Below are 48,071 nucleotides of genomic sequence, written 5' to 3' on the forward strand. Positions count from 1 at the left end.
AATTTCGAATTTTCGTAGATAAAATCAGCAATTTGGTAGATATATATCGAATTTCGTAGAAAAAATCAGCAAATTCGTAGATAAATTTCAATTTTCGTAGATAAAATCAGCAATTACGCAGATATATTCCGATTTTCGGAGATAGATCTGCCAATACGTAGATATTTTTTTATTTTCGCAAATGTTTAATCTAGCTTTGTATTCATGTCTTTTACTGTCTCCTTTGTAAATATGCTGAGGTGACCTATTTACGATATATTCATACTTTTCTAGCAGTTCATTAATAAATGTATTTTATCCTAGTATAGCAACTAAAAAGAGGAGGAATGATTGTGAAGGTGAGATCGATAGTCTTGAGTGGTTTACTTGCATGTAGCACGCCGCTTACTTCAGTATTTTTTGCAGCACCAGCTCATGCGGCAATGGAAAAGAAGGTGGAGGAAGAGATTTTAATAAAAGAAGAGATTTCAAAAGGGATCGTACATACCCAAAAGCAAGTGAAGAATTTTCATGATACGGATCGTGCTGAGCATATCAATGTGCTGGAGGCTGATCTTGATGATCCATCCATTGAAGTAATGACATCAAAGGCAATAGATTCTGTGGTCGCCAAAGAAGAACTAGTAAGACAAGCTAACCGAGAAACGATTAGAGGAAATGATGTTGTAGCTGGAGTCAACGGTGATATGTTTAGTGTAACGACCGGTGTCAATATGGGACTTCAAGTAAAGAATGGTACGTTACTAATTAATCATAATTCAATAACGGATGTTGAAAAATTTCCTGTGTTCGGGATGGATAAACAGGGAGAGGCCTTTATTGATACTCTTTCCATGAAGGGTGCTCTTAAGCTCGGTAAATCAACTGAGGTTATTTCAGCTTTAAATCGAAACGAAAACGTTGGAGGAAAACTAGCTATTTATACACGGGGGATGAATCAGCAACATGAATTACTATTCAACGATCCAACTGGAGCATTTACGAACAATGGTGCTTTAGCGGTCATATCAGGAATAGATGCTTCAAGCGGCATTAAAGCAGGCAAAAGGTATAAAGGGAAAATCGAGAAGGTGTACAAATCGACGGAAAAGATAAAAATACCTGAAAACTCCGTTATATTGGCAGGATTCGGTCAAAAGGCAGACTGGCTAAGAACAACTGGAGAAGAAGGAAAGAGCGTTTCGTTTACGTTTGATTTATATAAAGGAAAGGAAGAACAAAAGGTAAATGATGTAAAGGAGGCAGTCAGTTCCTACAACTGGCTAATAAAAGATGGCAAACCATTAACTGAACAAGAAATGCTGAATATGGGCTATGATAAAGCACTCGTAAGCAGCTTAAACGCAAGGACGGCAATTGGAATAAAGCAGGATGGGGATGTCGTCGCAGTTTCTGTAGATAAAGATGGCCCGACTTTCAGTGATAGCAAAGGTGTATCATTACCGGAAATGGCCAACCTCTTGCAAGAAGCTGGCGCAGTTCAAGCGATTGGGTTAGATGGCGGCGGTTCAACCGAGATGGTTGCCAGAGCCAAAGGGAAAAGTGAGGTAAAGACAGTGAATCACCCATCAGATGGTAAGTCGAGGCAGGTCACTAATGGGATATTATTTGTTAACAAAGCACCTGCTTCCACCAAGGTGGGTGAAGTTATCGTAGATAAAAAGATTACGATGTTCAAGGGGTCGAGTTATCCATTCAACCTTAGAACAACCGATAAAAATGGTAACCCATTAGATCCTTCCAATCGTCCAGTTGTTTGGGAATCTTCCATTGGAGAAGTGAGCAAAACAGGAACGTTGATCGCAACTGAAACGGGAGTCGGCTCGGTGTCGGCAATTGTTGATGGAGTAAGAGGCTCTGCTGATGTACATGTAGTGAATCAATTGGATTCACTAACCTTTAATGATACAGATCCTGTCGTGTTACAACAAGGAGAAGCGAAGCAATTTTCGTTTAAAGGAATGAAGGATGGAGACCCTGTCGTAATTGATACAAATTCAATAAAATGGAGTATGGATGAGCAAATCGGGACATTCGATAAGGATGGAATTCTCCATACAAATCAAAACGTTGAAAACGGAAAAACCGCGAAAATCACGGCGGAAATTGGAGGCGTGAAACAGTCAATCAATGTATTGATCGGCTTAAAAGAATCCTTGCTGGATGATTTTGAACATGCGGATATAAATAAATACTCAACAAACAAGAGCTATGTCAATTCTTACGATATTTCTATCAGTGATGAACAAGTTAAGTCAGGAAATTACAGTTTAAAGCTTAGCTACGATTATTCAGGTTGGAAAACAGGTAATGGTGCAATGTACATCACATCAAAAGAAAAGCCATCAACAAACAATATGCCGCGCTCGATTGGTATGTGGGTGTACGGAGACAATAAAGCACCATGGCTGCGTGCCCAAGTAACCGATGGGACAGGAGCAAATAAGACAGTTAGCTTCACAGGTGAAGGCGGTGTAGACTGGACAGGTTGGAAATACGTTCAAGCACCAATAGATCCAAGCTGGAAGCTGCCGTTATCATTGAATCAAATATATGCAGTGGAAATTGATAAAACACACCAAGGGGACGCTCAATATGGCGGTGAACTCTTTATCGATAATGTCCGGTTTGTATACACTGACAATGAAGATTTGGCAGGACCTACTTTTGCCAATATTAAACCAGCAGACGATACGGTGTATGACAATGAATTTACTGTTTCAGCTGATGTAACGGACGATATATCCGGTGTGGATGCCAATTCAATCACTGTATCCGTTGATGGACAAAAAATACGTCATACCTATGATGAAGCATCAGGCAGGATATCTGCTTCATTAAATGAGGTAGCAGAAGGGATTCACATCATATCAATGGCTGCAACGGACAAAGCAGGCAACGTAGCGATTCCTAAAGTGGAAAGGGCCTTTACGGTCGATTTGAGTGAAGATACGGAAAAACCAGTCCTTTCTGAGGTCACACCGACAGAAACGGCTATAGAAAAAACAAACACACCGCGTATCGCTTTTAAGTTAGAGGATAAAAAAAGTGGTATAGATGGTAAGGATATTGAAGTGAAGGTAGATGAAAAGGCGCTTGATGTAAAATATGATGAGAACACGGGATGGGGGTATGCGCTTGTATCTGCCGCCATACCTAATGGAATCCATGATTTTACGATACGTGCCAAAGATCGTTCAGAAAATAAGTTAGACACACTGAAACGTTCATTTACTATTAAGGCCATTCCACAGCCAAAGAACAAAAATCAATACAACATCTCCATTATTCCGGATACGCATACTTCGGAATATGGAAGACAGGCGTTTGAGCAGGCAATGAAGGATGATACAGGTCTTGTCATTCATATGGGAGACATGGTTGATCAGTCCAATGAGCAAGAATGGATGCAAGTAAAAAAAGATGTGGAATTAGTAAAGGAAAAGCCGTTCGTTGCTTTAGCAGGAAATCATGAAGCGTTTCAAGGGAATTTAGACAGCTATCAAGCTTTATTCGGGTCTTCCACCTATCACTTTGAATATGGAAATGCGTTAATCGTCGTTTTGAATACGGCATATGGACAAGGATTGAACGCTAGTGATTCGATGCAGCTGGATTATCTTCAAGAAGTGTTAAAGCGAAATAAGAAACAGCAAGTTCTAGTTTTTACTCATGTGCCAACAAAGGACGATTTTGCTACAGCACATGAAATGAATACACAAGACACACGGAACTTCGAGAAAGTTTTAGAAACCTATAAAAAAGAAAACCCTGATACAAATCTAAATGTTTTCTTTGGTCACCTTCATTTACTCCAGCAATGGGAGAAAAACGGAGTAACCTATACCATTACGGGAAATGCTGCTCAAAAAGGGTATGTTTCCAATGAGAATGGCAATATTCTAGGTACGGGGATAGTACACATAAATGAAAATGAAAGTACTTATAAGTACGTACCGTTTCTAACAGAGCTTCATCCCGTGGATGAAGCAATCAATCGGAACGGCGTATTGAAAATTGCTGAAGGTGCAACACGGCAATTGCATGTTGTCGGCGACTTTAGGGAGATCAGCTCTAATTACCTTTTGAATCTCACCAAGTATGACTTACTTCAAATAAATTGGTCTTCATCACAATCGAAAGTGGTGAAAGTTGATGAAAAAGGGATAATTACGGCCGAGAAAAAAGGAAAAAGCACAATTACGATCAGAACTGGAGATAAAGTCGTGACGTTACCTATCGAGGTCGTACCTGCTAGTAAAATAAATCCTGTAAAAATTGAAGCAAACCCAACAGATGAAAACATAGTGGTAGGAAAATCAACTGACCTTCAAGTAACAGCGACCGATATGTATAATAACCAATTTGCTCTTTCGCCTTCGCTAGTGAAATGGAGCACGAAAGAAAAAGAGATCACTATTTCCAAACAAGGAAGATTGAAAGCGAGCAAATCAGGAATATATCATATTTCGTATCAATACAAAGGCAGGGCAGGCGAATTGATTGTAAATGTAAAAGAGAAATAAACGGTAATATAGGGGCAGACAAAAACCCTGTGCTAAGACGTTTCGTGTCTTAGCACAGGGTTTTTTACTTGTATCATTGCCCCATGCTCATACCTTTTAAAACGACCGCAGTCAGAAACACGGTCACGCAAAGGATTGAGGTGGATACGACAATCGCAATCGGTAAAGTCATCGGAAAGCCGTCCTTTAGATGATGGTTACGGCGCTAAGATCAACCTTTGATCCGTGTAAAAAGTTGTAAGTGAGTTTATCCATCGAAGCTCCAGTGAAGTCGATTTTCTTTAAATCGGACATCCGGAATTGAACATTGATGAGGGTGGCATCGCGAAAGGATGCCTTTCTCAATGAAGTGCCCTCGAATATGGTTTGATTGAATGTTTCCCCATCAAATAGAAGTCCAGATAAATTACAGTTTTTAAAATGGGTTTTATTATAAATGCTGTTTTTGAAAGTTACGCCTTTTAAATTGGCACTTTTAAATAAGGTACCAGTTAAATTGGCGTTTTCAAAGATACAATGATCTAAGTTGGTGCTTTTAAATGTGCTGTTCGTTAGGTCGGAATCGCTGAAGTCAGAACGGCTTAAATCGCAGGAATTGAATTTCCCGTCATGGACCGAAACCGAGCGGAAGTCGGAATCCAATAAGCGGTGCCTGGAATAGTCCATACTTATTGCCTGCTCAAGCACATTGTATTGGAGGTTAAGTGATTCCATGAGCTCCGATACTTCTCCGATCGAATCTACAGTCAGCTTGTACGCTTCCTGCTCACTAGCACCATCCCTTATATGGTCATTGTATTTTTCCAGCAAGTTTTGCAGCAGCTCTTCTTCCAATTCCTTCGCTGTTTTTGCATTTTTGTATGGAGCGAAAATGCTATGAACATGTGCATTCAGTTTTTCCTTCATATTATATCTCCCTTTCTTATAAGAGGCTTTCAAGTATTCGCTTAGCCTGCTCCCATTCGTTTTTATTTTGTGTATACATGTCTTCCCCGATGGAGGTGATTTTGTAATATTTCCTTCTGCCGCCTTGGGTGGCATCTCCCCAATACGAAAGGATGCACCCGTCCTTTTCCAATCGTTTTAAGCTGGAATACATCGTCGCTTCCTTTATTTCATATTGCTCATTTGAACTCACATATATCAGTTTGCTAATTTCGTACCCATATTTATCGCCACTTTGCAGGAGTTTTAGAATCATCGTATCTACATGTCCGCGAAGCAGGTCTGAGGAAAGTTTGTGTTGAACCATATCCTCACCTCCTTTTGTATATCCTATAACATATTACTATGACAGTCAAGGTAATGTGTGCGTAATGATGTTACCAATTCCCCAATCTCCATTGAGATTGAGTAAACTGCATAATGGAGAATGGAAGCTCCATACTTTCAGAGATGAAAATTATGAGAAAACGTATTATAATTGGTAAAAGATACCTAATTAAAAGCGAAGGAGGAGTGGTGTTCTTGAAATTCCCATCAAAAAAGGATTGGTGGATGTACCTAGTTTTTCTCGGGATTTTTTTGGCCATTCTTTCACCGGTGGTCATGGATAAAGATTATTCCAGTCTGTGGGCGGCCATTCCCATCATCTGTTTCCTGCTATGGATCTGGCTCACGACCTATTATGTGATTGCGGATAAGACCTTACTGGTTCGATCGGCATTCATCCGGAAGACGATTTCCATCGATGAGATCAAGTCGATTGATAGATCGTTCAATCCATTATCGTCACCGGCGCTTTCGCTCGATCGTTTAAAAATACACTATGGCCTTCATCGCACCATTCTCATTTCTCCATTGGATCGTAACGCGTTCATTGAAGAGTTAATGAAGCGGAATCCTTCCATACGAACCAGTTTGAAGCGGTAAGTCGTATCAGCAGTTAGGAGGGTGACCATGATAAAAGGACTTTATGAGACACACTTACCGGTTAGTAATCTCGATGTCTCAATTGAATTTTATAAAAGACTTGAGTTAGAGCTTGCCTATCGAAACGAAAGGCTGGCATTCTTTTGGATTGAGAAGGGTCATAGCTGGTTGGGGTTATGGGAAACGGAACAAGTAAACATCCCTTATCATCCCTCCATCAGGCATATCGCCCTGCAAGTCGAAAGGGAAGATATGGAGAATGCGAAGGGGTGGCTGGAAGAAAAGGGAATGCAGATAAAAACGGTGTTTGGTTTTCCGCCTGAACAACAACCGCTTGTTTTGCCTAATGACCCACATGCACACGGGGCGATATATTTTAACGATCCTGATGGTAACTCCATTGAATTGATTGCTCCCTTGAGGCTGGATTTTGATGAAGATTTTGACATGATGTCGTTGGAAGCGTGGAATAAAAGATGAATGGCAAAGGAATTAATGAGAGGGAGAGATGAGTTTGCCGGAGACGATTACGACCTATGAAGATGTTTTGAATATGCTTGACTCGTTTTTACGTGAGCCGACTGCATTTTGGAATGGTTTTTATGAAGATCGTGAAAAGGGAATCCCCTTTTTCGAAAATCTCCCTGATGAGAATTTGGTAGCTTATTTTGAGAGAGGATTGCTTGATCCAGGGAAGGTTCTTGAGCTAGGCTGCGGACCAGGGAGAAATGCCATTTACCTTGCTCAAAAGGGCTGTTCTGTCGATGCAGTGGATCTTTCACAAGAAGCCCTTACATGGGGAAAAGAACGTGCTCAAGAAAAGAATGTGCAAGTGAATTTCATTCAAAGCAACATGTTTGATCTTAAAATAGAGGAAGCCGAATATGATCTCGTATATGATTCAGGCTGCTTTCATCATATTGCTCCGCATCGGAGGATTCATTATTTGGAGACGGTGAATAAGGCGTTAAAGCCTGGAGGAGCCTATTCGATTACCTGTTTTGTAGAAGGCGGCGAATTAGGTGGTGCCGCTCTTTCGGATTATGAGGTTTATAGGCAAGGAAGCCTTATGGGTGGACTAGGATTTACGGAAGAAAAGCTTAGAACCATTTTCAAGGAGTTTGAATTGGTGGAGTTACGTAAAATGAAGAAAACGGATAAAGCGTTTGGGGTAAAAGGGTTATGGACGGGGATGTTCAAGAAAAGGTGAAGCTTTTAAAAAGTTTTATGACAGATTATAGTATGGGGCCTTGGAGCAGGTCCTTTTTTTCGCGGGGTGAATTTTGTTAACCAAAAACAAAAATGGTAAACTATTAATATGATGCACTTTTTGAAAAAAATCCGTAGTTGTATGGTTTCAAAAGCGGCTGAGAAGGTATATGGAAAGAGGGCTGCTAACTTGTTGTACCATAAAAATAAATAGGTGGAGAAGTTTATGCATAGAAATAGAGAACTATATTCCTTTTTATTAGATAAAGCAACACAACTGACTGAGGATTGGTATGCAACATTGAATAAAAACGATAAGGCGGGGGTTTATAGCTCACCTGATCGCCATGTTATTGATAAATTGAAGCAGCAAAACCATCAATTTCATTTACATTTCTTTAAGGTTTTTTTGTTGGAGGAAAACCAGTTCTTTCATGATCTTGACGAATGGATTGAAGACATCGGTCAGGATGAGGAACATTTGAATACTCCCATCTATTTTATATTGCGGGAATTTTTCCGGACGCAAAAACAATACTTGGATTATATCGAGCAGTTTGCGGCATTGCATGAAGAGAAATATACGCAAGCGGAAATCAACGCCTGGTTCAAGATCGTGGTCAAGGTGTTCAGTGAAGTGATGGAGAGGTTTACTGCGGCGAACCATAGATATGCCAATAAAATAATGAAAGCCCAACAGCAAACGATCGCTGAATTGAGCTCGCCCATCATTTCCCTTAAAGATAATACGGCGTTACTCCCGCTGATCGGTGATATTGACACGGCGAGGGGCATGTCCTTGCTTGAAAACACATTACAGCAGTGTGCCGAAAAAAATGTCACGAGGCTGTTCATTGACCTCTCGGGCGTTCATGCGATAGATGGTGCATCCGCCCATCAGCTATCACAATTGATCGAATCACTGCATTTGATCGGAATCGATACAACCCTGTCAGGACTTCGGCCGGACATAGCGATGAAAGCAGTCAAGCTTCACCTGCCTTTTGATAAGGTGACAGTCAAATCAACTTTAGCGCAAGCGATCCATACGATAACATAATACATACCTAGCTTAAAAAAATCTTCGGGAAGGCCGCCAAATGGCGGTTTTTTTGTATTTTGAAATAATATGGAAAGCTAAAGCCGGATTGCGTAAACAATCAGTGAATAATCCAAATGGCCGGATTATTCGATATTGGCAAAGAAGGCTAGATCGTCTTTATTGCCAACCACTAGAAGCATATCTTGTTCAAGGATATCCTGATCCGGTGATGGTGCTATGATCATTTCTCCATTACTGACGATGGCAATGACGCTGATATTATATTTTGCACGCAAATCAAGCTCTCTGAGGCTTTTTCCCTTCATGCTCAAGGGTAGGATGATTTCCTCTATATTATATTCTTTAGAGAGTTCAATATAGTTCAGCATGTTTGGGGACAGAAGCTGATTCGCGACCCGTTCCCCCATATCCCTCTCAGGGTAGATGACCCAGTCGGCACCAACCTTGGTGAGCACCTGACCGTGATTTTTATTAAGGGCTTTGGCAATGACTTTTTTGACCCCAAGCTCTTTTAAAAGCAAGGTAGTCAAGATGCTCGATTGCATATCATTTCCGATGGCTACAATAACACAATCGAAATTGCGAATTCCAATCGATTTCAATGTCTCTTCATCAGTGGTATCCGCAATGATTGCATGGGTAACGCTCAGTTCCGCATTCTCGACTTTTTCCTCGCTGATATCAATGCCCAATACCTCTTGGCCCGCCGAATATAATCTATGTGCCACACTGGTTCCGAATCTGCCTAAGCCGATCACGGCATATTGTCGTTTTCCCATCTGTCACTCTCCTTCTTATCTGATTAACCAATCATGATTTTCCCTTTTGGACGGCGGAACGGATCGGGTTTGCGCCTCATTGCGATAGCAAAGGCCAAAGTCAAAGGACCCACACGTCCTGCAAACATCGTGAAAATGATGAGCATCCGGCTAATTGGGGATAATTCTGGGGTCAACCCCATTGAAAGTCCCACGGTCGCAAATGCGGAAGTGGCTTCAAATAATATCATCAAGAAATCAGTTCCTCTTTCCGTGATGGCCAGCAGGATGGTGATGATTGAAACGATCGATACGCCAATGAATGTAACGGATAATGCTTTAAAGATCGTTTCAGTCACAATGCGGTGACGGAATAAGACCACATCACCCTTTCCTTTAATCTGTGACCAAACCGTTCCGATAAGCGTCGCAAATGTAGTCGTTTTAATCCCGCCTCCAGTCGATCCGGGTGAAGCCCCAATGAACATCAAGAAAATGATGAGCAGCAATGTCGGCTGAGTCAAATCAGGGATATTCAACGTATTGGAGCCAGCCGTCCTTGGTGAAACCGATTGAAATAATGACGATAACGTTTTCCCCATGAAAGATAAAGGCTGCAAAGTCTTGGCATTACCGAACTCGAATAAAAAGATTAAAATCGCCCCGGCGATCGTAAGGATTAAGCTAGTCATCAGAACAACCTTCGTATGTACGGATAAACGATGGGTATCACGATATTCATAAAGTTCATTCATGACAATGAAACCTATACCGCCAAACGTGATGAGCAAGGCTACGGTAAGCGTTACGAAGGGATCCGATACATAAGGAGTCAAACTCCTGAAGTCTCCCATTAAATCAAAACCGGCATTATTGAAATTGGATATCGAATGAAAAACCCCGTAATAGATCGCCTTGCCGATGGGCATGTCAAAAGAAAAGCGAATCGATAAGATAATGGCACCGATACCTTCTATGATGGCGGTGAAAATCAAAAGCCGTTTCACTAACCGGACTACACCTGACATGGATAGATTATTTAAAGACTCCTGCAAAAGTAACCTGCCTTTTAAAGAAATCTTCTTGCCTAATAGGAAAAAGAAAAACGTCGCAAATGACATGAACCCTAAGCCGCCAATCTGAATCAGGGTCAAGATGACCAACTCACCAAAAGTGGTAAAAGTCGTTCCCGTATCCACTACGACCAGTCCCGTTACACATGTAGCGGAAGTCGAGGTGAATAAAGCATCCAGAAAAGAAAGACCATTGCCATTTTCGGTGGAAATCGGCAATGTTAATAAATAGGCCCCGGTAAATATCAAAATGGCAAAGCCGAGTACAAGTATTTTTGGCGGATCCAACAAATTTTTTGTTTTTATCAAATGATCATCCCTACTTACTTAAAAGAATAGTATAAACTTGTACGATATTTTTAAAGCACAACCTGCGAAAAACATCAACCGGCTATTTTGTGACAAAACCGACGAAGTTAAATGTCGAGGTTGATGTCGATAGAGCCTTTCACATCCTTTATGTAAGGCGATCTGCATACGCAATTCCCCTCTAGTTTAGGCCTATATATATTAAATGTTAAACGTATTCTACTCCCAACATTCAGCAATTGTAAAGCCTCCATATTGTAAAAAATATTTCCTTAATAAAACTGATAATTTACATTTCATTTACATGTTAAAAACGTATTGACAAATATTAGTTATCACATTATGATAGGTTCGATTCATTCGAAAATACGAATTTAAGACAATATATATAATTGTTCTTTTCGAGCAAAACATTCGTATCAATATATTAAAACACAACTTACAAAAAAGGCGGGCAATTATGGAGAAGACGTTCAATCGATATGTTATCAACGCTACAGGCAAGGGTGGCCAGACATACTTAACCCAATGCCAGGATAAAGATGCATTAAGAAAATGGATAGCCGATCATGAGGACCAAATCATCATGAATGAGTTAAGGATAACGGATAAGAAAAAGAATCCGTTTCTAAAATTGTTTTCTCAAAGGTGACCATTTCCTAGCGGCATTCATGCATGAATGATAGTCAACGCCGAGTCGAAAAATCCATATCTTGTTCCGCTTTCAAACTCATTGATGATCAATGGGTTTTTTGCGTTATAGTCATTTACTTTCCGAAACTAATAATGTTAAAATTTAGAAAATACATACCTTCTATTTATGCCGGAAATATCCTGGCGATTAAATGAACACTACATTTCGGGGGGGAACTGATGAAATTCAAACAAGTAGGAACTCTTTGGAAGTATCCTGCGATTCTGTTGTGCGGAATCGGGATTTCCAATTTCGGCGCGTGGGTGTACTTTATCGCCCTCAATTTAATCGTGCTCGATTTGACCAAGTCACCCTTAGCGGTGGCTGGTTTATATATTGTTAAACCATTGGCTACTCTATTCACCAATGTATGGGCAGGCAGCGTTATCGACCGGATGAATAAGCGGACCGTAATGGTTACACTGGACATAATCCGAGCGGCATTGATCGCTTTGCTGGCATTGAATTCCTCGATTTGGGTCATCTATTCGCTCGTTTTCGTGATCAATATGGCAGAGGCCATGTTCGGAACAACATCAAGGACTTATATAACAAAATTAATTCCAATACAACAGAGAAAACGATTCAACTCATTGCGAAGCTTGATCGATTCAGGGGCTTTCTTGATTGGACCAGCGATAGCGGGTCTTCTTTTCTTAATCGGCACTCCCGTAGTTGCCATCTATATCAATGCTTTAGCCTTAGTATTATCAGGTGTGATCACGCTATTCATGCCAGATCTTGAAAAGGATGATTCCTTTAGCAAAACCGATCGCTACCTATCCTGGACCATCGTGAAAAGGGATTGGGGCATCGTCCTGAACTTCAGCCGTCAATCATCTTATGTGATGCTCATATACTTCTTGTTTAGCTGCATGGTCGTAATGGAAACCGCGATGGACTCCCAAGAAGCAGCATTTGCCAAAAGCGTACTTTCTTTGTCGGACAGCGATTACGGATTCCTCGTAAGCATCGCCGGGGCAGGTATCATTACCGGAGCGATCATCAATGCAACATTCATCAGTAAAGTGCGGATATCATATCTGATTGGCTTCGGTTCGTTATTTGTTTCGATCGGCTATATGATGTATGCCCTATCCACTTCGTTTTCAATCGCGGCCACGGGATTCTTCCTTATTGCCTTTTCATTGGCTTTTGCGAACACAGGCTTTCAAACGTTTTATCAAAATAATATTCCTGTGGAAATAATGGGGAGGGTGGGCAGCATCTTCGGTTTGTTGGAAGCATTATTGGTGATTATGATGACAGTGATTGTCGGGGTTTCGGCTCATTTCCTTTCAATTCGGTTCGTAGTGATTACAGGCTCCGGAATCATGGTGGCGCTTTCGATTTTAATAATGGTGCTTAGTATGAAATCCTCGAAGAGCATGTATTATGCCAGCGGAGCGGTACTGAAGGATTCAACAGGAAGCTAAAAAGGCATGTGACGGAACGTGCCTTTTTTTGCAGCTCATTTAATGAATGTGCGTAATTGACTGATGAAGTTCAAGATTTGAAAATGAATCTTTGCCATTTCCTCAACTGATTGCTCCTCGCAATTCTCCAGCCACTCCTGAATCACCCCTAAAATCGCCGATGTCAAAAAGGCATGCATATATGTTCGAAATGCGTCATTTTGAGCTGCTGGATGCTGGCTGATCAAGCGGTCCAAGAGGACTTCACCGAATACACGCTTTATTTTTTTCGCAAAAGAAGGATCACCCTGATCACCAAGTATCGCTCTTAATGCTTGGGCATGCTCACCGATGAATTCAAAAATCGCTACGAATGGCGGATATAGCTGTTGTTGATGAAGGGCAAGGAGAGCCTCTTTCGGCAAAATCACCGTAATGCGTGCATGAAGATTTTCCAGCAATTCCTGCTGTAATTGATCCATCAATGCATACTTATCTGCATAATGAAGATAGAAGGTGCCTCGATTGATGTTCGCACGCTCGGCAATTTTCTTCACCGATACATGCGAGAATCCTTCTGCTTCAACGAGTGCAATGAAGTGATGCTGGATATGCGCTTTCGTTTTTTGTACCATTTCCTCATGAATCGATGCCACCTGAATGTCTCATCCCTTCACTGAACATTTTTCCAAATCTGTTTATTGTATTGAAACTCATGCTACCTTAGAATGATGTTACATTCAACACCGTGTTTATGAAAAAGTAGGGGGGTGCGTTCAATGAAACATGCGATTATTATGGAAGGAATGGTCAAAAACTTTCAACATAAAAGCGTCATTCAGCCGTTGGACCTCGCGATTGAAAAAAGTGGTATTTTCGGCTTGTTAGGTCCTTCCGGCTGCGGAAAGACGACCTTGATCAAAATGATCGTCGGTTTGATCAAGCCGGATGCCGGCAGCGTTACGGTTCTGGATCATAAGGTGCCAAATGAAGCACTATTGATGGAAATCGGGTATATGGCCCAAACCGATGCTTTATATACGGAGCTGACTGCTGCTGAAAATCTTGCTTTTTTTGCGAAGCTATATCGTTTATCGAAAAGGGAAAGAAGCGAGCGGATACGATATGCAGCCGAAATCGTCGGGTTAACGAGTGATTTGAAAACCCGGATTGCGTTTTATTCCGGGGGGATGAAGCGCCGTTTGTCTTTGGCGATTGCTCTCATCCAAAATCCCGAGATCCTCATTTTGGATGAACCGACGGTGGGCATCGATCCCGTACTGAAACGAGCCATTTGGCAGGAGCTGGAGCGGTTAAGAGACGAAGAGCACAAGACGATCTTGATAACGACGCATGTAATGGATGAGGCGGAACGCTGCGATAAACTGGCGATGCTGCGTGAGGGAACTGTCATCGCATCGGGGACGCCTGCCGCCTTAAAGCAGCAATATGCGGTGGAAACGCTTGATGATGTTTTTTTAAAGATTGGAGGAAGCCGATAATGCGGATTCTCTCTCTCGTAATGCGAATCATTCAGCAGCTGCGCCGTGATCGAAGGACCCTTGCTTTATTTTTCCTCGCCCCCTTGCTCATTTTAACGCTCATGTACTTCATTTTCGGCACAGAAGCGAGTGATTTGAAAATCGTCGTGACCGGCAGCGACCAGACCACGCTCGCGGCATTGAAGCAAGCCGATTTTCAAGTAAAGGCGGCTGAGGAATATTCAAGGAAACGAATGATCGACACCGCTACGGATGGCTGGCTGCACGTTGAACATGGAAAAATGGAGCTGACACTGTTGAACGACGAACCCGCGCGTGCAAAAGCGGTCCAAATGCAGCTCATGCTGGGACTGCAGGGACATGCAAGCAAACTCCCTTCCATTGCAGCGCAATATGTGTACGGAGATGAAGATACAAAGGGGTTTGATACGTTCAGTCCGATGCTCATAAGCTTTTTCGTTTTTTTCTTCGTGTTTTTGATAGCCGGGATCGCGCTTTTGAAGGAGCGCACAAGCGGGACGCTGGAGCGGCTGCTGGCCACACCGATCAAGCGGCATGAAATCGTCGCCGGCTATGTGATCGGATATGGTTTATTCGCCCTCATTCAGCCGATAATCGTCGTCCTCTATGCGGTCAATGTCCTGGACATCGTACTCGTGGGCTCTCTATGGCTCGTATTATTGACGAATATCCTTGTTGCCCTCGTCGCCCTGTCGTTAGGCACATTGCTGTCCAGCTTTGCCACCTCCGAATTTCAAATGGTGCAATTCATTCCGCTCGTCATCGTGCCGCAGGTGTTCTTCACCGGGATATTTCCCTTGGATGCTATGGCGGACTGGCTCCAAAAAATCGGCAAAATCATGCCACTCTACTATGCATCCGACGCGATGAACGGCATCATGTACAAAGGTTTTACTTTCAGTGATGTATTCCTGGATCTCATCGTCCTCCTGGCATTTTCGGCCGTTTTCATAACGATCAATATCATTAGCTTGAAAAGATATCGTTCCTTATGAACGAGCAAAAAACCGGCTGCCTTATCAGCAACCGGTTTTTTCGTAGCTCGATGCTCATATCTTCTTGACCATGACTTTTTCATTGTTGAAATCTGCTTCGCCATTGAAGGCAAAGCCGAATTTCTTATACAAGTGAGAAGCAGCCTGATTCTCTTCGACTATGCTCAAATAGATCTCGGGACAATCATATTCCCGGATTAACCGTTGTATTAAAAACTCGAGCAAGAGTGTTCCAAGACCTTGTCCCTGATGCTTTGCGTCAATGAAAAAACGGTCCAGCCAAACTCGTCCTTTCTCACCTTCACCGGGGAAAAAACCATACATCGCAAAACCGACCAAGGTATCTCTCATATAAAGACCGACTGGCCTGTAATATTTACATGCTATAGCGTCTTCCAAACATTGCTCGGTCGTTTCAATAAATGATCTTTGTTTTTCATGGATTTGCAGCTTCAAAATCTCCGCACTATTTTCTTTCGTGACATCTTTAATATGTACTGTCATATATTTTCCTTCCTCGTTTCGCTCCGGTTTATCCGTTTTGCTATCATGATATACTAATACCGTAAGCTATCTGGTTACCATATAGTCAAGAGGAGAGATTGAAATGTCCGAGTTAAATATAGGGAAATATTTCACAACCGGTGAATTCGCCAAGTTGTGCAATGTAAAGAAACAAACGCTCATCCATTATGATGAAATCGGCCTTCTAACTCCCGATATCAAAAACGACAAAGGGTATCGGTATTATTCTTATCAACAATATGAGGTGTTTTCAGTCATATCATTATTAAAGGAATTCAATATGCCCTTGAAGGAGATTAAGAGGTTTCTTACCAACCGATCACCTCTGGAACTAATTCAGCTTTTTAAAGAAAAATCGTTGGAATTGGAAAAAAAGATAAGAAATCTTCATCGAATGCAGAAAATCATCGAAACGAAAATATCCCTCACTGAAAAAGCGCTATGTATGGATGACTCCCAAATCACCTTGAAACTAGAGGAGGAAGAACAGCTTTTCCTTAGCAAAGGCATCCTGAACTCTTCTGATGCCGAATTTTTAAAAGCAACCTCGGATTTCATCGACTTCTGTAATGAAAATGAATTTTACACCGGATTCCCTATCGGGGCGATGATAAGCAAAGAAAGAATCATTGGCGGCGATCATGATAATTATTCATTTCTTTACACGAAAGTAAACGATATACATCCTTCCCTTGCTTTCCATGTTAAACCGAAGGGACGTTATATCGTTGCCTACCATAAGGGGAGCTATGAAAATATTTCCGAAACCTATAAAAGAATCATCCGCTTCATGGAACATGAAAACCTGAACATCAAAGCGTTTGCCTACGAAGAGTACATCTTGGATGAAGTCTCGGTAAAGGGATATGAAAATTACCTGACCCAAATCATGGTGGAAGTCGAATGAAGGGTATGACAGGATTTTGCCGTTTGTTGACGGTTTGCAGAAGATGACCTAGGATGAAAAGATAGGTATGATTTGGAAGGATATGTCGCTAAAATCGGTCCTGCTTTCCTTTTTTCTGTCGCAAGCGTTATTTTTATGCGGCCTGCCTTTTTTTCTCAAGCTCTCATTATATTTGAATCCTTTGGCACCTCGTTGTCTGGTTTTGTATCCTCATGCTTGTTTCGTTCGCCGTTCTTTATTTTCGCAGGGAAGCGATCACCGTCCAGAGGTTTTTTTGGCAAGCCGCGTTTGTCGGCTACAGTACATCACTATTGGTTTTGCTGTTTTTCCGGCCACAAGGTCAGGTCTATTCCTATAATATGACTCCCTTTTCTACCATTCTAGCATATGCATCGAACGAATTGGACGGACTTGTATCATTTTATAACCTTAGTGCCAATGTGGGACTCTTCATTCCATTCGGGCTGTATTTGTTGTTTAGGGAAGGGAAAGAGGTGACCGCCTTAACGAAATTCCTTTATCCGTTCATCATGATTTCCATCATCGAGATCAGCCAGTTTGTTCTCCGGCGCGGAAGCTTGGATGTGGATGACCTTATCCTGAACATGCTCGGTGTTTACTTGGGTTACCTCCTTTATCCCCTTTTCGCCAAGGTGGTTAAAATACTGCCTGGAAATGGTAAATGAAAGAGTGGTTTCCATCCATACACCTGATGAACATCTCAGTACCCTAAGCTTTATATACACATTAAAAAGGATGAAGTACCTTTAGACTTCTATATAAAAAAAGGAAGGGAGATCTGGTTATGAATCTGAAGATATTCATGATAGCGGCGGTAGCCATCATCTTATGGGGATCCGCCTTTGCGGCGATTCGTGCAAGCCTGCATGGCGGATACTCCGCAGGGCATTTAGTGCTGATTCGTTTTCTCATAGCATCAGGTGTTTTTATCCTTTATGCTCTATGGCCCACTAGCAAATTTCGTTTACCGAGAAAAGAGGATATCTTTAGAATAGTGATCTTGGGCTGGATTGGCATCAGTCTCTATCAATTGGGTGTAACATTCGGTGAAGAAACCGTTTCAGCGGGTACGGCAGCCATGCTAATCGCTTCTGCCCCCATTTTTACAGCAGTAATAGCTGCTTTAGTCTTAAAGGAGCGTCTAGGTTTGTTTGGATGGGTCGGGTTAGTGGTTGGTTTTTTTGGAATCTTTCTTATTACGTTGGGAACGGCCAGTTCAAGCTTCCATATTTCCAACGGAGCTTTTTTAGTATTATTCGCATCAGTTGCCACTTCGGCTTTTTTTGTTTTTCAAAAACCATTATTGCTTCGCTATAAGCCGATTGAACTGACGGCGTATTTTACCTGGGCAGGCACATTACCGTTTTTCATCTTTTCTCCAGGCCTTTTACATACGATTCAAGAAGCGACGCTGGAAGCGAATGTCTCTGCTCTCTATATCGGCATTTTTCCGGGAGCCGTCGCCTATGTATCTTGGGCAATTGCCCTATCATTAGGTAAAGCCAGTTCCGTTTCGAGCATGATGTATATTGAACCGGCTTTTGCTATTATCGTTGCTTGGATCTGGCTTCAGGAGCTCCCGAGTGGTCTTTCCATAACAGGGGGGCTTGTTGCGATTTCGAGCGTAGTCATCATCAATGGATTTGGAAGAAAGACAGAGCAGGTACTAAATGGATGATTGCTCGTGTACATGTACGTATACCGAAATCCCTTTTTAAATTGACCGAATCTCTTCAAGAATTCTTAAGGGTAGCGGTTATTTGGCGATTGTTAATTCAATCATTGCTGTTTATCTATTTTTCAATTTCTGATTTTGTATAAGAAACCTCATCATCAATTTTATGATTTTTTTCTAAGAGTCCATCAGGGAATTTTTCATTAAAAAATTCTTGTTTATCTTCTCCTTTTTTTGGAGTTAAATAACTGATAATTTCTCCGTCCTTATTACGTTTTAAAATGACAGGAAAATAGTCAGTATGAACAATGGTTTCACTTTCATTTACTAAAGCGTATTGATAAAACATATATATATTTTTACTATCAAACCCATATGTATAATAGGAATCAATTAAATTTTCGTTTTTATTCGCCTCATATACGATATTAACGCGTATATAATTCAGTATATGATTCTGCACTTCAGTTTGTTGTTGCTCTTTCTCAATAATATTTAATTTAGATGGAGTATCCTCTATAACTTTTTCCTGACAACTGCTTAATACAAAAATCGATAGAATGAAAAATGATATTTTTAAAGTTTTAATGATTTTAATTACCTCCTTTTTTAGGTTATTATACTAATTATAGTATAAAAGACCCGTTTGAATTGCGGGATTATCTTGAAGAGCAGATACGTAAATTTATGAGGCGTTCAAAATGATGTTGATGGAAATTTAGTGCAGATTGATTTGGATAAGCGTTAAAAAAGCCTTAAAGTATAAAGTTAAAAAAATTAAAAAATAAAAGAATGGTACAAGCCATAAAAAAATGAAGACATACTCGATTTTCATTGAGTCTGTCCATAGTCTGAAACGGTGTGAATATTACACCGTTTTTTTTTGCATTTCCGTTGCTTCAGGCAACTCCCGAAGGTTTTGATAGGGAACGGAATAAAATGGTAGAATTAACAATCATATTATTCGAATAATTAATCATTAGGAGGAAGAACGATGAACGAAGACACTAGCATCATTACACTAAAGAACATTAACTGGCGGAGGAAAGGGAAAACGATATTGAATGAAGTGTCGTGGGAGGTTCGGGAAGGAGAGCATTGGGCTCTTCTAGGACTTAATGGATCAGGGAAAACATCGCTGCTGAAGATGATTACAGGATATCAATGGCCAAGCAGTGGCGAAGTGTCAGTGTTGGGAAATGTTTTTGGCAAAACGAATATACCAGAGCTGCGGAAGTCCATTGGCTGGGTAAGTTCTTCTCTGGATCAGGAGTATCAGGCAAGGGCAAATGATTCAGCACTTGAAGTCGTCATGAGCGGCAAGTTCGCTTCCATTGGTATCTATGACGAAATTACGGACGATGATCGCAGCAAAGCTATGGAATTACTGGACCAATTCAGAATCAAGCCTTTGGCCAATCAATTCATACATACGCTCTCTCAAGGTGAAAAAAGAAAAGTGATGCTTGCAAGGGCCCTTATGTCTTCACCGAAGCTACTGGTGCTGGATGAACCATGCAATGGACTGGATATTCACGCTAAGGAAGAACTATTAGCAGCCATCGAAAAAATGGCAGATTCCCCAGTCGCCCCAACGATCATTTATGTTACCCACCATATAGAAGAAATCGTCCCAGCAATCACACATGCGTTATTAATCAATTCCGGCACCGTTGTGGCTAACGGTGAAAAAAAGGATGTCTTAACGGAAGCTAGATTGGAAAAGACCTTTCAAGTCCCAGTCACGGTAAAATGGGAGAACGACCGTCCTTGGATCAGGATCAAACATTTATTAACACAGAAATGATGCTGCAGAAATATCTTAGCCATTGGGGTTTCTGTTTTAAGGGGTTTCTAGTTTTAATTCTATTTTCTTATTAAAAAATTTTATTGGTATATCATCTTTGGAATTATAGGCATTATGTAATCATTATAAAGATAATATTCTGTTAATAATTCGTCAAATATTGTAAATTTGTTTTAAAATTGGATTATTTTGTTGTAATATAGGATATACACGAATTCTTACAGGAAAAAAGTAGGGGAATGCGTGTAAAGAAATTAAGTTTTTTCGGACGAAATTTTTTTGAAAAGCGTGTCAAATTCATGGTCATGTTAACGAAATATTATGTCAGTATAAAACTTATGGGAGGAAGAACTTCAATGGGGAAAAAGAAAATCGTGAAAATTGCATCAGCTGCCATTATGGCTGCGACAACGATCGTAGCAGTAGCACCAGCACCTTCAGACGCCGCTACCAGCTTGAATGGAAAAATCAAAGCAGCAAAGGCGACCATCAAAAAACCATTCGATACCTATTTCTACTCTTCTAAACTCGCTTCCGTGTCCACTGTCGAGAAACAAATCAAGTCTGCCAAACAAGCTAAAAAAGACATCAACTCTTCAATCAAAAAATCCGTGTTAAGCAAAAAAGAAAAAGAGGCCAAATATAAAGAAATTGAAGCCTACGATAAATATATCACTCGTTCGGAAGGCTATGTAAAAGGATATAAAGACGCTGAAAAAGCAAAGTCGGCACATGATAAGGCGATTACTGCCTTTACGAATGCGGTCATTGCCAAGAAATCCATTGAAATCAGGGACCGATACAACGCACTTGATAAAGCCGTTACAAAGACAGACAAAGCGATAAAAGATACGGTGTACGGTGCGAAAATCGAAATGCTTTTATACGATAAATTCACTAAGTCGACCAAAACCGCTTTGAATGGTGACCTTAAAGTGCCGTTTTACTATGAAAAAGCCGAGTACTGGGTGAAAAAAGGCGATTTAGCAACCGCAGATAAACGGATGAAAACCGTTGCGGCACAGCTGAAAAGAGTTAGTAAAACATCGAAGCTGGGCAAGTGCATCCATGCTTACGTAAAAGAAGTAACCGCTAAGTATGATGCTGCGGTGTATGCAGAAAAGAAAAAAGAAGTCGCCAAAAAAGTGAATGCCTACGTAGCTCTTGCCAACGGGGAGCTTAAGACGAAAGAACAGATAGATTCGGCTAAGAAAGCTAAGGCTGCCATCAGCTTAAAAGGAATGAAGGACGCCGATCGCAAGGAATTCGAGGCGAAGATTACACTGGCGGATAAAAAGGTTGCGGCTGCTGAAGAGGCATTAAAACCGAAGGCGATCACGCTTTCGTTGATGCACACGAATGACACGCATGCCCATTTGGACAATGTGGCTAAAAGGGTGACGGCTGTTAAGGAAGTGCGTCAAGCTAAACCGCAATCGCTGTTGGTCGATGCGGGGGATGTATTCTCGGGAACCCTTTATTTCAATGAATTCAAGGGACAAGCAGATCTTCGCTTCATGAATTTAATGAAATATGACGTCATGACCTTTGGAAATCATGAGTTTGATTTGGGATCTAGCGCTGAAGGGCATCAAGCTTTGGCCGATTTCGTCAAAGGGGCACAGTTTCCTTTTGTCAGTTCGAATGTGGAATTCTCCAAAGATAATAAGTTTAAAGGACTCTTCTCTGACTTGATTTCAAGTAAACCGGAGCAAGGGAAGATTTACAATGGAATCGTGAAGGAAGTGGATGGACAGAAGGTCGGGTTCTTCGGGCTTACGACTGAAGAAACGAAAGATATTTCCAGTCCAGGAAGCATAGCGTTCGAAAACTATCGGGAAGAAGCCGAAAAAGCGGTCAGGGCGTTCGAGGGCATGGGTGTGAACAAGATCGTCGCCATTTCGCATATTGGCTTTGATGACAATGCTGAATATGACAATGATCTAACATTGGCTGCCAACGTCAAAGGAATCGATGTGATAGTTGGTGGACATAGCCATACTCAATTAAATGCTCCTGTCGTCATTGACAAGGATGCAAAAGGAAACATGAAGGAGCCTACGGTCATCGTTCAAGGCTATCAGTATAGTGACTTTTTGGGAACGGTCGATGTGAACTTCGATAAGGACGGCAAGATTGTCGGCCAGGCCGGACAGCTGATCAAGCTTGCTGATAAGCAGGATGATGTTGAGGCGGCTAAAGAGCTTGAAACGTACTCCTCGAAGATTAAGGAGCTGAAGGAAACGAAGACAGGGGCAACCGCCGTGAATGCTTTGGAAAGCCCTCGTGATGCAGGAGATGCCACGAAGCCGAGTGTTCGTAAAAATGAAACGGAACTAGGTAACTTGATTACGGATGGAATGCTTAGCAAAGCGAAAGAATTTAATCGTGATGCGGTCATCGCATTCCAAAATGGCGGGGGAATCCGTGCGAGCATCGACCAAGGCGAAATCACGTTAGGGGAAATCCTGACCGTATTACCATTTGGCAATACGCTGGCGACAATGAAGCTGTCCGGCGCGGAAATCACGGAAGCATTAGAGCATAGTGTCAGCCTTGCACCTAAGGAAAATGGCGGCTTCCTCCATGTAGCCGGAATGAAATTCAGCTACGACAGTTCGAAGGCATCAGGCGACCGTGTGAACAAGGTTGAAGTCCTGGGCCAAGATGGAACATATTCCGAATTGGAAGCAACGAAGCAGTATGTCGTGGCGACCAATGCTTTTACAGCCAAGGGCGGCGATGGATTCACCGTTTTCAAGAAGGCTTATGAAGAAGGAAGAGTGACGGATCTTGGGCTTTCCGATTGGGAAAACTTACGAGATTATGTAAGCGGGCTGACAACTGTCGATCCAAGCATCGAAGGACGGATCAAAGATAGTGTTGGAAACTCTGCAGACCCGACTGTGGTACTGGCCAAAGACTTTGGCGGAAGTGCAGATGCACCGAAAACACATGAAGGAAATGTAGGTGTCGATATCTCGGATATTGCTTCATTGGAACATGCGGTGGTTAAAGGGAATCTAGCGTTGACCGGTACTCCTGCCGATGAGTTCACTTTTGCAAATGTTACAGTCGAGGGCGATTTGGATTTATCAGGACTTCAAGGGAAAAACGTGAACATGAGCGGTATCACCGTGAAGGGCGAAATCAATCTTTAAGAAACAGATATATGTAAAAATCTGGAGGGGTTGAGATCTTGAAGAAAAGTGGGGTAAGCAAGCTTTTCCTTGCGATATTGTTTGTGCTATCAACGGTTTTGCCATATGCCGCCGTTGCAAAAGCGGAAGGAACGACGATAACAGTGGGGGAAGCGATTAACAATAACAGCGGGACGGCAACTGTGAAGGGATACATCGTCGGCGTCGCAAAAAGCGGGACAAGCTATCAACAAGCATCACCTTTTACTGAAGCTACGAACATTGGAATTGCGGATAGCCGCGATGAAACGGATGTAAAGAAAATCATGCCCGTTCAGCTTCCAGCCGGAAGCATCCGGGCGGCTTTGAATTTGGTCGACCATCCGGAATTGTTGAAAGCAGAAGTGACGATTACCGGGAAATTGGAAAAATACTTTTCCGTATCGGGTTTGAAATCGCCGACCGCTTATACCATCATCACGGATGGCGGAACACCTCCTGAACAGCCTGATGTGAAGGTTATGGCTTCCATTGCCGAGGCCCGCACGAATACCGAGGATGTTGTGCAGGTGGATGGAGTGGTGACCACAGGGCTGGGATATTGGGGAGGAAAAGGCTTTTATATCCAAGATGAAACCGCTGGGCTATATGTGTATGGTTCTTCATGGCCTAAGGATGTAAAGCAAGGGGATAAGGTTCGTTTAATCGGCAAGGTTTCCGCTTATAATAAAGAATTGCAAATGCAGCCAACCAAACTGGAGGTCATTTCTTCCGGGAATGAGCTTCCGAAAAGCCAAACAGGGGACGCATCTGGCGTCAACGGGGACACTCAAGGAGAGCTCGTCACGATTGAAAATGTGAACATTACAGGATTGGCTGCATCCGGAACATATGGAACATTTGAATTTCTGGCGAAGGACGGTAAAGGAAACTCTGTGATCGTTCGTCATGATAACCGGAACGGTTCGACTTATGATGATTTCCTGAAAAGCTTTAAGGACGGTGATGTTATTACTGTCACTGGAATATCATCGCAATTCAATGACACGTACCAACTGAAGCCGCGTGGTCTTGAAGATTATGAATTAATCAACAAACCGGCTGTTTACACGGATATATTCCCTGGAACGGTTAGTGAACATACAAAGGTAACTCTTAATACGGGCTGGAAAGATGCGAAGATCCATTATACGGTGGATGGTTCAGCGCCGACTTCATCAAGCACTCTTTACACCGAGCCCATCAGCTTGACGAAAGATACGGTCATCAAGGCAATCGCTGTAAACGACAAAACGTCGGAAGTTTTCTCATTTGCCTATACCGTCTCGAAAACGAATGAAGTGAAGATTCGTGATATCCAGGGGATGAATCATTTTTCATCGTACGAAAATCAACTCGTCTCGGGTGTCGAGGGTGTCGTCACGTATGTAAAAGATGCGAATAACTTTTACATGCAAGATAATAACCCGGATCAGGACGAAACGACCTCGGAGGGAATTCTTGTATACAATAAAGCGCATAATCTGAAAGCGGGAGATCACATCAAAGTGGCCGGTAAGGTCGTTGAATGGTATATCGAGGGGTATGCCGAGATGAAAACGACCGATCTGCCAACAACGGAATTGACGAATACGACGATTGAAAAGCTGGGCACAGTGGCTGTACCGCAACCAATCGTCATCGGCAAAGATATCACTCCGCCGTCGGCAAACATCGATGATGATAGATTGACAGATTTTAATCCGAGCGAGGATGGCATTGATTTTTACGAAAGCTTGGAAGGGATGCTTGTACAAGTAGCCAATCCAAAAGTGGTTGCGCCACAAGACTATGGTGAATTGGTCGTGATTCCAGGGAATATGGAAACGACGACTGCAGTCAAAGGCGTGAAAATTACCGAAACGGATTTCAATCCTGAACGAATCATCTTGGATATGAATGATGAAACATTCGTGGCCAAAACCGGTGATTTCTTCAAAGGTTCGGTTACAGGCGTACTCAGTTATGGATTCAGCAATTACCGGATATTGACGGATAAGAACCAGCTGCCGACGCTAAAGGATGGAGGCACGGCCCGGGAAGTGACATCTCTAGAGAAGGATTCCGATAAACTATCGATTGCTTCCTATAACATCGAGAATTTCTCGACGCAAACGGCTAACGCGAAAGTGGAAACGATCGCAACATCCATTCTTACCAATCTAAAGCAGCCGGATATCATCGGCGTAACCGAGATGCAGGATAATGATGGGGAAACGGATAGCGGGACAACGGATTCTGCACAAAGCGCGAAGAAGCTAACGGACAAAATCAAAGAGTTGGGCGGACCGAACTATCAGTTCATCGATATCGCTCCGGAAAATAAACGCGATGGAGGAGCGCCTGGCGGGAATATCCGGGTCGGCTTTTTATATAATGTCGACCGTGTCAAGCTAACGGAGGGAACGAAGGGGACGGCGACGCAGTCCGTAGCCTACAAGGATGGAAAGCTTACATTGAACCCCGGACGGATCGAGCCTGCTGATCCTGCCTTCGCTTCAAGCCGGAAGCCGTTGGCCGCTCAATTCGAATTCAAAGGCGAACGTGTAGTGGTCGTGGCCAATCATTTTAATTCAAAGGGTGGCGACCAGCCATTATTCGGAAAAAACCAGCCTCCAGTGCTTTCAAGTGAGACGCAAAGGCTTAAGATTGCTTCGATCGTCAATGGATTCGTCAGTGATATCAAGTCACAGGATGATAAGGCGAATATCGTGTTGCTTGGCGATTTTAACGACTATGAATTTTCGGCACCGCTTAAAACCTTAAAGGGTAAAGACTTAACGAATATGATCGAGAAAGTCCCTTTTGAGAAACGTTATTCATACACCTATCAAGGCAATTCACAAGTATTGGATCATATTCTCGTTTCGAATAACATGGCCGCAGCGACGAAGGTCGATATTGTCCATATAAACTCATCCTTCATGGAAGTGCATGGACAGGCAAGCGATCATGACCCTGTATTGATTTCAACTGCTCTATCCGGGCCGGAAGTTGAACCGGTTGTCCCGGACAAGACGTATCATCTGCAAAACGTTAAAACAAAAAAACTTACGATTGCATCTCCTAGCGTTTTGGTCGATCTTGACGAAACGTCCAAAATCGAAGAAGGCATTTTGTTAAAGAGCTCCTATGCAGTACTCAAAGGCTTAGGACTCAAAAATGTAACAGTCACGCTCAAGCCGGATAAGGAAGGCGCAGTGATTGATTTAAGCGGCATGCCGGTGAAGGAAGTCATCATTGATAACGCTTCTGTAAAAGAAATCCGCGGCGCTGAAAATGTCCTGAAGTGGACAGTAACCGAAGGCGTCGACACGAAGGATATCAAGTTTTTCAATTCTAAAGGGGAAGCCATTGCTTCCCCTTTTACACCTAAAGATAATCAAGCACCAGTCGTGACCAAAGATTTGGAACATGTTGAAGTGAAAATCGGTTCTAAGGCAATGATTGATCTGGATAAGCATTTTACAGACCCTGATGGCGATCCACTGACCTTCACATCCACCATAGGTACGGTTGCCGGCTCCACGTTAACTCTTCCTACAAATGAGGCGGGGACAACCATTGTTGCAGTAAAGGCCGCTGACAAGCAGTCGGAGGCGGTTGCCCGGTTCACGTTGACCGTAACGAGTGATATGCCGCTTGAAGGGTATTACGACACGGCGGCAGGTAAAACGGGGACGGAATTGAAGTCTGTTCTGCACTCGATCATCAAGGATCATAAGATGGTCTCTTATGATCAAGTATGGAATGCTCTTAAGGAAACGGATGAAGATCCACAAAACAGTAATAATGTCATCTTGCTATACTCTGGAAAATCGATTTCGAAGAACGCTAATGGCGGCAATGCAGGGCAATGGAACCGTGAACATGTCTGGGCAAAGTCCCACGGTGATTTTGGAACAAGCATTGGCCCTGGGACCGATCTGCATCACCTCCGTCCCGCCGATGTGACGGTGAATGGCAAACGGGGCCATCTCGATTTCGATGAGGGCGGGCAATCGTACAGTGGCTGTGAATGCAAGTTCGATGCAGATTCATGGGAGCCGCCAGATCATGTGAAAGGCGATATCGCCCGGATGCTTTTTTACATGGCAATCCGTTATGAAGGAAACGGCGAGTTGGATCTGGAATTAGCCGATATGGTCAACACGTATCCGAAGCCGCTGCATGGAAAGCTTTCGACTCTATTAAAATGGAATGATCTCGATCCGGTCGACGATTTCGAAAGCCATCGCAATGATGTCATTTATGAATGGCAGAATAACCGCAATCCATTCATCGATCATCCTGAATGGGCGTCCAAGATATGGGGTGCCGTGAATACGAAGGATGAGAAAAAGGCGAGCTAGGATTGAGATAAAAGGGAAGCAGCCTGAGCGCTGCTTTTTTTTATGCAGGTAGTTATCTTAAAATACTGAAAAAAACAAACCTCATTAAAAAACGTAAATTTTGGTAGGTATGCAATTTAATATGTGTTAATATGGGATAGGTAATGAAAGGGTTTACATTGCAGAAATGATAAAAGTATCTTAATATAGTAATCATGGCGCTTTTTGTTATTCATTCATCTTTATTTGAGTTGAAAGACAGTTAACAAAATATACGGCCAGAAATGGGGCATTACAAATGAAATATAGATCTGCATTCGATATAATCGGTCCGGTCATGATCGGACCTTCTAGTTCACATACAGCAGGAGCTGCCAGAATTGGCAGAGTGGCAAGGACATTATTCGGGAAGCAACCTAATAAGGCCATTATTTCTTTATATGGTTCTTTTGCGAAAACCTACAGAGGACACGGCACGGATGTTGCTGTCGTTGGCGGGATATTGGATTTCGATACCGATGATGAAAGGATTCCAACTTCTTTAACGATTGCACAAGAAGCGGGTATGGAAGTTTCCTTTACAATCGAGGATACGGTGATGGATCACCCAAATACAGTCAAAATCAGGCTGTTCGATGAAGATAATGAATTAGAGCTTGTTGGAATCTCGATTGGCGGCGGAACGATCGAAATAACCGAGCTGAACACATTCAAGCTTAAATTGTCAGGTGAACACCCCGCCATTTTGGTTGTACACAACGATGTATTTGGAATCATATCTTCCGTTTCGACCGTTTTGGCGAATCACGAAATTAACATCGGACATATGGAAGTTTCACGAAAAGAAAAAGGTCAAATGGCCTTGATGGTGATTGAAGTCGATCAGAAAATCAAGAATGAGGTCATGAAGGAAATAGAAAGATTGGAAAACGTGTCGCAAGTCATTAGGATGGTTGAATGATCATCATTAAACGTGCTGACATAGATATGGAGGTAAAAACATGTTCCGAAATGTAGCAGAGCTGGTTGAACTGGCAGAAAGTAAAAACGTAAAAATCGCGGAAATCATGATTTTACAAGAAATGGAGTTCTCTGGCTTATCGAGAGAGCAAATCATTGAAAAAATGGACAGGAATTTGACGGTCATGGAACAAGCGGTGGAAAGAGGACTGAACGGAGTGCAATCCGTGACAGGCCTAACGGGCGGAGATGCCGTTCTTTTGCAAAATTATATTAAGTCGGGCAAGGCACTCGCAGGCGATTTATTACTGGATGCCGTCAGCAAGGCTGTTGCCACGAACGAAGTGAATGCAGCAATGGGGATGATTTGTGCCACGCCAACTGCCGGTTCTGCAGGAGTGGTTCCCGGTACCTTATTTGCCGTGAAGGAAAAGCTAAACCCGACGCGTGCAGAGATGATCGAGTTTCTTTTCACTTCCGCTGCCTTCGGTTTCGTCGTCGCCAACAATGCTTCGATTTCCGGAGCAGCAGGTGGCTGTCAAGCAGAAGTCGGCTCGGCAAGCGGAATGGCGGCAGCTGCGATTGTAGAGTTAGCTGGCGGTACTCCTAGTCAATCGGCAGAAGCGATGGCGATCACCTTGAAAAATATGCTTGGCCTCGTTTGTGATCCTGTGGCCGGATTAGTTGAGGTTCCTTGCGTGAAGCGTAACGCAATGGGAGCTTCCAACGCAATAACGGCAGCAGATATGGCTCTTGCGGGCATAACGAGCCGCATCCCATGTGACGAAGTGATCGATGCCATGTATAAAATTGGGCTGACCATGCCAGTTGCCCTTCGTGAAACGGCAGAAGGCGGCCTTGCCGCTACTCCGACAGGCCGGAGATTGGCAGAGGAAATTTTCGGTTCCTATAAATGATTATCCAGCTCCCATGTAAATGGGGGCTTTTTTATTGTGCTTACTACTGTCGTCCTCTGAAAGTAAGTATAATAAAAAGGAAAATAGAGGAAATTATAGGGATTCGGCGTTTCAATGCCCGGTGAGAAGAACAGGCGGGTGAGAATCTCGATTATCGGTGAATATGAAGGCTGAGTCACTTTGTCAGTAATCAATCGCAATGATAAGATGAGAACGAAATTTAATCTGGAAAGGGTTGATTCTTCATCAATTTTCTCGAATTAACGTACACGTCGGCAATGGAAAAAGCAATGTTTCAGGCTCATGGGATCAGTTATGCATTATATGCTCAAAAACTGGAGCAACGGATCATGGTTGAACAAGAACGGGAACTGGATTACTTACAAAGCAGGCGTATATCTGAGGGAATGAGGACCAATCTTTTTTTGGGGAATTAACATCGGCAAACGGGAGGGCAATCTTAAGGATTGCTCTTTTTGTCATTTAGCAAGAAAAAGAGGAATACCTATCTCCTTCAACGAATTTCATTATATCGGAGGAGGATTCAATATGTTGATAAGGGAAGCGACGGTCGCCGATGCACAAGCGATAGCGACCGTGCATGTAGACAGTTGGAGAACCACTTATAAAAATATCATCCCGAATGATTTTTTAGATAAGCTATCCTATGAGAAAAGAAAAGCTTTATGGATAGAAAATATATCTAAAGAAGGAAATCATATTTACGTAAAGGAAAATGGCGACGGAAGCATTGTCGGGTTCATTAGTGGCGGGAAAAGAGCAACGAATCAGGTCGCACATTCCGGTGATGTAACCTCCATATATATCCTTGAGGAATTCCAAGGAATGGGGATAGGCAAGAAGCTTCTGACGAAACTATTTTTGAAATTTGAAGAGCTAAGCTATCATTCGATTTTTGTTGAAGTTCTCGAAGGAAACAAATCGCGATTTTTTTACGAAGCTTTTGGTGCAAAGGTCATTAAGTCCGAAAACATTAAAATCGCTGGTGCAGCATTAACACTTTTGATATACGAATGGAACGATACTGCCCTCGTATTGAATCCCAATAATGTACGTTAAACAATCGGAGGATGATCTCATTGAAGAAAAGGGAATTAACAATCACTGCATTACCAGGATATGAACCAGAAATTGGCCGGTGGCTCTGGTGTTTAGAAGATGTCCGCCGCACGCTTATAACGGAATTAACCGGCGTCAGCCAAACTATCCTTGATACGAAGACGGATGGACGGCAAACGATCGGCTCGCTGCTCTATCACATCGCATTAGTGGAAGCAGATTGGTTATACGAAGAAGTACTTGTTGCAGAATGGGATCCCGAAATCCTCGCGTTATTTCCATTGGAAAGCCGCTCGGAAGATGGCGCCCTGACTCACATCGAAGGACAAACGATAGAAGAACATGTTGACCGCCTGAATAAGGTGCGTAAAGTCTTTCTCTCAAGCTTCCGATCCATCGACCTAAATGATTGGCGTAACCCAAGGCTGCTCGAAAAATATGACGTCACACCTGAATGGGTCGTATACCACCTGCTTGAACACGAATCACATCACCGCGGACAAATCTTTCAACTACTAAACAACTTACGAAATGAAATAAAAAGATAATCAATGGTGTAATCTGTCCGAAACAGGAATAAATCGACCTGAACAAGGAATAAATCGACCTGAACAGGAATAAATCGACCTGAACAGGAATAAATCGACCTGAACAGGAATAAATCGACCTGAACAGGAATAATTCGCCCTGAACAAGGAATAATCCGACCGAACGGCAAAATAATCCGTCCCAAACACAACATAATCCGGCCTACACCAAAATGAGAACAGACACAAAAAAAACTGTCCAGGCATTTTTCCTGGACAGTTTTTTTGCTGCTTTTTAATCAATTTGATGGTTATGGCTTGGGCGTATGAGGCTGCTGGCATATCCAACGATTCCTCCGACGATGGCAGGGACGATCCAGCCTAGTCCTGCACCATATAAAGGAAGGATTGCATTAAAGAAAGCATCGATGAATGAAATGTGGATGCCGGCTCCGCTCAATCCGTCAAACAAGCTGACGATGAAGGTTAACAGTAAGCTACCTTGATAAACTTCCGGTTTTCCTTTGAATAAAGAGTGGAAAAAGGTTAAGAAAATCAATACGATAGCTAATGGATAAATGGCTGTCATGACAGGTACGGAAATGGCAATCAATTGTGTCAAACCGATATTGGCAACTATTGCACTAAAGGCGGATAAACTGATCGCAATTGTTTTATACGGGATGTTAGGAAGCAGCTTGTGGAAATAAGTCGAACAAGACGTTATAAGTCCTACGCTCGTCGTTATACAAGCTACTGTGATCATCAGTCCCAATAAAATCCCGCCATATGAGCCAAAGTAGTAGTCCGAAACTTTAGCTAAGATGATTCCTCCGTTATCCAAATGTCCAAGCTTTTGGACACTGGAAGCACCCATATAAGAAAGGGCTGTGTAAATGGTTGCTAGGATAACGGCAGCAATGGCGGTCGCTTTGCCGCAAACGATCATGATTTGTTTTTTTGTTGTGGCACCTTTTGCTTTAACGGCATTAATGATGATGATACCAAAAACAAATGAGGCCAGAGTGTCCATCGTTAAATACCCTTCTCTAAATCCATTGAAAAATGGCTGAACGGTATAGTTCTTGGCAGGTGCTTGAAAGTCCCCGATTGGATGGACGAATGCGACCACCACTAAAATACCAATGAACGTTAACTTGATCGGTGTCAAGATTTTCCCCACAATTTCGACAATTTTCGCAGGATTGAGCGAAAGAAGGCACGTAATCGTGAAAAAGATGAGCGTGAAAATGATTAAAGGCAGTGGTCCTGGATTTTCGGGTAAGAAAGGTTTTACACCGATTTCAAAAGATACATTTCCTGTCCTTGGTATCGCGAATAATGGTCCGATGGCTAAATAAAGAACGGTTGTGAATACAATCCCAAACACCGGATGTACGCGACTCGCTAACGACTGTAAATCATCTTTTCCTGAAAAACCAAGCGCCAGTACGCCTAGTAAGGGCAGTCCAACTCCCGTTACTAAAAACCCAGCATTGGCAATCCAGACATTCGTTCCGGCTGATTGACCAAGCATCGGCGGAAAGATTAAATTTCCTGCCCCGAAGAATAAAGCAAACAGCATGAAACCAATCACTACTATAAATGAGGACGGTACTTTATTAGACAAATTAAAACCTCCATGATAAAACCATAATTTACTATTTTAAAAAATAATTAAATTTTCTAAAAATTATAGACGGTCCACTATTTAGGACCATGTCGTATTATATCTAAAAAAAATTGATATTTCAATATATTTTTCGTAATTTATAATTACTTATATGCCCAGATTCTCCGTTTTAACCTTTCTTATCATATTTTGAACAGTTAAAAGCAACTCATACCAATAAGTTGTAAACAATTATGACGGATATGTGAACATGCGGAGAAGTCTATAATCACCACTTTAGGCGATAGCACATAAATTAAAGCGAAATCGCCAGTTCCAACAATTAATGGAGGGATGCAGTGTGGTAAATTTTAAACCTTTTCATGGGATCGTCACCATGGTCAGTGATTTTCCAACCGGGCAAAATGGGGAGAGGGAAGGCTGTTATAAATTAGTATCTGTAGAAGACGGGGGGATATCGGCGAATTTCGTTGTTTCACCTAGAACGTACTTCGTGGACCAAGCTATCGTATCCGTCGGGGACCGGGTAACCGGATATTATGATGGTAATGCACCTGTTCCCCTTATTTATCCGCCGCAATATCGGGCGCTTATCATGGTGAAGGATAGTCCATATCAAAATGTAAAAGTGGATTATTTCAACGATCGGTTGGAGAGCGGAGATGGTCAATTACAATTGAATATTTCTCCGTTCACTCAAATCCTATTACAAAACGGGCAACCCTTTTCAAGAACTCCTGAAAACCGGAATCTAATTGTCATCTATGGACCTGCCACGAAAAGCATCCCTGCCCAAACCTCTCCATACCGAATCATCGTTTGGTGCTGAGGAGTGTTGGAGGGGTTCATTAGCCCGTTCATATGAACTGCAGGAGCATAGCTTTCCAGAGGCGGTCCGTGAGCCTCCTCGGCTTTCATCCTGCGGTGTCTACCGTAGACGCGCATTTCCCGCAGGAGTGTCGCCGCCTTCTCATTCCACTCTGTAAAAACTAAGTTGGTATACTGGATTCCTACAGTTTTGAGGTTTTGCCTCGAATCCATCCAGCGGAGGGATGAGGATTCCTGTTGCATAACACACAAGCTAGTTCCCGACGCTTAAGTAGTGTTTGTTGGACTGCTTTTTTTAGTGCGGCCAGGAAATGCCGTACGAGCGGAATTTCTATGACGGCACATTGACTCGTGGACGGTTGGAGGTGGAATGCGAGATATCTAATTTTTCTTAGTTGTCGGAATTTTATTTTATTGGTCTTAGAAAAACGTTGACAACCAATATGTGCAAGTATATATTTATTTTAAGTAAAAATTTTAGTTAAATTTTATATTTTTTTATCGGTAATTGAAAGCGTATTCAATTTTTGGCTTTGTTAAAGGGAAAATTAGCTGAACGGGAGTGTGTTGCCATAAGGGAACGGAACGATGTCTTACAATCATCCGTTAATGATTGGAACGTTTTCAAAAGAGAAACGAAATAAAGATAAAGGAGTTAACTTAGATGAAGAAGAAAAAAATAATTGGTGCTATCATGGCAACCGCGCTTGCGATCGGATCTTTGGCTGCTTGTTCCAATACGGATAAAGCTTCAACCTCCGGTGATGATGGCAACGGTAAAAAGATCACATTTTGGACACCATTTTCTGGTGCGGATGGTCCGAGAATGAAGAATATTGTCGAGAACTATAATAAATCCCAGTCTGAATATGAAGTGAATATGCAAATCGTTCCGCAATCGGATTATTATAAAACGGTCGATGTTGCATTTTCCGGACAAAAAAATGCGCCTGATCTATTAATCATGCATACTGATCAACTTACAAACTATGTAGAAAAGAATTTAGTGAAAGATGTTAGCGAGACAGTGGCATCTGCAGGTATAAAACCAGAGGGTTATTCCGAGACTGCATGGGGTGCCGGGACCGTGGATGGAAAACAATATGCGATTCCGTTGGATATTCATCCGCTGCTTCTGTATTATAACAAGGACTTGTTCAAGGCTGCTGGTTTAGATCCTGAAAAGGCCCCGGTAAATCGGGAGGAGTTCCTCGCGTTTGCCAAAAAGTTAACGGATAAATCAAAGGGGCAATATGGCTATGTCGTGCCGACCCTTTGGCCGAATCAGTTCATTTACCCAACGATCTTCTATCAAAATGGCGGGGAATTCTTAAAGGATGGCAAGCCAGATTACAATAGCCCGGCTGGAGTTGAAGCATTGACCTTCTTGACGGATTTAATCCATAAGCAAAAAGTGTCTCCGGCCAATGTTCAGCAAGATGGAGAAGTGAACCTTTTCCTTCAAGGGAAAAATGCGATGCAGTTCAATGGACCGTGGATGATGGAGCAGTGGGACAAGGCAGGCATTAATTATGGTGTTGCCGAAGTGCCGCAATTAGGTACGAAACAACAAGCTGTATATGCAAATGGTCATAATTTCGTCATCCCCGCTACTGTTAAAAATAAAGAAAAATTGGCCGCTATCAATGATTTCCTTAAATTCACTGCCGACAACACATTGGAATGGGCAAAATCGGGCCAAGCTCCTGCTTCCAAGGCAATATATGAGCAAAATGAAGAATTTAAAAGCATGGTTCAACAGCCTAAAGTTGCCGCTTCGTTCGAATACGCGAAGTTTGCCCCAAGAATCGCAAACTGGGGTCAGGTTTCAGATCCGTTATGGGCTGAAGTGAATCTGGCGTTATTAGGGAAAAAAGATCCAAAACAAGCGTTGGATGATGCTAACAAAAAAGCCGACCAAATCTTGAATAAATGACTTGTAGGGGGCGGCAAGTGAATATCACTTGCTTCCTCCTATTATTATATCGACCGCAGAGAGCTAATTAAGGAGAGGAACGTATGCAGCGAACATCGTGGAAATCAAAAGCCACTTCCAGTTTATTTGTGTTACCATACTTACTTTTGTTTACTGTTTTTCTCATAGCACCGATTGTATATGGGGTCTGGATCAGTATGCATGAATGGGATCTACTAAACCCGGTCAAAGAGTTTGTCGGGTTGAAAAACTATTTGAATATATTTGACTCGGATTCATATTTGCACAATTTATTTTTTGAAGGCCTGAAAAATACATTCTTGTTCGTCATCTTCAGCGTGCCATTGCTTGTCGCCGTAGGTCTTGGTTTAGCGCTGCTGCTGAATGCCCTGCCGAAGAAATTGACAGGTATATTCCGGACTGCCTATTTCATCCCCTACTCTGTATCTGTTTCAATCGTTGCCATCATCTGGCTTTGGATATTTGACACGAACAGTGGATTAATCAATCAATATCTCCAAAAGGTAGGATTTTCAGCGATCCCTTGGCTAACGGATACTCCCTGGGCCTGGGTTTCAATCATCATCGCGACACTATGGTGGACGATAGGGTTTAACATGGTCATATTCACCAATGCCCTAAATGAGGTATCCGAGGAATTGTATGAAGCGGGTTCACTGGATGGGGCCAACAGATGGCAGACCTTCATTCATATTACGCTGCCGACCATTAAGCCAACGATGCTATTCGTCACCCTCACCTCGACCATTGCATCCTTCAATATATACGGGCAGCCTTATTTGATGACCCGGGGCGGCCCAGGCACATCAACGCAGGTTCTCCTGATGAATATTGTCGAGGAAGGTTTCAATCAGCGACAATTGGGCAATGCCGCAGCCATGTCGATAATGATGGCCCTAATCATGATCATCATCTCACTCGTTCAATTTAGACTGACTAGGGAAAAGAAGGAGGCAATGAAGTAAATGAGAAATAAAGGTTTCAAGATATTTATAGTCACGATAGCGGTCGTCATTGCCATCTTCTTTATCGCTCCTCTTTTTTGGATGATGGCCACTTCCTTTAAGACAGATCAAGAAGCCTTCACCTCGGGATTAAAATGGATCCCGGAAGTTTTCACGTTGGAGAATTATACGTATAGCCTGAGCGGCGGCTCGGATACGCCAGTCTTTACGTGGATGTCAAATTCCCTTTTTGTCGGGATTATAGGCACCTTGATCGTGTTAATTGTCGATACCCTTGCTGCATATGGTTTGGCAAGGCTGGATGTACCATTCAAAAAGCTATTGTTCGGCATGTTCATAGGTTCTCTGACCATTCCATGGGTCATCACGTTTTTACCTTTATATATGGGATTCAACCAGTTTGGATTATTGGATACGTATGCCGTGCTCATTTTGCCTTATTCGGCAAATGCCTTTGGCGTGTTTCTTTTATATCAATCCTTCAAGGCTTTCCCGAAGGAATTGGAGGAGGCAGCTCATTTGGATGGAGCGAATAAATGGCAGGTGTTCATCAAGGTAGCCTTACCGTCCGCACGTCCCGTTATTTGGACATTGGCAATTTTCACCTTCATGTCGATTTACAATGATTTCCTTTGGCCGTTGCTGACGACAAGCTCGCCGGATATGAGGACCATCACAACCGGTATTGCCATCATGCAGCAAGGAAGCTTCGTTTCATCACCAGGAAGACTGATGGCGTTAACGGCGATTGCCACCATTCCCGTTATCCTTATCTTCGTTATGGGTCAGCGTTCGTTCATTAAGGGAGTTACCCAAACAGGCATTAAATGATAATGGGAAATATTGCTTTCCCCAAGTCTTTTACTTTTCACTTTTGGAATATATCCTTTCTTTTTTATGGATAATATGAAATTATTAAGGTAAGACACATACAGAAATCATGTAAGAATGGATTGATAAGAATGGCGACGATAAAGGATATAGCTGAAAAAGCTGGCGTTTCTATTGCCACTGTTTCAAGAGTTCTGAATTATGACGATTCACTTTCTGTTACCGATGAGACAAGGAAAAGGATATTTGAAGCAGCAGAAACATTATCATATAAACGGCGGGCGATACGAAAGGCAGCACCTTCTAAATTCGCAATCATCCATTGGTATACAGAAAAGGAAGAGCTGGAAGACTTATACTATATGTCGATCAGGTTTGGAATCGAAACGCGCTGTCAGCAACTAGAGGCTCAGCTTGTAAAATATTTTTATGATGACCTTGAGGACTTGAAGCAAGAAAACATCCAAGGAATCATTGCAATTGGAAAGTTCAGTAAGAAACAAGTCCTTGCACTTGCGGAAATTACTGAAAATATTGTCTTGGTCGATCATAGTCTTGAAGATGATTCAATTGATTCCGTCAAAATCGATTTCGAGAAAGCCACTAAAAAAATCCTTACCTATTTAATCGAAAAAGGACATACCTCCATCGGTTACATAGGAGGAAAAGAGTTCTATAAAGACAAATCCGGTGAGATAATCGATTTGCGCGAACAAACCTTTAAAAGCTATGGAAAAGAAAAGCAAGTGCTTGAAGATAAGTTTATCTATATGGGAACTTTTTCTGTGGAAGATGGATATCGATTGATGAAAGAGGCGATTAACGAGCACGGAGACGATCTGCCTACTGCCTTTTTTGCGGGAAACGACCTGATTGCGATCGGCTGTTTACGTGCATTACATGAAGAAGGCATACCTGTGCCCGAACGGGTCAATATCATCGGGCTCAATGATATAAGTGTTTCGAAATACGTTTATCCAGCATTAACGACCCTTAAGGTGCACACGGAACTGATGGGCGAAACGGCAGCCGATTTAGTCATGGAGCAAGTAACTGGCCGCAAAATTGTCAAGCAAGTCATGATCGGTACGGAATTGATCATCAGGAACAGTAGTTTCTGAAGAAAATGATGCAGAGTGAATCAAGGTAGATAATAGACAAAAAAGGTTTCGGAGCGCTCGCATGCCGAAACCTTTTGATTTTTTTATTGAATTTGAACGGTTATCAAAAATAATTAACTTCTCCAAGGCAATAATTAGGGAAAAATGTGAAATTATTATAGTGCTGCTACGAGCTAGCGGTTTCGTTAGTTCTAGGGCACAACAGGCGGCCGCAATGAGTGGTTTCTTTATTGTTAGTTGTAATTCAGGGCTCTATCTTTGAATTAATACTGAGTTGATTGGAGTGGGTATGCGAGATTCCTGCTTAGGAATGCGAGTCAAAGATTGCCCCGCAGGCGCATGCACCGGACATCTTCGTATCAAAACAGAGTGGAATGGAACGGAAGGTGCGAGACTCCTGCGGGAAATGCGTGTCTACGTGAGACCCCGCAGGCTAAAAGCCGAGGAGGCTCACGGACCGCCCGCGGAAAGGGAGCGCCTGCAGTGAAATGCAACGGTCATGATCACTATCATAAAAAATGCAACTGTCTAAGGATAAAACCTCCAAAACCATAGAATCCTCCTATGGTTTTTATTTTGTTCAAAAAAGGGTTAATAAAAATTTTACTAAAAATATTGACGTTATTTTACTGATTATATAGAATAGTATTGTAGGCGCTTTCAATAGGCGGAAAGAAACTGTAATTATAATGAAATCAAATATGTGTAAGGAGAGAATGCAATGACATATCGCCAGGAATACCCAAGACCTCAGTTCGTTCGCAAGGAGTGGTTAAACTTAAATGGGGTCTGGTCATTTGCTTTTGATGATCAACAGCTTGGTACCGATCAAAAGTGGTATGCGCAGGACTCCGCGGTTTTTGATAAGGAAATCCAAGTCCCCTTTGCCTATCAAACGAAGCTGAGCGGCATTGAAGATAAAGGCCTTCACGATATCGTTTGGTATAAAAGGAATTTTGAAATATCGGATCTATGGAAGGGGAAGCGGATCCACCTCCATTTTGGAGCGGTGGATTATCGTTCATGGGTATATGTGAATGGACAGTTCGTGGGGTATCACGAAGGTGGTCACACGAACTTTAAGTATGACATAACGGAGTATTTAATGGGTGGAGAAGAAACGGTCGTTGTAAAGGCGGAGGATCCTTCCACAGATGAAACGATCCCGCGCGGTAAGCAGTTTTGGATCGAGAAATCGGAATCAATCTGGTACACGAGAACAACAGGCATCTGGCAAACGGTGTGGATTGAGCCAGTTGAGCCCTTGAGTGTGGAGAATCTTAAATGGACGCCGGATATTGATCAAGGAAATATTAAAATGGAGTTCGAGGTATTTGGAGACTACAGCGGAAAGCATGTAGATGTCGAGATCAACTTCAAAGGAGAACGAATCGTCAAGGATACCGTGTTCATCATGGAGAAATATACGAGTCGCTCCTTCAACCTATATAATCATAAAATCTTTAGAACCGGCGCTCACGATGATGGCTGGAACTGGACACCGGAAAATCCCAACTTATTCGATGTAACGATAACATTAAAAGATGAGAATGACAGCTTACTAGATGACGTGCAAACATATTTCGGGATGAGAAAAGTCCATACGGAAAATGGAATGGTTTATTTGAATAATAAGCCTTATTATCAAAAGCTTGTCCTTGATCAAGGGTATTGGGAAGATGGGCTGCTCACGGCTCCCACGGATGAAGACCTGAAAAAAGACATTGAATTGGCAAAGGAAATGGGCTTCAATGGGTGCCGCAAGCATCAAAAGACAGAGGATCCCCGTTTTTTATATTGGGCGGATAAGCTAGGCTATCTTGTTTGGGGAGAGTGTGCGGCATCGGCTTCGTTCAATAACGATTCAATTGCCCGTTTGACGAAAGAGTGGATTGAAATGGTAGCAAGAGATTATAACCATCCCTCGATCGTTGCTTGGGTGCCTTTGAACGAAAGCTGGGGCATCCCGCATGTAAAGGGGAATTTCAATCAGCAGCAGCATTCGTTGGCGATGTACCATCTCCTTCACTCCTTGGATGGAACGAGGCTGGTGATCTCGAATGACGGATGGGAACTTACGAAAACGGATATTTGTGCCATTCATAATTACAATCACGGATCGAAGGGTGAAAAGGGCAAATATGAAATATACAAAGGGGGGCTGGCGACAAAAGAGGGTGCCATTGCCTCAATGCCAGCTAAGCGAAGTATTTATGCCGATGGCTTCTCACATCAGGGGGAACCGATCCTTTTGACCGAATTCGGTGGAATTGGCTATAAGGTTGGTGAAGACGCTGGTTGGGGATATACATCGGTCGCTAATGAGGAAGATTTTGTAGCGGACTATCGAAGGATTATGGAAGCTGTTTATGCCTCCAACGTGCTTCACGGATATTGTTATACCCAGCTAACGGATGTAGAACAAGAAATTAACGGAATTTTGACTTACGATCGAAAACCGAAATGCGACTTGAAAAAGATAAAGGAAATCAATGATATGTGGCATTCTGAGACGATCTCGTAACAGAAAAAGGACCAGCGGCAGAGGGTGTATAGCTTTGCACTGGTCTTTCATTTTAACGAATTAAAGGAGAGACCATGGAAAAAAACAAGTTAATCAAAGAGTTTCAACAAGTATTCTCAATCGAAGCAAGTGAGGGTGTGCACACCTTCTTCTCACCTGGACGCATTAACCTTATAGGTGAGCATACCGATTATAATGGCGGATATGTGTTACCGTGTGCGATCACGTATGGTACCTATGGCGTTGTCAAGCTGAGAGAGGACCGCCGCGTTCGCGTCTACTCAAAGAATTTCGCCGATAAGGGCATTATCGAATTCTCTCTTGATCTATTGGAATTCAATGCAGAAGATAATTGGTCCAATTATCCAAAGGGGATGATTCGTTATGTACAGGAAAGCCAAGGTTCACTTCCTGCTGGTTTTGATATGTATGTATCTGGTAATCTTCCAAACGGTGCGGGCCTTTCCTCATCCGCGTCCCTCGAAATGCTGACGGGGGTTATCCTGGATGAGCTCTTTGACCTTAAGCTTAATCGCATTGAGCTGGTCAAGCTTGGACAAAAAGTCGAGAACGATTTCATTGGAGTCAATAGCGGTATCATGGATCAGTTCGCTGTCGGGATGGGGAAGGTGAATTGCGGGATGTTCCTTGACTGCCAAACACTTGAATATGAGTATGCCCCTCTGGATATTGATGGCCATAAAATCATTATCATCAACTCGAACAAACGAAGGGAACTGGCAGACTCGAAGTATAATCAACGCCGTTCGGAATGTGAGCAGGCATTGGAGCTTTTGCAAAGGAAGCTGGATATCCAAAGCCTCGGCGATCTTACGGAAGCCGAATTTGAAGCCAATTCATCACTGATTGAAGATGACATGCTAAAGAGGCGCGCAAAACATGCGGTGTTTGAAAACAGCCGAACAAAAAGAGCCTTGAAATCGCTGAAAGAAGGGGATTTAGGCGCCTTCGGAAACCTCATGAACGAATCTCATCTATCCATGCGCCACGATTATGAAATTACGGGAATTGAAATGGATACCCTTGTGGAAGCAGCTTGGGCACAGGCTGGAACCGTGGGAGCCAGAATGACCGGCGGCGGTTTTGGCGGGTGTGCGTTAGCGTTGGTCGATGAAAATAAGGTGGACTCTTTCATCAAAGCGGTCGGTGAGCAATATAAGCAAAAAATTGGCTATGAAGCCAACTTTTATGTAGCAAGCATAGGGGATGGAACAAAACAAATATAAAGGTTCAATTTTGTAGCAGTCCAGCAACGCTAGCTGATGGAGGCTGTGAAAAATATTAATAACGGAGGAGTGTTCACATGGAGATCTATACAGCTATTCAAACACTTCTGAATCGGGCCCTTCAGCTCAATATGATGTTGAAAGAGGACGAAATTTATTCTCGTAATCAAATCATGGCCCTTCTTCATTTAGTGGAATTCCCGTTTGCGGCAGAAGAACGGAAACACGCAGCCATTCCTGATTTGCTTGAGGAAATAGTTGCTTATGCAAGCGAAAAGGGCATCGTTGACGATCTCGACATAGAAAAAGAGATCCTCAGCAGTAAGATCATGAATGTTCTCATCCAAAGACCGTCGGAAGTGAATGGAACCTTTTATGAAAAATATCATCAAGACCCACTGGCCGCAACCGATTATTTTTATCGTTTAAGTCAGAACAGCAATTATATACAAATGAAGCATATCGATAAAAACATTACCTACAAACTGGAAAGCGAATACGGTGAACTTGATATCACGATCAACCTCTCGAAGCCAGAAAAAGATCCAAAGCAAATCGCTTTGGAGAAAGAGAAAAAGCAAGCCGTTTCCTATCCGCGATGCCTCCTCTGCGTCGAGAATGAGGGATATAGCGGGAGAATTGGACATCCGGCACGCTCGAACCATCGGACAATCCGGCTTACATTAACGGATGAGCCTTGGCATTTTCAATTTTCTCCATACGTGTACTACAATGAGCATTGCATCGTTCTTTCTGAAGAGCACCGGGACATGAAAATCTCAAAGGCAACATTTTCAAGGCTTTTGGAATTCGTAGAGAAGTTTCCACATTATTTCATTGGCTCGAATGCGGATCTCCCGATTGTAGGAGGTTCGATATTGAACCATGATCATTATCAAGGCGGGCACTATGAATTTGCCATGGAAAATGCAGCGGAAGAATTTCGCTTTACCGTAAACGAATTTCCGGAAGTGCAGGCTCATACCTTGAAGTGGCCAATGTCCGTCATTCGTTTAAGAGGTGAAAAGAGGGAAGAGCTGACAAATGCAGCTAACATCATCCTGGAGAAGTGGAGGCAGTATTCGGATGAAGAGGTAGAAATCAGCGCATATTCTGATGGAACGCCGCATAATACAATCACGCCGATTGCGCGCTTTAAGGATGGTCAACTCGAGCTGGATCTTGTACTGCGCAATAACCGGATAAATGATGAACATCCACATGGTATCTTTCATCCCCACCTCGATGTGCACCACATAAAGAAAGAAAACATCGGCTTGATCGAGGTGATGGGTCTTGCTGTTCTTCCGGCAAGGCTGAAGGTGGAGCTGGAGGAGATCGAGGCCTATTTGTTGGGCGGAACGGAAAAAGTGCAAGAGTATCATATGGTATGGGCTAACGATTTAAGGGCTCGATATGATGAAAGCATTCGTAAAGAAACCGTTCAAGACATCTTACGAAAGGAATTGGGAGTTAAATTCCTCAGGACATTGGAAGACGCAGGAGTATTCAAAAGGGATCTTCAAGGTCAAAGCGCATTCCAGCGTTTTTGTCTGAGCTTATAGTATGGAGGGGAATTTAAATGCAGGTAACTGAAGCATGGCTCGAAGAACTGGATGGAAAGCGAATCATCGAACATAAGATTGTCACTGATGCCGGGATGGAGGTAACGACTCTTAATTATGGTTGTACAATTACGAGTATCTTCGTTCCGGACCGACATGGAAAATCAGAAAATGTTGTGCTCGGTTTTGATACTGTTGCCGAATATGAAAAGCATTCCCCTTATTTTGGTTCAGTGGTAGGACGCCATGCGGGTCGGATCAAGGATGGCCTGTTAACGATAGATGGAGAAACGTACAAACTTGCCCAAAACAATCTTGGAAACCATCTGCATGGCGGCATCAAAGGTTTGGATAAGGTGGTTTGGGATGTGTCCGTCACCGAAGAAGACGGCTCAATCAGCATTCGCTATAGCCATGTCAGTGATCATCTGAATGAAGGCTATCCAGGAACGGTTGAACTGCTGGTGATCTATACGGTTACGAACAATAATGAAATCATCCTTACGCTCGAAGGGGAAAGTGATCGGCGAACCGTTTTGAATCTGACCAATCATACGTATTTCAATTTGAGCGGTGACCTGAAAAGGACCATCGAATCACATCGGCTGACTTTAAATAGCGGTCAATTCCTCGAGCTTGATGAGAGCTTGATACCAACAGGTCACGCTATGGATGTGGAGGGCACTGTATTCGATTTCCGCAATGGACGTGTGATACAAGACGGGATCACATCCGAGCATCCCCAAAACGTCTTGGCTGGAAACGGCTATGATCATCCTTTTCTGTTAGAGGCGAGCGATGGTGCGGATATTGTTTTGCAAGACGATGAAAGCGGCCGGAGACTTAGCATTGAAACCAATCAGCCCTCGGTCGTTTTATACACTGGTAATGCATTAGGTGATGATTTTTCCATTCGCGGGAGGCAATCGGGAGAATATTTGGGGATGTGCTTGGAAACGCAGGGTATCCCAGATGCCATCAATCATCCACAGTTCCCTACTACTCTTGTGGAAAAGGGTGAGCGTTATAAGTCTGTGACAAAGTTGCGTTTTAGCACAATCGAATAAATAAGCTCCTAGAAACCTGACCGCACGGAGGTTTCAGACTGTAGACAAACTCGATATTGGGGTTTGTCTTTTGATCGTTTCATTTCACTTAGTGCGAAAACCTAAGATGGCATTCCCATTTCCCGCAGTTTGGAGAATCTGAAGTTTGGCCGTTTCATTGCACTGCAGGCGCTCCCTTATCCAGAGGCGGTTGGGGAGCCTCTGGATAAGGGAGCGCCTGTTGTGTCTCCCCTTGACCGCAGTTCCCGCAGGAGTCTCGCACCTTCCGTTCCATTCCACTTTGTATTAATACGAGGTTAGTTTCAATTACTACTTCTAAAAAATCTGCACCGATATCCTAGATTAGTCGTTAAAGCATTCTGTTGAATACATAAACCCATCGAATGGTGAACTTACTATTTAAGATACTAGAATCTTTGCAGTTTTTCTTTTTCTTGTAGCTCATAAGTTGCTAACTTATAACTGATTATTTCCAGATGTTTCAGGCTTTCATTCAATTGCTTTTGCACCTCTACCTTATGCTGCTTCATCATTTCTTTTCGTTTAGTGAAGGTACTATCGCCTGCTTCATAAAGTTCTACATATATCCTTATTTTAGAAATGGGCATTCCCGTCATCCTAAGAGCGAGTATAAAATTAATCCAGTTGAGATTTTCTTCGTCATAAATCCTTCTTCCGATGGAATCACGAGAAATATTTTTTAAAATCCCTTCCTTTTCATAGAACCGAAGTGTATTTGCCGAAACATTTAAAGTATCAATTACATATTTCATTGAAAAAGACATGAAACCAACCCCTTTATAGTTATTGTAACTATAACCAAAATATTTTCTAGACATTAGGATCTTTCATAATTTACTTATATAACAAGAAGTAATCATTAAAAAAATCAGCCTTGACTTATCGTTACAATAATAAACTACACTTTAAGAGTACTACAAATTCACTAAATATAGGGAGAGATATTAGATGATTCAAAATAATGTATGGTTTGTAACAGGTGCTTCTAAAGGTTTAGGGTTAACATTGATTAAAAAATTACTGACTGAAGGATTTAGTGTAGCTGCAACCTCTAGGAATCAGGATCAACTTAATGCAATAATCACCGAACATAATGAAAATTTTTTACCATTGCAAGTGGATCTTGTAGATGAAGGAAGTGTCAGAAATGCCATTAATAAAACAATTGAGAGGTTTGGCACAATCGATGTCGTCGTAAATAACGCAGGATTCGGACAATTCGGGGCACTAGAAGAACTAACTGACAAAGAAGCCAGAATGTCATTTGACGTCAATGTCTTTGGTACATTGAATGTAATACGTGCGGCGTTACCAAATTTGCGCCAACAAAGATCAGGTCATATTTTTAATCTATCCTCTATCGGAGGTTTCGTCGGTTTTGATGGGGCAGGAATCTATGGAGCTACAAAATTTGCCATAAACGGGCTAACGGAAAGTCTAGCAACGGACCTAGCCCCATTTGGTATTAAAGCTACTTGTGTACTCCCGGGTTTCTTTCGAACAAATTTTTTAAGTGAAGATTCCGTACGTTATCCTAGTGAGCCCATAGATGCTTATAAAGAAGCAACCGAAAATATGAAGGATTTCTATGCTGAGAAAAATGGAAAGCAACTGGGGGATCCAAATAAAGCTACTGAAGTTTTTATTGAATTAAGCCGTTTAGAAAACCCTCCAGTCCATTTATTTTTAGGAAGTGATGCACACGAATTATTTCAGAACAAGGTAGAACAATTAACAAAAGAAGTTTCTGACTGGGTGGAGTTATCAACATACACAGATATTAAAGAGTAACATATCCTTTTGATTGTTTGTGGAACAGTTACCTAAATTCTAAACTTGCAAACTATAAAAGAAATAAAATCTCTTCATCTTTATCGAGTATTCCGCTAAACGGCACTTTAATGAAGTAACTAAATCCTAATTTCTCGGTGATAAAAGTGAGAAATTAGGATTTTTTATATGTGGATTTACGTACCGATACAATTCCGTAGTTCCCTGATATTACTCTATTGTAGAAAAAAATTGATGAATTTGGTTAAATTCTAAAAAGGTCAACCAGAAATATCTGGTTGACCTTTAAATATGAAGAACCCGTTTGTTCAATAAAAAGCAGGTGGGATTGTGAAAAAGAGTGATTCCTTATATTTAGAGCAAAGAGTTGTCATGGGGATTAAAAGCCACCTACGAATCGAGCTCCAACTTGGTTTGATATGGAGTCTGTCACATTATCGTCTCGTCTATCCGAGTCGCGTGATAACAAGGTGTGCTGTAACAGGCCTTATTCCTCCAGCTAAAGGAGTTATGGTAATCGGCGCATTGCCAGCAGGATTTCGTACAGTGAGTATTGAATTGATTACTGTCGTTTGTACAAGAGCCATTCCTACTATCTGGGAAGTACCAGTTACTCGACCAGCTACCGTATCAGTTAAATCAGCGCCGTTTAAAGTTAAAACCAATTGACCTGGGTCGGTCACACTCACCTGGAATAAGACCTGATACGTGCCAATTGCAGACAAGGTAAATGAATCGGCAGTAGTCCGAACAATAGACGTGCCACTAGTAGGTCCATCTTGTGGAAAATCAACGTCTGTACCAGGAGCAACAGGTGTAAGATTATCAGGAGGCATTATTGCAAAAAAGTCTGCAAAACCTAAAACACCCCCCTGATCGCCTTGAGGACCTTGGAATCCTTGAGGCCCTTGTTCCCCTTGAGGTCCCTGGAATCCTTGAGGCCCTTGTTCCCCTTGAGGTCCCTGGAATCCTTGANCCCCAGTGGCCCCTTGAGGTCCTTGGAATCCTTGAGGCCCTTGTTCCCCTTGAGGCCCTTGGAATCCTTGAGGTCCTTGTTCCCCTTGAGACCCTTGGAATCCTTGAGGTCCTTGTTCCCCTTGAGGTCCCTGGAATCCTTGAGGCCCTTGTTCCCCTTGAGGTCCCTGGAATCCTTGA

At 42.5% G+C, this 48,071-nt stretch carries 38 protein-coding genes; 29 read left to right on the top strand and 9 right to left on the bottom strand.

Annotated features, from left to right (window positions below):
* The first annotated feature begins 332 nt into the window (after positions 1-332).
* Positions 333-4,526 (top strand): phosphodiester glycosidase family protein, encoded by a 4,194-nt coding sequence (locus tag ASU00_RS14755; protein ID WP_057914234.1) that lies wholly within the window; start codon positions 333-335, stop codon positions 4,524-4,526.
* A 186-nt stretch (positions 4,527-4,712) separates the two neighbouring features.
* Here the strand turns inward: ASU00_RS14755 and ASU00_RS14760 are convergent, their stop codons facing one another.
* On the bottom strand, positions 4,713-5,432 hold the full coding sequence (locus tag ASU00_RS14760; protein ID WP_057914235.1) for a pentapeptide repeat-containing protein: 720 nt from the start codon (positions 5,430-5,432) through the stop codon (positions 4,713-4,715).
* A 16-nt stretch (positions 5,433-5,448) separates the two neighbouring features.
* Positions 5,449-5,778 (bottom strand): PadR family transcriptional regulator, encoded by a 330-nt coding sequence (locus ASU00_RS14765; protein ID WP_057914236.1) that lies wholly within the window; start codon positions 5,776-5,778, stop codon positions 5,449-5,451.
* A gap of 215 nt (positions 5,779-5,993) precedes the next feature.
* On the opposite strand from ASU00_RS14765, the gene ASU00_RS14770 reads away from it, so the two are divergent.
* The 4 genes from ASU00_RS14770 to ASU00_RS14785 all read left to right on the top strand — a co-directional run bounded on the left by ASU00_RS14770 (position 5,994) and on the right by ASU00_RS14785 (position 8,667).
* Positions 5,994-6,398 carry a PH domain-containing protein gene (locus ASU00_RS14770; RefSeq protein WP_057914237.1) on the top strand — a complete coding sequence of 135 codons (405 nt, stop codon included), beginning with the start codon at positions 5,994-5,996 and terminating at the stop codon, positions 6,396-6,398.
* 27 nt (positions 6,399-6,425) lie between these two features.
* Positions 6,426-6,878: a VOC family protein gene (locus tag ASU00_RS14775; RefSeq protein WP_057914238.1), complete on the top strand. Its 453-nt coding sequence runs from the start codon at positions 6,426-6,428 to the stop codon at positions 6,876-6,878.
* A gap of 34 nt (positions 6,879-6,912) precedes the next feature.
* Entirely contained in the window at positions 6,913-7,608 is a 696-nt protein-coding gene (locus tag ASU00_RS14780) for a class I SAM-dependent methyltransferase (protein ID WP_057914239.1), read from the top strand.
* Positions 7,609-7,833: 225 nt separating this feature from the next.
* A complete protein-coding gene (locus ASU00_RS14785) occupies positions 7,834-8,667 on the top strand; it encodes an STAS domain-containing protein (protein ID WP_057914240.1) in 834 nt (277 codons plus the stop codon).
* A 125-nt stretch (positions 8,668-8,792) separates the two neighbouring features.
* Here the strand turns inward: ASU00_RS14785 and ASU00_RS14790 are convergent, their stop codons facing one another.
* Complete coding sequence (locus ASU00_RS14790; RefSeq protein WP_057914241.1) at positions 8,793-9,449, bottom strand: potassium channel family protein; 657 nt, start codon at positions 9,447-9,449, stop codon at positions 8,793-8,795.
* Between the two features lie 23 nt (positions 9,450-9,472).
* Positions 9,473-10,810: a TrkH family potassium uptake protein gene (locus ASU00_RS14795; RefSeq protein WP_057914242.1), complete on the bottom strand. Its 1,338-nt coding sequence runs from the start codon at positions 10,808-10,810 to the stop codon at positions 9,473-9,475.
* Between the two features lie 460 nt (positions 10,811-11,270).
* Here ASU00_RS14795 and ASU00_RS14800 point away from each other — a divergent pair, with 460 nt between their 5' ends.
* On the top strand, positions 11,271-11,462 hold the full coding sequence (locus ASU00_RS14800) for a hypothetical protein (RefSeq protein ID WP_057914243.1): 192 nt from the start codon (positions 11,271-11,273) through the stop codon (positions 11,460-11,462).
* Positions 11,463-11,683: 221 nt separating this feature from the next.
* The gene (locus tag ASU00_RS14805) at positions 11,684-12,940 is read left to right on the top strand and encodes an MFS transporter (RefSeq protein WP_057914244.1); all 1,257 of its coding nucleotides are present in this window, start codon (positions 11,684-11,686) and stop codon (positions 12,938-12,940) included.
* Between the two features lie 35 nt (positions 12,941-12,975).
* Here the strand turns inward: ASU00_RS14805 and ASU00_RS14810 are convergent, their stop codons facing one another.
* Positions 12,976-13,575 carry a TetR/AcrR family transcriptional regulator gene (locus ASU00_RS14810; protein ID WP_057914245.1) on the bottom strand — a complete coding sequence of 200 codons (600 nt, stop codon included), beginning with the start codon at positions 13,573-13,575 and terminating at the stop codon, positions 12,976-12,978.
* A 123-nt stretch (positions 13,576-13,698) separates the two neighbouring features.
* Between ASU00_RS14810 and ASU00_RS14815 the strand changes: the two genes are divergently transcribed.
* Positions 13,699-14,421 (top strand): ABC transporter ATP-binding protein, encoded by a 723-nt coding sequence (locus tag ASU00_RS14815; RefSeq protein WP_057914246.1) that lies wholly within the window; start codon positions 13,699-13,701, stop codon positions 14,419-14,421.
* Positions 14,421-15,437 carry an ABC transporter permease gene (locus tag ASU00_RS14820; RefSeq protein ID WP_057914247.1) on the top strand — a complete coding sequence of 339 codons (1,017 nt, stop codon included), beginning with the start codon at positions 14,421-14,423 and terminating at the stop codon, positions 15,435-15,437. Before ASU00_RS14815 ends, ASU00_RS14820 begins: the two co-directional genes overlap by 1 nt.
* 54 nt (positions 15,438-15,491) lie before the next feature.
* Here the strand turns inward: ASU00_RS14820 and ASU00_RS14825 are convergent, their stop codons facing one another.
* Positions 15,492-15,941, bottom strand: coding sequence for a GNAT family N-acetyltransferase (locus ASU00_RS14825; RefSeq protein WP_057914248.1), 450 nt, complete (start codon positions 15,939-15,941; stop codon positions 15,492-15,494).
* 103 nt (positions 15,942-16,044) lie between these two features.
* Here ASU00_RS14825 and ASU00_RS14830 point away from each other — a divergent pair, with 103 nt between their 5' ends.
* The 3 genes from ASU00_RS14830 (at position 16,045) to ASU00_RS14840 (ending at position 18,568) form a co-directional block, all read left to right on the top strand.
* On the top strand, positions 16,045-16,869 hold the full coding sequence (locus ASU00_RS14830; protein ID WP_057914249.1) for a MerR family transcriptional regulator: 825 nt from the start codon (positions 16,045-16,047) through the stop codon (positions 16,867-16,869).
* Between the two features lie 212 nt (positions 16,870-17,081).
* Positions 17,082-17,555, top strand: a complete 474-nt coding sequence (locus tag ASU00_RS14835; protein ID WP_057914250.1) for a VanZ family protein — start codon at positions 17,082-17,084, stop codon at positions 17,553-17,555.
* A 119-nt stretch (positions 17,556-17,674) separates the two neighbouring features.
* Entirely contained in the window at positions 17,675-18,568 is an 894-nt protein-coding gene (locus ASU00_RS14840) for a DMT family transporter (protein WP_057914251.1), read from the top strand.
* Between the two features lie 115 nt (positions 18,569-18,683).
* On the opposite strand, the gene ASU00_RS14845 is transcribed toward ASU00_RS14840, so the two are convergent.
* Positions 18,684-18,914, bottom strand: a complete 231-nt coding sequence (locus ASU00_RS14845; protein ID WP_152983765.1) for a hypothetical protein — start codon at positions 18,912-18,914, stop codon at positions 18,684-18,686.
* A 645-nt stretch (positions 18,915-19,559) separates the two neighbouring features.
* Between ASU00_RS14845 and ASU00_RS14850 the strand changes: the two genes are divergently transcribed.
* The 7 genes from ASU00_RS14850 to ASU00_RS14880 all read left to right on the top strand — a co-directional run bounded on the left by ASU00_RS14850 (position 19,560) and on the right by ASU00_RS14880 (position 31,387).
* Positions 19,560-20,372: an ABC transporter ATP-binding protein gene (locus ASU00_RS14850; RefSeq protein ID WP_057914253.1), complete on the top strand. Its 813-nt coding sequence runs from the start codon at positions 19,560-19,562 to the stop codon at positions 20,370-20,372.
* Positions 20,373-20,728: 356 nt separating this feature from the next.
* The gene (locus ASU00_RS26255) at positions 20,729-23,533 is read left to right on the top strand and encodes a bifunctional metallophosphatase/5'-nucleotidase (RefSeq protein WP_236712741.1); all 2,805 of its coding nucleotides are present in this window, start codon (positions 20,729-20,731) and stop codon (positions 23,531-23,533) included.
* Positions 23,534-23,571: 38 nt separating this feature from the next.
* Complete coding sequence (locus tag ASU00_RS25880) at positions 23,572-27,903, top strand: endonuclease (RefSeq protein WP_082630344.1); 4,332 nt, start codon at positions 23,572-23,574, stop codon at positions 27,901-27,903.
* A 277-nt stretch (positions 27,904-28,180) separates the two neighbouring features.
* On the top strand, positions 28,181-28,843 hold the full coding sequence (sdaAB, locus tag ASU00_RS14865; RefSeq protein ID WP_057914254.1) for an L-serine ammonia-lyase, iron-sulfur-dependent subunit beta: 663 nt from the start codon (positions 28,181-28,183) through the stop codon (positions 28,841-28,843).
* A gap of 40 nt (positions 28,844-28,883) precedes the next feature.
* Positions 28,884-29,759 (top strand): L-serine ammonia-lyase, iron-sulfur-dependent, subunit alpha, encoded by an 876-nt coding sequence (gene sdaAA, locus ASU00_RS14870; RefSeq protein WP_057914255.1) that lies wholly within the window; start codon positions 28,884-28,886, stop codon positions 29,757-29,759.
* 549 nt (positions 29,760-30,308) lie between these two features.
* Positions 30,309-30,839, top strand: a complete 531-nt coding sequence (locus ASU00_RS14875; protein ID WP_057914256.1) for a GNAT family N-acetyltransferase — start codon at positions 30,309-30,311, stop codon at positions 30,837-30,839.
* Positions 30,840-30,859: 20 nt separating this feature from the next.
* Complete coding sequence (locus ASU00_RS14880) at positions 30,860-31,387, top strand: DinB family protein (protein WP_057914257.1); 528 nt, start codon at positions 30,860-30,862, stop codon at positions 31,385-31,387.
* Between the two features lie 274 nt (positions 31,388-31,661).
* Here the strand turns inward: ASU00_RS14880 and brnQ are convergent, their stop codons facing one another.
* Positions 31,662-32,996, bottom strand: coding sequence for a branched-chain amino acid transport system II carrier protein (gene brnQ, locus ASU00_RS14885; protein WP_057914258.1), 1,335 nt, complete (start codon positions 32,994-32,996; stop codon positions 31,662-31,664).
* A gap of 343 nt (positions 32,997-33,339) precedes the next feature.
* On the opposite strand from brnQ, the gene ASU00_RS14890 reads away from it, so the two are divergent.
* The 9 genes from ASU00_RS14890 (at position 33,340) to ASU00_RS14935 (ending at position 45,104) form a co-directional block, all read left to right on the top strand.
* A complete protein-coding gene (locus ASU00_RS14890; protein WP_057914259.1) occupies positions 33,340-33,828 on the top strand; it encodes a hypothetical protein in 489 nt (162 codons plus the stop codon).
* A 663-nt stretch (positions 33,829-34,491) separates the two neighbouring features.
* Positions 34,492-35,763 (top strand): ABC transporter substrate-binding protein, encoded by a 1,272-nt coding sequence (locus ASU00_RS14895; RefSeq protein WP_057914260.1) that lies wholly within the window; start codon positions 34,492-34,494, stop codon positions 35,761-35,763.
* Positions 35,764-35,846: 83 nt separating this feature from the next.
* Positions 35,847-36,749: a carbohydrate ABC transporter permease gene (locus ASU00_RS14900; protein WP_057914261.1), complete on the top strand. Its 903-nt coding sequence runs from the start codon at positions 35,847-35,849 to the stop codon at positions 36,747-36,749.
* Positions 36,750-37,580, top strand: coding sequence for a carbohydrate ABC transporter permease (locus tag ASU00_RS14905; RefSeq protein ID WP_057914262.1), 831 nt, complete (start codon positions 36,750-36,752; stop codon positions 37,578-37,580).
* Positions 37,581-37,711: 131 nt separating this feature from the next.
* On the top strand, positions 37,712-38,701 hold the full coding sequence (locus ASU00_RS14910; protein ID WP_057914263.1) for a LacI family DNA-binding transcriptional regulator: 990 nt from the start codon (positions 37,712-37,714) through the stop codon (positions 38,699-38,701).
* Between the two features lie 721 nt (positions 38,702-39,422).
* A complete protein-coding gene (locus tag ASU00_RS14920) occupies positions 39,423-41,225 on the top strand; it encodes a glycoside hydrolase family 2 protein (protein WP_057914265.1) in 1,803 nt (600 codons plus the stop codon).
* Between the two features lie 74 nt (positions 41,226-41,299).
* Positions 41,300-42,472: a galactokinase gene (locus ASU00_RS14925; protein WP_057914266.1), complete on the top strand. Its 1,173-nt coding sequence runs from the start codon at positions 41,300-41,302 to the stop codon at positions 42,470-42,472.
* 77 nt (positions 42,473-42,549) lie between these two features.
* On the top strand, positions 42,550-44,037 hold the full coding sequence (gene galT, locus ASU00_RS14930) for a UDP-glucose--hexose-1-phosphate uridylyltransferase (RefSeq protein ID WP_057914267.1): 1,488 nt from the start codon (positions 42,550-42,552) through the stop codon (positions 44,035-44,037).
* 17 nt (positions 44,038-44,054) lie between these two features.
* Complete coding sequence (locus tag ASU00_RS14935) at positions 44,055-45,104, top strand: aldose epimerase family protein (protein WP_057914268.1); 1,050 nt, start codon at positions 44,055-44,057, stop codon at positions 45,102-45,104.
* Between the two features lie 407 nt (positions 45,105-45,511).
* Here the strand turns inward: ASU00_RS14935 and ASU00_RS14940 are convergent, their stop codons facing one another.
* Positions 45,512-45,889 carry a MerR family transcriptional regulator gene (locus ASU00_RS14940; protein WP_057914269.1) on the bottom strand — a complete coding sequence of 126 codons (378 nt, stop codon included), beginning with the start codon at positions 45,887-45,889 and terminating at the stop codon, positions 45,512-45,514.
* A 184-nt stretch (positions 45,890-46,073) separates the two neighbouring features.
* On the opposite strand from ASU00_RS14940, the gene ASU00_RS14945 reads away from it, so the two are divergent.
* Positions 46,074-46,916, top strand: a complete 843-nt coding sequence (locus ASU00_RS14945) for an SDR family oxidoreductase (protein ID WP_057914270.1) — start codon at positions 46,074-46,076, stop codon at positions 46,914-46,916.
* Positions 46,917-48,071: the final 1,155 nt, after the last annotated feature.

Source organism: Peribacillus muralis (genome assembly GCF_001439925.1).
Lineage (GTDB): Bacteria > Bacillota > Bacilli > Bacillales > DSM-1321 > Peribacillus > Peribacillus muralis.

What these genes read in the sequence shown, in the direction of transcription:
- sdaAB (WP_057914254.1), top strand. Translation starts at nt 28,181, where the DNA reads ATGAAATATAGATCTGCATTCGATATAATCGGTCCGGTCATGATCGGA.
- ASU00_RS14775 (WP_057914238.1), top strand. Translation starts at nt 6,426, where the DNA reads ATGATAAAAGGACTTTATGAGACACACTTACCGGTTAGTAATCTCGAT.
- ASU00_RS14875 (WP_057914256.1), top strand. Translation starts at nt 30,309, where the DNA reads ATGTTGATAAGGGAAGCGACGGTCGCCGATGCACAAGCGATAGCGACC.
- ASU00_RS14800 (WP_057914243.1), top strand. Translation starts at nt 11,271, where the DNA reads ATGGAGAAGACGTTCAATCGATATGTTATCAACGCTACAGGCAAGGGT.
- ASU00_RS14815 (WP_057914246.1), top strand. Translation starts at nt 13,699, where the DNA reads ATGAAACATGCGATTATTATGGAAGGAATGGTCAAAAACTTTCAACAT.
- ASU00_RS14920 (WP_057914265.1), top strand. Translation starts at nt 39,423, where the DNA reads ATGACATATCGCCAGGAATACCCAAGACCTCAGTTCGTTCGCAAGGAG.
- ASU00_RS14835 (WP_057914250.1), top strand. Translation starts at nt 17,082, where the DNA reads ATGCTTGTTTCGTTCGCCGTTCTTTATTTTCGCAGGGAAGCGATCACC.
- ASU00_RS14790 (WP_057914241.1), bottom strand. Translation starts at nt 9,449, where the DNA reads ATGGGAAAACGACAATATGCCGTGATCGGCTTAGGCAGATTCGGAACC.
- ASU00_RS14805 (WP_057914244.1), top strand. Translation starts at nt 11,684, where the DNA reads ATGAAATTCAAACAAGTAGGAACTCTTTGGAAGTATCCTGCGATTCTG.
- ASU00_RS14830 (WP_057914249.1), top strand. Translation starts at nt 16,045, where the DNA reads ATGTCCGAGTTAAATATAGGGAAATATTTCACAACCGGTGAATTCGCC.
- ASU00_RS14945 (WP_057914270.1), top strand. Translation starts at nt 46,074, where the DNA reads ATGATTCAAAATAATGTATGGTTTGTAACAGGTGCTTCTAAAGGTTTA.
- ASU00_RS14820 (WP_057914247.1), top strand. Translation starts at nt 14,421, where the DNA reads ATGCGGATTCTCTCTCTCGTAATGCGAATCATTCAGCAGCTGCGCCGT.
- ASU00_RS14900 (WP_057914261.1), top strand. Translation starts at nt 35,847, where the DNA reads ATGCAGCGAACATCGTGGAAATCAAAAGCCACTTCCAGTTTATTTGTG.
- ASU00_RS14935 (WP_057914268.1), top strand. Translation starts at nt 44,055, where the DNA reads ATGCAGGTAACTGAAGCATGGCTCGAAGAACTGGATGGAAAGCGAATC.
- ASU00_RS14925 (WP_057914266.1), top strand. Translation starts at nt 41,300, where the DNA reads ATGGAAAAAAACAAGTTAATCAAAGAGTTTCAACAAGTATTCTCAATC.
- ASU00_RS14785 (WP_057914240.1), top strand. Translation starts at nt 7,834, where the DNA reads ATGCATAGAAATAGAGAACTATATTCCTTTTTATTAGATAAAGCAACA.
- sdaAA (WP_057914255.1), top strand. Translation starts at nt 28,884, where the DNA reads ATGTTCCGAAATGTAGCAGAGCTGGTTGAACTGGCAGAAAGTAAAAAC.
- ASU00_RS14845 (WP_152983765.1), bottom strand. Translation starts at nt 18,914, where the DNA reads ATGTTTTATCAATACGCTTTAGTAAATGAAAGTGAAACCATTGTTCAT.
- ASU00_RS14825 (WP_057914248.1), bottom strand. Translation starts at nt 15,941, where the DNA reads ATGACAGTACATATTAAAGATGTCACGAAAGAAAATAGTGCGGAGATT.
- ASU00_RS14765 (WP_057914236.1), bottom strand. Translation starts at nt 5,778, where the DNA reads ATGGTTCAACACAAACTTTCCTCAGACCTGCTTCGCGGACATGTAGAT.
- galT (WP_057914267.1), top strand. Translation starts at nt 42,550, where the DNA reads ATGGAGATCTATACAGCTATTCAAACACTTCTGAATCGGGCCCTTCAG.
- ASU00_RS26255 (WP_236712741.1), top strand. Translation starts at nt 20,729, where the DNA reads ATGGGGAAAAAGAAAATCGTGAAAATTGCATCAGCTGCCATTATGGCT.
- ASU00_RS14840 (WP_057914251.1), top strand. Translation starts at nt 17,675, where the DNA reads ATGAATCTGAAGATATTCATGATAGCGGCGGTAGCCATCATCTTATGG.
- ASU00_RS14760 (WP_057914235.1), bottom strand. Translation starts at nt 5,432, where the DNA reads ATGAAGGAAAAACTGAATGCACATGTTCATAGCATTTTCGCTCCATAC.
- ASU00_RS14905 (WP_057914262.1), top strand. Translation starts at nt 36,750, where the DNA reads ATGAGAAATAAAGGTTTCAAGATATTTATAGTCACGATAGCGGTCGTC.
- ASU00_RS14910 (WP_057914263.1), top strand. Translation starts at nt 37,712, where the DNA reads ATGGCGACGATAAAGGATATAGCTGAAAAAGCTGGCGTTTCTATTGCC.
- ASU00_RS14895 (WP_057914260.1), top strand. Translation starts at nt 34,492, where the DNA reads ATGAAGAAGAAAAAAATAATTGGTGCTATCATGGCAACCGCGCTTGCG.
- ASU00_RS14940 (WP_057914269.1), bottom strand. Translation starts at nt 45,889, where the DNA reads ATGTCTTTTTCAATGAAATATGTAATTGATACTTTAAATGTTTCGGCA.
- ASU00_RS14850 (WP_057914253.1), top strand. Translation starts at nt 19,560, where the DNA reads ATGAACGAAGACACTAGCATCATTACACTAAAGAACATTAACTGGCGG.